Raw genomic sequence first — 53,853 nt, forward strand, 5'->3', positions numbered from 1 at the left:
TTAACGTCTGGATTGTTCACCAATCCAACCCACATTCCACACTGACGCGAAGGGTTGTTGAACGATCCGATTTGCCTTGGGTGCACTTCGTTGAACAATCTTTATGCATGCATAGTATGCGGTTTAAGGGTGTTTTCAGCCAACACCCGCCCGTTTGAATCGCGACCTGGGGAAATGCCGGAACAGCACTTCAAAACAGCCCTAAAATGGTCGGGAGGATTGTTCAACGACTGTGAAAACGGCTCGAAATGGGTGTGACGTGCGGATTGTTCAGCAATCTGCACCACCTGCTTACCCCCGGAAATTACCCCCGTTTTACGAGCACACCCAACAACAGCGCCCAAGACACGAAAACAGGGCGGTTCAACCCCACGAGCAGGCTAGACCACCATTAAGACGGAGCCCGGCTCGATGCCTATGTATAGGGACAACAATGAGTTCGGTGACCTCAGAGAAGGGAAGGCAAGATCAGCAGCATTGCGATGCTCCACGTCAGGTGGAGTGCGATGGGGGAGTACAGCCTGCCGGTGCGCACTGCCTCGGTATAGGCGAGCGCACCGAGGACCACTGCCGCGAACACAAGCAGCGGCACACCCATCACGACGGTGACCAACCCGTAGGCGACCGTCGACCACACACCAGCTTGCAGCACCGTTTGTCCAATGCTTTGTAGCTGGCGGGGGACGACGTCGCGGAAGATGAGCTCCTCGCCGACGCCGTTGACCACGAGGACGAGCAGCGTCAGCGCGTAACCGCCTTTGTTAGGAGTATCCAGGATCTCTGCGACAGGGCCGGCAAGTGCTGGGATGCGGGTGACGATCAGGGCACCCAAGAAAAAGACAACCGCAAGTGCGGTGCCTAATCCGATGCCACGTACGACGTCGCGGAGTTTGCCGGGGCCAGCGAATGCGCCTTTGTCGCCCCACACCCACCAGGCGGCTAGGTACACGACGGCGGTAAAAGCGGTGGCCCAGTAGAAACCTGCGGTGCCGTCGCCAGCCTGGCGCGCGAGGAAGAGCCCGAGCGCACCAAAAGCGCAGGGCAGAAGAAACAACCATTGCCTGGCCACGAGAGAAACTCCGTCCAAATAATCTGGCGATGTGAATGACAGATTACCGGGCAGTTTCTCAGGGCAGATAGTTGTTAATTGACAGAGAAGATGATCATCTCCGTGTCGTCTGGCTTACCGCGGTACCGGCCGTCATCGCCAGGGAAGTTGTTGTCCAAGGCAGTTAAGTATCGGCCGTCCTCAAGCTGAACAATCGTTTCGACGCTCAGTAGCGCAAACATGAAAGGGTCGCCGACACCGTATGCCCGTGCATCGGAAACCATGCCGATCTTATTGGGGTTGGCGATGTTGAGAAGGTCTGCCATAAGCGCCTTTTCCACTGTTTTCCCTGGCTCGATACCCTTGAAATTCGCAACCTCGAATACCTTCTTCAGCTTCGCATCGGAGCCGAGGAAGTCGTCGCGCTCAAGCACGAGCAAACGGCCATCCTTGGTTAGGAAAGCGTCGCCGATGAGCGCGTCATCGCCTTCAGCAAGGTAGGTCCAAGTCTTGCCGGTGTATTTGCCTGTCGTTGTGTCGAACTGAGAAATGACGCGTTCACGCTTGTCGGCCGCCTTGTCGAGGTACCCCTCGAAAATCGGGTAAAGATAGCGTCCGTCCCATGCCATGGCTTCAAAGCCTTTGGAATTGCGCAGGTTTGGTCGCTCATTATCGCCAAGTGTTGGGTTCGATGGGCTCTTCACACCTGGGTATGCGTAGGGCTCTTCGAGCAAGGTGCCGTTCTTGTCCACATGGAGGATGTAGGGGCCGAACTCCTCGCCGATCCAGAAAGATCCGTCGGCGGCCTGGACGAATGACTCGGGGTCAAAGTCTGCGCCGGTAAGTAGACGATCCTCGGTGTCGTTGTTGACGATCTTCCACGGAATCTTTCCGTCGGGGTCTTTTAATGAGATGTAGTCAAGTACATCAACACCACCGGTGGTTTGTGGATTCTTCGCTGTTTCCGCCGTTTCCCAATTGGGCTTGACCGTGTAGATCCTCAGGAGGAAATCGGAAGAATTCGATTTCGAACCGAAGCCGTTATCTGGCAAGCCATAAAACGTGCCGTCGCCAATCTCGATCATTCCAGAAAAGCCGGGGATGACCTGCCCTTTAAAAGGGTGGGTTTGCCCGTTACCGTCGAAAGCATCCTTGCCTGAATTCGGGCCGGGAGCCTGGTATAACGCCGAGAGCTTCGCACGGCCCTCGAGAGTTGGGCCAGTGACCTCGGGAGCCGTGGTGGACGCCGTTGGATCTACGTCGCTGTTGCTGGAACCAGAATGCTCGGATCCGTTGCCGGCAGCCGCGCCAATTGCTCCGCCGACAAGACCACCGACGACGAAAACGCCTGCTACTGCTGCGATGAGCTGCTCAAGGTTGATGTCTTTGATCAGTTGGTTTAAAGGGGGTGGAAGTTGAATGTTCATGTGTCACTACCTCGAAAATCGCCAGGAACTGAGCGAGAAACTCAGGCGAAACTTACATTTCGCACAGCGAGTGTATGGCGGGCAGTGCACTTTCGCTCGGTGAGATTTTCCGGCCGGTTTCAGCATTGAGGCGCCGGGGAAGTACCATATTTCTCGGCGCCCCTATAGCCCAATTGGCAGAGGCAGCGGACTTAAAATCCGCCCAGTGTCGGTTCGAGCCCGACTGGGGGCACAATTACTTGCCCGGTAACCGGGCTACATGGCGGTATAGCAGCCGTTGACGAGGTGTCGTCGGAAAGCAAGAAGCTCACTCGCGCAGCAAGCTACGCAGCCTCGCCGATTCGGGATGCGGCAGCCGTGACCAGCGCGACTCGCGACGATGAATCCAGTGATGGGAACGGGCCAGCGCGTTCAGTACAGTCGAGGCCATGACTGATCGCATGAATGTTGAATCCTTCAACCTCGACCACACCAAGGTTGACGCACCGTTTATTCGCCTGGCGGACCGAAAGGAACTTCCCCAGGGTGACACGCTGGTGAAGTGGGACATCCGCTTCAAGCAGCCGAACGTCGAGCACCTTGAGATGCCGGCAGTGCACTCCCTGGAGCACATGTTTGCCGAGCACGCCCGCAACCATGCAGACAACGTGATCGACTTCGGCCCGATGGGCTGCCAGACCGGTTTCTACCTGATGCTCTCCGGCGACGTCGCCGAGGCTGAGGTCGCTGATCTGGTGGAAAAGACGCTCACCGACATCACCAATGCCACCGAGGTGCCGGCTGCGAACGAGAAGCAGTGCGGCTGGGGCGCAAGCCACGACCTCGAGGCCGCCAAGCGCGAAGCGCAGGCGTTTCTGGACAAGCGTGACGGGTGGGGCAACGTCTTTAAGTAAGCGTCCTACGTTGTCGGGTCGATGACCTGGAACGTCAACGGCACGGTAGTCAACGCGTAAGTGCCCGGCGCAGTGTCGAATACAGCGAGCAATTCGTTCGCTACGTCGGCACGGCCCGGCACGACAATGTGATCCTCGGCCAACTCGAGATCGATTGCCTTCGGGTCGAACATGAGCCACGTGTCGTTGCGGATGAGGGCATATGACTTGCCAAACAGCAATCGGTAGCGCGCCGCCCGAAGCAGTGCGGCGGCGGCACGTTCGTCGAGGTCCACACGCCCAGCGACATCGACATCTAAATACTTGGCGGTGTTTGCGCCGATAGAGGAGCCGTCGGTGTGCGAGGCGTCGTCGAGAAGCACACGCACCTGCGGATCGCTTGACAGTGGGGCACGTGCAGGGTCCGTCAACCCAAGCGGCACATGCTCGCCGAGCACGCCCGCGAACTTCACCGGATCCCACCGCAACATCCGCTCCAGATCATCTCCGACCAACCCCGCGGCGTAGGTGAACTGCACTCGCCCGGTCGGTCCCTCCGCACAGCCGAGGAGTGGATCCGCGACGAACACAAACCCCGCGAGCGAGCCAGAAGCCGACGATAAATAATGCCCAGGCTCAATCTCGACTCCGCTGCGGACCACGTTGCGAGCCATGCGTGCCAGCTGCTGCGCCGGCCACTCAGGAGGGAACACCTCATCGTCCATCGGGATGCGGAGCGTGAGCTCGGTCTGTGTGCCCGCAACGCGTTGCGACGACTCCACCTGGGACAACCCGAACGTGCAGTACAAGACGTGGGGGAGGGGGTCGTCGACAAGAAATGCGAGCACATCCAACGCTGCATAGGAAAAGGTGTAGGCCTGCGCGCCACCAGTTGCTGCAGACAACCTGTCCAGGACAAGATCGCCGCCCGTGCTCGGGCCGCGACGCCAACGATCGAACACACCCATGTGTCCAAATTCTACGCCTCGGGAACCTTTTTGAAGGTGCAAGCGTTACAACCTGTGAATAGTGGTCGCAACAAGACTCGAAAGGAATGTTGGACGACGTGAGAAGTACCAACCCGGTTCTGAAGAACCTGACCAATGAAGAACACACCGCTGGCTACGGCTACGCGCCCGAAATCCAGCAGGACCGCCCGCTGACGGTCGATGACATTGTCTCCAAGACCGGCATCACCATCGCCGTTATCATCCTGTTCGCCGCGATTAACTTCGGCATCTACCTGTCCGGAAACGCCGGCGTGGGGATGATCCTAACGCTTGTCGGCGGTATCGGCGCGTTCGTGGTCACCCTGGTCCACGCGTTCTCGCGCACCTTCGGCTCCCGCACGGTGACGCTTCTGTACGCAGCCTTTGAAGGCCTGTTCCTAGGCGGATTCTCTCTGCTGATCTCCGGCTGGTTCTCCGTCGGCGGGGCTGACGCTGGCCAGATGATTTTCCAGGCCATCCTGGGCACCCTCGGCGTGTTCATCGGCATGCTCGTGGTTTACCGCACCGGCGCCATCCGCGTCACGCCGCGACTGAACCGCCTGATCACCGGCGCCATCTTCGGCGTTGTCATCATGGCGCTGGGCAACCTGCTGCTCGCTCTTTTCACCGGCCAGAACCCACTGCGTGATGGCGGCACCATGTCCATCATCTTCGGCGTCGTATGCGTGGTCCTCGCAGCTATTTCCTTCCTGCAGGACTTCGATCTGGCCGACAGGCTCGTGCGCACCAGCGCACCGTCGAACGCCGCGTGGGGCGTCGCACTGGGCCTCGCTGTGACGCTCGTGTGGCTCTACACCGAGATCCTGCGTCTGCTGTCCTACTTCGCCAACGACCGCTAGACGGCGCTAAGCAACGCTAAACGGCGGTACCAAACGCCGCCGACAATAAAGCGGCCCTGTTCCGATTGGAACAGGGCCGCTACTCTTTGCGCCGATGAGAGGCGATTAGAGACGATTAGAGACGATCCGGGTTCACGGTCGCACCATCAACCGAGATGGTAGTGAACAGCAGATCGTTGTTCACAACCTGCGGAGCGCCAAGGACAACCTTGACGCCTTCCTCGCGGTTATTCGGATCTAGGACAACACGGGTTGCGGTGCCCTCAGCCAGGTCGGCGGTCCAGGTATCCCAGACGATGTCCTGCAGGAAATCGTTCTGGCTCTTGCAGTCGACCGTCAGCTGAGTCGGGCGCAGCAGGCCGGTCTCGCCACAGTTGTTGAAGGTTGGCAGCTCGTCCGCGGCGGCCTCGAGGGTCTCCGTCGCGGTCGCCTCGCTGGCCTCGACAACATTGGTCGCGGCGGTGGCGGAAGCACCAGCACCCTTGAGGGAGCTAGCGTCCTGGCTCGTCGCGGTGTCGACCTTCTTGTCGGACGGGTTCTCGTTCGGCGGGGTGCAGCCGGCGAGGGCGAGAGCAGCGATGGCAGCTACGCCAACCAGAGCTTTGCGGGAAGAGGTTGCAATCACAGGATGATCCTTCGCTATCGAAAAAGAACGGGTAAAACTACTTTGCACGAGGCGTTGAAGCTTTAACTGAATCATACGGCTCAGCCTTGACGATCGTGACCGAAATCTCGCGACCATTCGGAGCCGTGTAGGTACGGGTCTCGCCCTCAGCGGCACCAACGACGGCGGCGCCCAGCGGGGACTGCTCGGAGTAGGTCTCCAAATCAGCGTTGTCGGTCGACGCAGCGCGGGTACCGATGAGGAACGTTTCGCGGTCCTCCTTGTCGCCGTTGTAGTAGACGTGAACGACGGAACCGATGTGAGCGACACCTTCGACAATGCCGGTGCGCTCGGTGGTGGAGTTGGAGAGGATCTCAGAGATCTGCTTAATGCGAGCCTCTTCCTGATCCTGCTGCTCACGAGCTGCGTCGTAACCAGCGTTTTCCTTCAGGTCGCCTTCCTCGCGGCGCTCGTTGATCTCCGCGGCAATCACCGGACGGTTATCGATCAGCTGCTGGAGTTCGGCCTCCAGCTTGGCCTTCATTTCCGGGGTAATGTACTGCTGCTGGGGTTCAGCCATAGGGGTAACACCCTTCCCTCATACGTAAAACGAGCCCGCAGGCTGCGGGCGAAACTGTGCAGATATACCGCAAAAGATTAGCACATGGTAGTACGCAGCCCGTGTGCTAGCGGGCGTCGTAAAATTTGCTCTCCGGGTCCATGTAGAACGGCAGATTTTCGGAACAGCCGTAGATGCGGCCGGAAACAAGCGGTTCACGCAGCGGCAGGTCCACCGGGATGCGCTGGTGCTTCTCCCCGCCGGCGGGAAGGATGACCTCGCGGCGACCCACCTCAGCATGGGAGTAATCCACCGCGGTGACGATGCAATAGGCCGGTACCGACGGGTCCTTGCGGGTCACGTCGATCCAAAGGCGTCCGGTTGAGTCGTCGATATGTTCCTGCGAAATAAATTCAGCGGTGACGGGACGGTCCATCCTGTCGATGATCGTTCGGGCGCCGAAGAAGATGAACGCGATGGCGATGAGCACAGCGGCGACTGCGACCACTTTGCCGCTCACGCCGTCGCTCTTGCCGGAGCTATAGCGTTGCGACGGACGGCGCACTGGAGTGGACACGGATGCAACCTCGCAATAACAAGGGGGATAGGGACTTAACTGGGATGGTACTAAGATGTTCCGAAGTTCTAACAACACCCCTACAAAAGTTGGAGAGTACGAGTGGCTGGTCTGCGTCTGATGGCGATCCACGCTCACCCGGACGATGAGTCCTCGAAGGGTGCGGCGACCATGGCGAAATACGCTGCCGAAGGGAACCGTGTGAAGGTGGTGACCTGTACCGACGGACGACGTGGGGACATTTTGAACCCTGCGATGGACCGCCCTGGGGTGCTCGAAAACATGACGGCCGTGCGCCACGAGGAGATGGCGCGTGCCGTCGAGGCGCTTGGTGTGGAACACGTTTGGCTGGGCTACGAAGACTCCGGCCTGCCCGAGGGGGACCCGCTGCCTCCGCTGCCGGAGGGGTCATTTGCGGTCCAGGACCCGGAAGAGGTTGCGGTGAAGATCGTGAAGGAGATCCGCGAGTTCAAACCGCACGTCATCATTACCTACGACGAAAACGGTGGCTACCCGCACCCGGACCATCTCATGGTTCACGCGATTTCGATGATTGCGTGGGAGAAGGCGGGTGACGCCTCGTTTGCGCCAGAAGCCGGCGAGCCGTGGACACCGCTGAAGCTCTACTACACGCATGGTTTCATCCTCCAGCGCATGAAGCTGCTGCAAGAGGCGTTGTTCGAACGCGGTGAGAAGAGCCCCTACGAGCTCATGATCAAGCGCTGGGAGGAAGCCGAGGGGGATGTGTTTGACCGCGTGACCACCCAAGTGGAGTGCGCCGACTACTTTGGACAACGTGAGCAGGCGCTGACTGCTCACGCCACCCAGATCGATCCGGCAGGGGCGTTTTTGGCCAGCCCGGTGGCGGACCAGCAAAAGGTGTGGCCGACGGAAGAATTCGAGCTCGCACGTACCCGGGTGGAGACCACCTTGCCTGAAGATGACTTGTTTGCCGGTATCGATGCCGGTGCTGAGGAGGAGTAGTGTTCGCCAACTTCATCAACGCCGCCGCAACCGTTGATCTGGTCCTGGCGCAGTCGCCGGGGGAGACCCCGGCTGGTCCGGACTTTGGCAAGGCGTCGCCGATTGGGCTGCTGCTGCTTGTCTGCCTCGCGGTCGTTGTCTTGTCGATTGGGTATGCGTTTCACCGGCGTTTCTCCCGGTTCCGTCGTCGTCAAGCATTTGCTGAGGCGCATGGCATTGATCCTTTCGACGAGAAAGCTATCGACGAGGCCATGGCGAAGGCTGGCGTTGCCGACCAGCGTAAGAAGCGCACCTTTTAAGCCCCGCTAGAATCAACGTTGTGTCTGTCCTCTCCAAACTGCGCTACCCGCTGTACCAGCTGTACGAAGCACGACTTAAGCGTGAGCTGCGTGGAAAGAAACGCCCGAAGCACATCGCCGTGATGGCTGACGGGAACCGTCGCTGGGCTCGTGAGTCGGGGTTTAAGGACATTTCCCACGGCCACAGGGTCGGCGGCGCGAAGATCGGTGATTTAGTCCGCTGGTCTGCGGAAATGGACGTCGATGTCCTCACGATCTACCTGCTTTCCACCGAGAACCTTCAGCGCACCTCGGAGGAGGTGGAGCTGCTCTTCGACATCATCTCCGAAGTCATCGAGGACCTCGCCACCGAGGATTACACCTGCCGCGTGCGCTTGGTCGGCCAACTGGACCTGCTGCCGGACGATGTGGCAGCACGCATGCGAGAAAGCGCCGCTACCACTACCGAGAAAGCCGGGCTGACCGTGAATATTGCGGTGGGCTATGGCGGGCGCCAGGAGATCGTGGACGCGGTGCGTGCGCTTATCGACGACACCGCAGCCGCCGGCGCAACCCCCGCCGAAATCAAAGAGGCGGTGACGGTCGACTCGATTGGTGAGCACCTCTACACCAAGGGCCAGCCCGACCCAGATCTGGTGATCCGCACCTCCGGTGAGCAGCGTCTTTCCGGATTCCTGCTGTGGCAGGCCGCGTACTCCGAAATCTGGTTCACGGATACGTACTGGCCAGCGTTTCGTAAGATCGACTTCCTGCGAGCACTGCGCGACTATTCGCAGCGCTCCCGCCGCTTTGGCAAATAAAACCCTGGCGAATTAGAGCTTGCGCATGCGGACGCGCTGAACGGTGTGGTCGTAATCCTTGCGCAGCACAAGCGATGCGCGCACCCGCGTGGGCAGAATGTTTTCCACCAGGTTTGGCAGGTTGATGGACTGCCAGATTTCGCGTGCGGCGTAGGTCGCCTGCGCGTCGTCAAGACCTGCGTAGTGAGCAAAGTGTGCGCCGGGCTCCTGGAAGGCGGTATCGCGCAGTTTGAGGAAGCGCTCGATGTACCAGTGCTCGATGTCGGAGGTCTTGGCGTCGACATAGATGGAGAAGTCGAACAGGTCCGACACCATCAGCGTTGGGCCGGTCTGCAATACGTTGAGGCCCTCCAGAATCAAGATGTCTGGCTGGCGTACCTCGATGTACTCGTCCGGGAGAATGTCGTAGGCCTCGTGGGAGTAGATCGGAGCCTTGACCAGGGGCTGGCCCGATTTCACCTCGGTGACAAATCGCATGAGGTTGCGGCGGTCGTAAGACTCAGGGAAGCCCTTACGGGCCATCAAGCCGCGCTCCTTGAGCACTGCGGAGGGGTGCAGAAACCCGTCAGTGGTGATCAGGTCGACGCGGGGGTGGGAGTCCCAGCGCTGAAGTAGCACCTGCAGCACACGCGCGGTGGTTGATTTGCCTACTGCGACCGAGCCTGCAAGCCCGATGATGAACGGCACATGCCCCGGATCGCCGCCGATGAACGTTTCGGTGGCTTTGGTCAGTTTCTGGCGCGCTCGTACCTGCAGGTGGATCAGGCGCGACAGCGGTAGGTAAATGTCTTCGACCTCTTGCAGATCGAGGCTCTCACCGATGCCTGCGAGTTTGGTGAGCTCATCTTCGGTGAGCACCTGTGGCATGGTGGCACGACGTTTGCGCCAGTCCTCGCGGTGAAAATCGAGGTAAGGCGAAGAATCGACACGTGGCATGGCCCTATTGTTTCACCTTGGATCCTGTGCATGGAATTCGACATAACACCCGGGTTGCTTACATATACTTCGAAGCGGTAACTACGACCGAACGAGAAAGGACCCGGTGGACGTGTCTGAAGATTTCCGTTACCAGGATCTGGCTACTTTTGACCCCGAAGTTCACGCCGCGATTGTCGACGAGCTAGCGCGCCAGCGCAACACCCTCGAAATGATTGCGTCTGAAAACTTCGTTCCGCGCGCCGTACTTGAGGCACAGGGTTCTGTGCTGACCAACAAGTACGCCGAGGGCTACCCGGGCAAGCGCTACTACGGTGGCTGCGAGCACGTGGACGTTGTGGAGACCCTGGCACAGGAGCGTGCCAAGGAAGTCTTCGGTGCAAAGTTTGCAAACGTGCAGCCACACTCCGGTGCGCAGGCGAACGCCGCTGTGCTAATGGCACTGGCGGAGCCGGGTGACACCATCCTGGGCCTGAACCTGGCTCACGGCGGCCACCTGACCCACGGCATGAAGATCAACTTCTCCGGCCGTCTCTACAACGTGGCAGCGTACGAGGTAGAGAAGGACACCCACCTCATCGATATGGCCAAGCTGCGTGAGCAGGCTCGCGAGGTCAAGCCGAAGGTGATCATCGCCGGCTGGTCCGCCTACCCGCGCCACGAGGACTTCGCTGAGTTCCGCTCGATCGCGGACGAGGTCGGCGCCTACCTGTGGGTTGACATGGCCCACTTCGCCGGCCTGGTTGCGGCTGGCCTGCACCCGTCGCCGGTCCCGCATGCGCACGTGGTGTCCTCCACGGTGCATAAGACGCTGGGTGGCCCCCGTTCCGGCTTCATCCTGACCAACGATGAGGAGCTGAACAAGAAGATCAACTCCGCCGTCTTCCCTGGTCAGCAGGGTGGCCCGCTCATGCACGTCATCGCTGCGAAGGCGACCGCGTTCAAGATCGCGGGCATGGAGGAGTTCAAGGACCGTCAGCAGCGCACCATCGACGGTGCGAAGATCCTGGCCGAGCGCCTTACCAGCGAGGACGCGAAGGCTGCCGGCATCGACGTTGTCTCCGGCGGCACCGACGTCCACCTCGTGCTGGTGGACCTGCGTAACTCGCCGATGGATGGCCAGCAGGCCGAGGACCTCCTGCACGCCGCAGGCATCACGGTCAACCGCAATGCGGTGCCGTTCGACCCGCGCCCGCCAAAGGTCACCTCTGGCCTGCGTATCGGCACGTCGGCGCTTGCTACCCGTGGCTTCGGCGAGGAGGACTTCCGCGAGGTGTCCGACATCATCGCCGAGACCCTGATCCAGGGCGAGAAGGCTGATATCCCGGCGCTGCGCGCCCGTGTCGAGGCCCTGGCGGAGAAGTACCCGCTGTACCCGGGCCTTGAAGACTGGAAGATGCTCTAGTCGTTCTGGCCGTCGGCGGCGCTTGCGGTGTCGACATTGTGCCCGCGCTGCTCTGCGAGAGTGGCGCGGGCTTTTTGTAGCCAGTCCGGTTGGTCGTCGAGAAGCGCGCGGATTTGCTCCGTGGTCATCGACTGCTCAACGCCGGATGCTTTCAGCGCGGTCACCGAGATGCCGAGCTTGCGTGCGACCTCGGTACGGGGGTGCGGGCCGTTGAGGCGCAGTTCTTGCAGCCACGCGGGCGGGTTTTCCTGCAGTTCGCGCAGTTCGGCGTGAGTGATGGCGCCGTCCTGGAACTCCTGTGGGGTGGCGGGAAGGTAGATACCGAGTTTTTTCGCCGCGGTCATCGGCTTCATTGCGGTGCCGGATGGGGTCTGTTCAGTCATGCCCAAAACGGTAGCATTACCTGCCATGCTCACCATCGCGTTCGTCACCGGTACTGAACCCGGCAAATGGTTCCGCCGCTACGCCCAAATGTCGGGCGAGGACCCTGCGACATTGCCGTCGGATGATCCGTTTCCCCTCGTCGGCAAGGATGCGGACGCGGCGCTGGTCAGGCTTCCGGACGAGCGGGTCACGGACGAATACCACGTGGTCCGGCTCTACGAGGAGGCCTGGGGCGTGGCCGTGCCAAAGGACTCCGTCTATGCGGAGGTGGGGGAGGTTGATCGCGGGGATCTTGCGGAAGAGATTGTGAATTTCGAGTACGCAGAGCAGCCGCTTATCGACGATCTGCGCACCGCCCTTTCCGTTGTCGCCGCAAACGTCGGCATCGCCTACGGGCCGTTGCCGTTGCTGAAGACGCTTGCGAAGAAGCAGATTAAGGCGCTGCCGATCGACCCGGGGGAAGGCGTTAATACCACGACGGTTGCGCTCGTGTGGCGGAAATCGGACGATTGTGACGCTATCCAGGACTTTGTTGGTATTACGAAGGGGAGAACTCCCAGGTCGTCGCGTACCGCGTCGCACCCCCGATCGGGTGGGAAGAAGACTCGACGTTCGCGCGGTGCCCATAATGGGCGACGCACCTAAATCAACATGAAAGGTATGACAAATTATGTTTTCCCGTAAGATCGCTGCTTCCGCCGCTGCTGTAGCCCTGGCTGCTACCGGGTTAGTTGCGTGCTCTAACGACGACGACACCGCGGCAGAGACCGAGGTTGTGGAGGCCACCGCTACTGAGACGAACGTAGAGACTGAGACTGCGGCTGCGAAGACGGAAACCGCTGACGCTTCCGCAACCGATTCCGCGGACTCCATCGGCGCTGCGGGCGAGGGCACCGAGGCGACCGAGGAGATTACAACTGCTGACGGCGGCACCGCAATGGTTCCGGCTGGCGTCGTTGCTGCCATGGATAAGTTTGCTGAGCCGTCCTGGGGCGAGCCGATGAAGGTTGAGCAGGTCGACGAAGGCTGGATCGTTACGTACGACCAGGAGCACTACGTCACCTGGAATGAGAACACCGGTGGCGCACCGACCTGGGGTCAGATTGCCAACGAGTGGATGACCGACGTCAACGTGGATAAGAAGCTGGGCTTCCCGCTGGCTCCGGAGGCTGCTAACCCGGACGAGTCCGGCTGGACCCAGGAGTTCGAGCGCGGCTCCATCAACTGGACCCGTGCTGGCGAAGGCGAGCCGTTCGCCGCGGTGATCACCGAGAAGTAAACCGCGCCCATGTAACGGCGTTCGGCCCGGCCCCATGTGAGGGGCCGGGCCGTTTTCGTTTCCCGGTTAGCTCAAATCTTCCTTGAGTGGGTCTTCCTTGACCGGCAGGAGTATCACGAACGCGATGATGGCCAGCGGCACCATGAGGAGGAACACGGGGGTAAGGCCGTCGTTGTAGCTCGACAGCACGACTTCCTTCACCGGCTGGGGCAGTTGCGCCACGCTGCTCGGGGTTAGCGAGTTCGCGGCACCCTCACCGAATTGCTTGCCTAGCGCAGCACCTTCTTCGCCGAGTTTCGCCAGAGCTTCCGGCAGGCGCTCCTCCAGCTTTTCGCGCATGTTGTGAATGAACAACGAGCCGGACAGGGAGGCGCCGATAGCGGAGCCGATCTGGCGGAAGAAGTTGTTCGTCGACGTTGCGGTGCCCACTTGGGCGAGTGGGAACGAGTTCTGCACGATGAGCACAAGAACCTGCATGACCAGACCAAGGCCGAAACCGAAGATGAACATGTAGATCCCGAGCACGGTCAGCGACGTGTCCACGCTCAGCCGAGAGAACAGGAACAGTCCCACGGTGGTAATGAGCATGCCGGACAGTGGGTACATCTTGTAGCGGCCGGTGCGAGAGATGATGAAGCCGACTGCCGTGCCGGTGCCGAGCATGCCGAGCACCATCGGCAGCATCATAAGGCCCGCGTCGGTCGGGGTCAGTTCGTGCACCATTTGCAAGTACGTCGGGAGGTAGGCGAGAGCACTGGTCATCCCGAGGCCAAGCACCGTGCCCGCCAGGGTGGTCAGCACCATGTTGCGGTTGCGGAACAGCCCCATGGGGATCAGCGGGTTAGTCGCGCGCAGCTCGACAATCACGAACAGCACGGCAGCGATCACAGCGATAGCGCTGGTGGCGATGATGGTCGGGGAGGTCCAGTCGTACTGCGTGCCACCCCATGTGGTGGTGAGGATCAGCGACGTGGTGGCCACGATCATCAGCGTGGTACCGATGTAGTCAAAGTTCATGCCCTTGGCGGATCCGCGGCGCAGCTTCAGCACCTTGGTGCATACCGTCATGGCGAGCAGGCCGAGCGGGATGTTCATCCAGAGCGCCCAACGCCAGCCGGGGCCGTCGGTAAACCAGCCGCCGAGGACCGGACCGAGCACCGAGGACACACCAAATACTGCGCCCATCACGCCCATGTACTTGCCGCGCTCGCGAGCAGGAACGACTTCCGCGATGATGGACTGCGAGTTCACCATCATGCCGCCCGCGCCGAGGCCTTGGATGGCGCGGCCGATGATGAGCAGCTCCATGGTGTTAGCAAAGCCGCCGATGGCGGAGCCGATTACGAACAGGCCGATGCCGGTGATGTAGAGCCACTTGCGGCCCAATACGTCGCCAAGTTTGCCGTTGATGGGCATCGCGATGGTCATCGTGACCAAGAACGAGGAGATGACCCAGCTCATGTGGTCCACGCCGCCGAGGTCACCAACAATGGTCGGCAGGGCCGTGGCGAAGATCATCTGGCCCAGCGAACTCATCAGCATGGTCAGCAGCAGGGCAGCGAACACGACGCCGACGTTCGGGGGAGTGGCTTGAAGTGGGTGGCGTCCCGCGCGGTTGTCTACCATGTCATGTCCTTTGCGTAATTCGTGATGTCTTTGGCGTATTCGATGAGCAGCTCGATTGGGTCTCCTTCATCAGGCGGTGCCCAGAGGTACCTGGTCACGACCCCTTGAAATAGCACGACGATGAATAGTGCTTCCGCCTCCAGCGATCCCGAATGCTTGCGGTCCTGCGGGAAGGTTTCAAAGTGGGCGTGGAGGGCGCGACCAATTTCGGTGAGGAATCCGCGCTTTCGGGCGGCTTCGGCGTGCATCAAGCCCGGGTTGTTCTCCAGTAATTGACGACGACACTTCGCCGCCGGACCATCAAACGTGCCCGGCTCAACCACGATGGAACGAATGACAAGCTCCAGCACGTTGTCGCTCTGGGTCGTGCGGATCGCGTCCAGCGCGTCCTCGTCGAGGGTGAACGGAAACGATCCCAAGATCGCCTCGTCCTTAGATTCCACATAGTTGAAGAAGGTTCGCCGGGAGATGCCTGCCTCGCGGCAGATGTCGTCGACGGTGACGTTGTCGTAGCCACGCTTGTCGACAAGCGCCGCCGCCTCGTTGCGGATGCGCTTTAGCGTCTCGCGGCGCTTCTGTTCCCGAATTCCCTCATTTTGCACGGGGTGCAATATTACACCCGGTGCATGTTAAGGCAAACCGGCGGAGAGTTCCCCTTCTACCAGCGCTTTTTCGCCTTCAAAGTACGTCAGTTTCACAATCCCGGGCTCTTGCTTTTCGACGACCCACCGCCCCGAACCATCCCCACACGGCTTCGTCAACGGCACCGACGCACCGTCCTCACCGATCAGTGCGGTGCATCCGGTCAACGGATACGTCACCGACGCGGTCCCACCACCGAAGGTTGCCACCGCTGGCCAGGCCTTCACTTTCGCGTTGTCCTCCAGGCTGTTCAGGGTGCCGGTGTAGGTGCCGGTGGGGGAGGTGGAGTCGTCGTCACGCAACTGCGGTTGTGCCGTCACCGTGACGGTTTCGGGCACCTCGTTGGTCGGCTCCGGCTTCGGGTTGGCGTACCAATATGCCGCAGCGAGCGCGACGCCGATCACGGCGACAATCAGCGCGAGCACACCACCGACGACCCACGGCTTGTTCGGGCCACCGGCAGTGCGAAGCTCGGAGAAAGAATCAGGCATGAAAAAGCCCCCAGCATGTTGAAGTGAAGTGCTGGGGGCAGATTCTAGCTAGGTGCGAGCTACGGCCTAGTTTCGGTCGGTGTTGGCCATGGACAGCACATCGAGGCGCTTGTCCAGCTCCTCCTCGGTGAGCTTCTCACCATCGACGAAACCAAGGTCGATGGTGGCCTGACGGATGGTGATGCCCTCCTTGATCGCATGCTTAGCAATCTTGGCTGCGTTCTCGTAACCAATTGCAGAGTTCAGCGGGGTCACGATCGACGGGGAAGACTCGGCAAGCTCGCGCATGTGCTCGACGTTCGGCTCGATGCCGTCGACAAGCCTGGTGGCGAACTGACGGGAAGTGTTCGCCAGCAGGCGGGAGGACTCGAGCACGTTGCGTGCCATCATCGGGATGAACACGTTGAGCTCGAACTGGCCCTGGGTGCCACCGAACGCCACAGCAGCGTCATTGCCGATGACCTGTGCGGAAACCTGAGTTGCGGTCTCGCATAGCACCGGGTTGACCTTGCCCGGCATGATCGAGGAGCCCGGCTGCAGATCCGGCAGGTGGATCTCAGCGAAACCAGCCAGCGGACCCGAGCCCATCAGGCGGATATCGTTCGCAATCTTGTACAGGGAGACCGCCACGGAACGCATCGCGCCGGAGAACTCCACCAGGCTGTCGCGGTTCGCCTGCGCCTCAAAGTGGTTCTTTGCCTCGGAGAGCTCATCCAGGCCGGTGAGCTTCTTGAGCTCCTCGGTAACCTTGCCGCCGAACTCAGCCGGAGTGTTGATGCCGGTGCCCACAGCGGTGCCGCCAATGGCCAGCTCGCCCAGACGGTGCAGGGTCGCCTCGACGCGCTCGACACCCAGCTCGATCTGGCGTGCGTAGCCGGAGAACTCCTGACCCAAGGTGACCGGGGTGGCATCCATCAAGTGGGTGCGGCCCGACTTCACAACCTCGTGCCACTCCTTCGCCTTCTTCTCCAGGGACTCCTGGAGCACCTTCAGCGCCGGGATGAGATCGTTTGCGGCAGCCTCGGTGGCAGCAACGTGAGTAGCGGTCGGGAAGGTGTCGTTAGAGGACTGGCCCATGTTCACATGGTCGTTCGGGTGAACCTCAACACCGTTCGCCTTCGCGATGGACGCGATAACCTCATTGGTGTTCATGTTCGACGACGTGCCGGAACCGGTCTGGAACACATCGATCGGGAACTGGTCGTCGTGCTTGCCGTCCGCAATCTCCTTCGCAGCAGCGATGATCGCGTCCGCCTTCTCAGCGTCCAGCTTGCCCAGGTCCTTGTTCACCTGAGCACACGCAGCCTTCAGCAGACCAAGTGCGCGAATCTGCTGGGCCTCAAGGCCGCGGCCGGAGATTGGGAAGTTCTCCACAGCACGCTGCGTCTGGGCGCGCCAGAGAGCGTCGACGGGCACCTTGACCTCGCCCATCGTGTCATGTTCGATGCGGTATTCCTGATCAGCCATGATTGTCCTTTACTTCTGTCCCATGCACGCCACGCACGCTAAAGTGCGCTCGTGCCTTTCCAAAGATCGATTATGCCCCAGATAACAAAAATGAGGAGCTGTAATGTCTGAAAACCGGACACAAAAGGCCCCCGCATTGAGGGATGCGCTGGTGGCGTTGGCGGCAATGGCCACTATGTACGCCCTTTTGGCGGGACAAGGTCTGCTGTTGGTGCACGCGAATGTGTCCCGCACCGTCGCGATCAGCATGCTGCCCCTTGCGGTTCTCATTGCCATCGTTGTGCCCTTGGTTCTGCTTATCCGCTACATGAAAAGTCGCGGACTCGAGCTGGGGTTTACGCGGCTGGGGAGTCGAGGCTGGCATGTGCTGTGGCAAGTTCCGGCAGTGATCGTCGGGGCCGCTGCGTCGAGCGCTATCGTCGGCTCGCTGATCGGGATGGAACCAGGCGGAGGCTCAACCGCAGATGACTTAGCCAAAGATGCCGGAAGTGTGGCGCCGGTGCTCATCTTGCTTGCCGGTTATCTGCTGCTCGGGCCAGTGATTGAAGAGATTGTGTTCCGCCGTGTGCTCATGGGCTACTTTGACACGCACATGCCGGCAGCAGCGAGCGTGCTGCTCACCTCCGCCATCTTTGCTGCAGCCCATATCGCGCCACCCGTGATCGTCTACACATTCTTCTGCGGCATCGGCCTCGCACTGGTCGCACGGTTCCACGGCGGCATCACTGCGAGTTTCATCGTGCACGTAGCCAACAACTTCGCGGCTAGCGCAGCAGTCATTGGAGCCTTGTTCTAGAACGACAAAGCCCCGCGCTCTTCGCTGAGAAGGCGCGGGGCAGCAGCCAGGGTTCTACTTGGTTGGCTCGGAGTAATCGACCACCGAGTAGTCCTGCAGCTTGGCCAGCTGGTGCTGGGATTCGACGTAGCGCACGGTGCCGGACTTCGAACGCATCACCAGCGAACGGGTGGTGGCGCCAGACTTGCGGTAGGTCACGCCACGCAGCATGTCACCGTTGGTCACGCCGGTAGCGGCGAAGTAGCAGTTATCAGAGGTGACCAGGTCGTTGATGCCAAGGACACGATCCAGGTCGTGGCCAGCGGCGAGTACCTTCTCGCGCTCCTCGTCGGACTGCGGGGCCAGCATGCCCTGAATGTCGCCCCCAAGGCACTTCAGCGCACATGCGGTGACAACACCTTCCGGGGTGCCGCCAATGCCCATAGCGATGTCGATGGAGCTGTTGTCTTGAGCGGCAGCAATTGCGCCGGCAACGTCGCCGTCCATGATGAAGCGAACCTTGGCGCCGGCGGCACGGATCTCCTCGACCAGCTTGTCGTGGCGCGGGCGATCCAACACAACAACCGTGATGTCAGCCGGACGAACGCCCTTCGCCTTGGCAACCGACTTGATGTTGTCCTCTACAGAAGCGGTGATATCAATCGCTCCGACCGCCTCCGGGCCGACAGCAATCTTGTTCATGTAGAACGCGTCCTGCGGGTTGAACATGGAGCCACGGTCTGCAGCAGCAATAACAGAAATCGCGTTCGGGCGGCCCTCTGCCATCAGGCGGGTGCCATCTACCGGGTCAACGGCGATATCCACCGCAGCGCCACGGCCGGTGCCAACCTGCTCGCCGTTGAACAGCATCGGGGCCTCGTCCTTCTCGCCTTCGCCGATCACGATCACGCCGTCCATCTCCACGGAGTTGATCATCTTGCGCATCGCGTTCACGGCGGCGCCGTCGCCCTCGTTCTTCTGTCCGCGACCCACCCAACGACCAGAGGCGAGCGCTGCTGCCTCCGTCACACGGACGAGCTCCATTGCTAGGTTGCGGTCAGGGACAAGATCAGACTGTTCAGTCATCGCGGGGGCCTTCCTCCAGAGGACAAAAATCGACCCCTCTATTCTGGCACTTCCACACGCCGAAGTGTTGGTATCGCCCACCTTTACGGGGGAGAAGCCCGCCCGTTCTGGGGTGCAGGTGGCTCATGACATACTGAAACGCGTGGCAAACGACAAGAAACCCCGCATCTTCCAAAACGGCCGAGACATGGCAATCAACGCCGTGCTCATTGTGGTGCTCATGCTCGTCGCTGTCGGCGCGACCGGGCTGTGCTCCTTCAACCCCGGCGCCCCCGAATCCGGCCCCGTGCAGGAGGTCGACGCAGAAGCGTTCCTCGACCTCGAGGCGCGTGCGGTGAACTACCCGGTGCGCTACCCGCAGATGCCAGAAGGCTGGACCACCAACTCGGCGCGCCGCAGCATGCTTGCCGGCAACTCGGCACCCGTCGTCGGGTGGGTCACCCCGAACCGTGGCTACCTGCAACTCACCCAGACTGGCGTCGATAAGGATGCGGCGCTCCAAGCCTCCAACACCGACAACCGTATGCTCGATCGCACAGTGCGTATCGACGACACCGACGTCGAGGTCTACACCAGCGACGAACGCGAGGTCCGCGACCTGTGGATTGTGGACGCCGGCGACGCACGCTTCGTCGTCACCGGCGCAGGCAGCACGGACGAGTTCGAAGAGCTCATCAGCGCAGCGCTGAAGGCTACTCCGATCACACCCCAGTAGCTTCTAGTACTTACTGCTCAGGAGCCTGCCCGCTGACCTGACGGGTGCTGATGGCTTCTTCGACGCGCTTCGAAGCGCCGTCGAGAAGCACCTCGCACCGCTTCGCCAGCGCCTCACCGCGCTCCCAATACTTCAACGACTCGTCCAAACTCATCTGGCCGAGCTCCAAAATCTTCACCGTCTCCACAAGCTCATCGCGAGCCTGCTCGTAGGTCAGCGTCTCCGGGTCCGGGAAAGCATTGTCGTTCGCCTGGCCGGATCCAAACGTGTTGTCTGTCATGAGTGTTCCTTAAACGTTCTTAGTTGACTTCAGCTGGTTGCATTAATCAGCGGGAGTGGTAGACATCGAAGCGGCGGTAATCGAGCCATCGCCGACACGGATACGCAGCTGCGCGCCGGGCTGAGCCTGATCAATAGAGGTCACAACCTCTGCGCCTGAGTGGTCGCGCGGAACCACCTGCACCACGGCGTAACCACGGGCCAAGGTTGCAGAGGGGCCGAGCGCCGACACCTGCGCGCGCAACGCCGAGACCTGCTGGTTCTCACGCTGCAGCACATGGGAAATGTCGCGGCGGATCAACGCCTGGGCGCGCTCCACTTCCTCGCGGCGGCGCGTGATCGCCATCATCGGATCCGCTAGGGCAGGACGGGTGCGAATCGACGCGAGGCCGTTTCGTTCCCGCTGCACCCATCCGCGCAGGGCGGCGGACATGCGGGCACGTGCTTCGTCGATAAGCGCACGCTCCTGCACAACATCCGGCACGGCACGCTTCGCAGCATCGGTCGGGGTGGCGGCGCGAACATCCGCCACATTGTCCAGCACCGGGTTATCCGGCTCGTGGCCAATCGCCGAAATGACAGGTGTGCCAGCGGCCGCCACCGCGCGTTGCAGGGCCTCCTCCGAAAACGGCAACAAGTCCTCAACCGAACCGCCGCCGCGGGCGATGATGATCACTTCCACGTCCGGATCGCGATCCAGCACCTGCAGTGCCTCGATCACCGCAGGCACGGTCGTCGGCCCCTGTACCGGCGTGTTGATGATCTCGAAGTTCACCTGTGGCCAACGTCCCTGCGCCACCGTGACCACGTCACGCTCAGCAGCCGAACCACGCCCCGTGATCAGGCCAACCTTTTTCGGAAGGTAGGGCAGCGGGCGCTTGCGTGCCGGATCGAACAGGCCCTCGGCCGCCAACTGCTTGCGCAACGCCTCAATGCGCGCCAACAGCTCGCCTGCGCCAACGTGGCGGATCTCCGCCACCTTCATCGAAAACGAGCCGCGGCCTTGATAAAACGTCGGCTTACCGTATGCGACCACGCGGTCGCCGTCCTTCAACGGCACAGCCATGCCCGTCAGCAACGACGTCTCCGCCGTCAACTGCACCGACACCTGCTCCTGCGTATCCCGCAACGTCATATACGACAACCGCCACGACGGCTTCGTATTAATCTGCGTGAGCTGGCCTTCAATCCACAGCCAACCCAACCGGTCAATCCAACTCTTCACGGAGTTATTGAGCTTGGCCACAGACCACGGCGATTCCGGCGTGCTCTTCGGCGGCGCCCCTTGCGCTTGTGCCATGCGATGCTCCTTTCTCCCCAGTACTTCTGCCAGGTAAACAGTACCCGGCGGGCACGAATTACCCGCCTACTGTTTTTGACGTAGATTCGTTAGGGTTGGTTCCATGACTGATCAGGGTAAGAAAGTGCTACTCGCGTCCCCACGCGGATACTGTGCAGGCGTGGATCGCGCCGTGGAGACCGTAGAAAAGGCGCTGGAGAAGTACGGCGCCCCCGTCTACGTGCGCAAGGAGATCGTGCACAACAAGTACGTGGTGGAGACGCTGCAGGACCGCGGCGTGATCTTTGTCGACGAAACCGACGAGGTCCCCGAAGGATCCCACCTCGTGTTCTCCGCCCACGGTGTGTCGCCCGCAGTGCGCGAATCCGCCAAGGAGCGCAGCTTGCACACCCTCGATGCATCCTGCCCGCTGGTGACTAAGGTGCACAACGAGGCGAAGCGCTTCGCCCGCGACGGCTACCACATCCTGCTCGTCGGCCACGAAGGCCACGAAGAGGTCGAAGGCACCGCAGGTGAGGCTCCGGACATCCCCCACCTCGTCGACGGCGTCGACGGCGTCGACCGCCTGCCGGACTTCCCGGAGGGGCAGAAGCTGGTGTGGCTGTCCCAGACGACGCTGTCTGTCGACGAGACCATGGAGATCGTCAACAAACTGCACGAGCGTTACCCGAACTTGGAGAACCCGCCGAGCGACGACATTTGTTACGCCACCCAAAACCGCCAGGCCGCGGTGAAGAAGATCGCGCCGCAAAGTGACCTGGTCATCGTGGTCGGCTCCCAGAACTCGTCCAACTCGAAGCGCCTCGTCGAGGTCGCGCTCGAGGCCGGCGCGCAGGAGTCCCACCTGGTCGATTACGCCCACCAAGTCGACGATGCCTGGTTCGAGGGTGTCAACACCGTTGGCGTGACCTCTGGCGCCTCGGTGCCGGACATCCTCGTGCGCGAACTGCTCGACTATCTGGGGGAGAAGGGCTACGGCGACGTGGAAGAGATCACCACCACCGTGGAGACCATCACCTTCTCGCTGCCGCGCGAACTGCGCCTGCCGCGCCGCGAGGCACCGCTCGAGGCATAAACCCCGCCGAGAACGACCAAAGGCCTTGCCCCGTTGACATCGGGACAAGGCCTTTAGCCTTTGTACAAGTCCTCGCCGAGGCGGTGAACCGCACGTGAAGAACCACCGGTTTCTCCGGATCTACGCGAGCCACTCGCATTTGCCTTGCGACGACGCGCCCCCTCCGACTTCGCCCGCTCCAACAACTCCTGCACAGGAACCGACCGAGCCTGCTCGCGAGCCCTCCGCCCTTGAGAATTTGTGCGACGGTTGCTGCGGTTCTGCGAGGTCCGCTGGGCGGTTTCGCGTCGGCGAATCGCATCGTTTTGCCGACGGATCAGTCGCAGCCGCACCGCAGCGATAAGCAGCGAGCCCGCGGTGGTGAAAAACAGCACCGGGAAGTACTCCGCCACCGGGTACGCGATACCGAGCAGTGCAGTCTTAGCGCTCGCGCCGCCAGCCGACAGGCTCTCGCGCGACATGAAGTAACCCGTGGCCACCAGCGCGGCGACAAACATTAATGGTGCGCTCGTCACCGTCAGGGAAAGCCCCTTCGGGTTCACCAACGTGGTCACCACGATGACCGCGAGGGCATACAGCGCAAGAAACGGCCACGAAATTACACCTGCGGACAGCGACAGCAGCACGCCGGTGAACAGGGCGGCGAACACGATGCCGAGGCCAGACCCCGTCGGCAACCCAACAAAGGTGGCGGACGTAGGGGAATGGCTCCGGCTCGAAAGATGTGACACGCTGACGCAGCTTACCTGTCATTGTCCTCCGCCATGTGCCGGGCACGCGTTGAAACCGGATTCAGCTCGGGCGCCTGCTCCCGCCGTACGGGAACGTTGGCCTCCTCAAGCTTGCGGGCCGTCACCATTACGCGGGAATCCATCGACGCCAACGTGGCGTTGTATGCCTCAACTGCCTTCTCCAATGAGGCGCCGACTTTGTTGTAGTGGCGGGCCATCGTCGATAAACGCTGATGCAGTTCCGCACCGAGGCGCTGCACCTCCTTCGCGGACGCGTTGATAGCTTCCTTCCGCCACCCCAGCGCCACTGTGCGTAGCAGCGCAAACAGTGTGGTCGGGGTGGCGATGACCACGTCGCGCGAAAACGCATAGTCAAGCAGTTCCGGATCGAGCCCGAGCGCGGCATCCAAAAACGGGTCAGCTGGCACAAACAACACGACGAACTCCGGGGTCGGCTGAAACGCGTTGATGTAGGTCTTGTTTGACAACGTATCCACATGCGAACGCAGCAAATGCGCATGGCGGCGCAGGTGGGCCTCGTGTTCCTCAGGATCGTCTGTGTTCAGCGCGTCGAGGTAAGAGCCGAACGGAACTTTCGCGTCCACCACGATGTTTCGGCCCTGGGTGAGGCGGATGATCATGTCGGGGCGGACCCGGGTGTCGTCGATACGCATGTGCGCCTGCGTATCAAAGTCGACATGTTCGAGCATGCCTCCGAGCTCCACGACGCGCTCCAGCTGCATCTCGCCCCAACGCCCGCGCGTCTGCGGGGAGCGCAGCGCAGTGATGAGTTGATCGGTGCGGTCACCGAGGCGCGCGGAGGTGCGCCCGATCGCCTGCACCTGCCCTGCGATTGCCGACGACGCCACCGCCTGCTGCTTATCCATCGCATCAAGCTGCTCACGCATGTCCTTCAACGCGCGAGCGACGGGGCGTAGATCCTGCGGCGGAGCTGGCTGTGGGGCAGAACGACGAAACCACGCCACGCCGGTGAACACCCCGACGATAAACCCGGCGAGGAGACCCGTTGCAAGGATGAGAAAGACCGTGGAGGTTTGCATGCCGGAGATCTAACCACCCCGGCACGACACACTACTCGTCGGGTTCGCTTTTATGTTCGAACTCCCTGCGGCGCAAGATGGTGCGATTGCCTACCTCGCGCAACTTCTTCAAGCTGTTCGACGCGAAGTGGGGCGACTCCTTGTCCTCATCACCTTCTTGCACGTCCTCTTCGGGGGTCTGCGGAGCGTTCACCCAGTCACGCTCGCCACGCCACGCCTCGCGCTTGTGTACAGACTCGGCCTCGTCGATTTCCGCAATGAGCTTGCCTTCCGGAGTGGCGAAGGTGAGGTCCTCGGCACGGACCTCGCCGGCGTTGATGCGCAGGATATCCAGCACGTAGCGGTACACCACAGCAATCATCGCCGCCGCTGGTACCGCGAGGAAGCCGCCCATGAGGCCGAAGAGGCCGCCGCCGACGGTCACGGAGATCAGCACGATCACCGGGTGCAGGTTCATCGCCTTGGACTGCAGCAGGGGAGAGAGCACGTTGCCCTCAAGCTGCTGGGTGGCCAGGACGATGCCGAGCACGATCAGGGCCTTGGTGAACCCGAGCGTGACCAGTGCGATCAGGACCGCCAGCGCGCCCGCGACCACCGCACCGACGATCGGGATGAAGCCTGCAACGAACGTAATAATCGCAAGCGTGAACGCCATGGGAACGCCGACGATGGCAATGCCGATGCCGATCACCAGCGCATCGATGAGGGAACACACCGCCTGCGCCCTGATGAAGCCCGACAGGGTGTTCCAAGCGCGGGTCAACAGTTCCGTGAAGTGGAGTCCCGTGCGTCCGCCCGTCGCGCCGCGCAGCCACGGCAGGAAGCGGTGGCCGTCCTTCAGGAAGAAGAAGGTCAGCACGAACAGCACCATCAGCGTCACCGACAGGCCTGCCGCGGTGTTGATGCCGGAGAACACGCCACCGGCGATGGCGCCGGCCTGGTTCTGGACCCACCGCGTGATTTCGTCGACACCCTCGTTCAGGTTCTCCGGATTCACGTTCAGCGGTGGACCCTGCGCCCACAACTGCAGGCGCTGCACACCCTCGAGCGCCTGGATGTACAGCAGCCGCGATTGGCCCACAATATCGGGGGCGACGATCATGCCGAGGGCTGCCAGCACGCCGAAGAACAGCAACATGGTCACCATGGCCGCGATGCCGTCGGTGAACTTATGGTTGCGCAGCCAGCTCGCAACCGGGGCAAGCACCGTGCACACAATCAGCGCGAGCACCGCAGGCAACACGCCGACCCAAAAGGCGCCGATGAGCTTGCCGATTGCGAAGAAAAACAGCGCGATGACCAGCAGGCGCAGCGTAAACTTCGCCCCGGAGGAAACCCAGGCGTTAAACACCACGATGCGATCGACGCGGTCGTCGCGCTTGTCTGCAGTCTGATTCGGAGCGGTCACGCGAACTATTGTGCCCCACTGCACATTGCTTTGCGACGAACCCCTCACAACCAGCGCCACAACGTGGGATAGGATGGAGCGCCGTGAGCCTTACTCTTGGAATTGTCGGTCTGCCCAACGTCGGTAAATCCACCTTGTTTAATGCGCTGACGCGCAACGAGGTGCTTGCCGCTAACTACCCGTTCGCCACCATCGAGCCGAACATCGGCCTGGTGGAGCTGCCGGATCCGCGCCTGGATCGGCTGGCGGAGATCTTCGACTCGGAGCGCGTGCTGCCAGCAACCGTGTCCTTCGTGGACATCGCCGGCATCGTCAAGGGCGCGTCCGAGGGCGAGGGCATGGGTAACGCCTTCTTGGCCAACATCCGTGAGGCGGACGCGATCTGCCAGGTGGTGCGTGCGTTTTCCGACGACAACGTCATCCACGTCGACGGCCAGGTCAACCCGTCCTCGGACATCGACGTGATTAACACCGAGCTGATCCTCGCGGACCTGCAGACCATCGAAAAGGCCCTGCCACGCCTGGAGAAGGAAGGCCGCAAGGACAAGGACGTCGCCGACCAGGCCGAGGAGGCTAAGAAGGCCCAGGCCATTCTCGAAGACGGCCGCACCCTCTTCGCCGCCTCCAAGACCGGCGATATCGACCTGGCACTGCTGCACCACCTGCACCTGATGACCGCCAAGCCGTTCCTCTACGTCTTCAACTCCGACGAAGCCGTGCTGACCGACGAGGCGAAGAAACAGGAACTGCGCGAACTCGTCGCCCCGGCCGAGGCTGTGTTCCTCGACGCCCAGACCGAAACCGAGCTGCTCGAACTTGACGACGAAGACGCAGCCGAGCTCCTCGCCGCCGTCGGCCAAAACGAACCAGGTTTGAAGACCCTGGCCAAGGCCGGCTTTGACACCCTCGGCCTGCAGACCTACCTCACCGCAGGCCCGAAGGAGGCTCGCGCCTGGACCATCCACAAGGGAGACACCGCCCCGAAGGCCGCAGGCGTGATCCACTCCGACTTTGAAAAGGGTTTCATCAAGGCCGAGATCGTCGGCTTCGAAGACCTGGACGCGCTCGGCTCCATGGCCGAGGCCCGCGCCGCCGGCAAGGTCCGCCAGGAAGGCAAGGACTACGTCATGGTCGACGGCGACGTGGTCGAGTTTCGTTTCAATGTAACCTAAATACGCTATGAATAGCGTATGACTACACGCGCTGCTATTTACCTCCGTATCTCGTTAGATGCTGCCATGGACGGCCTCGCCATCGACCGGCAGCGTCAGGACTGCGAAGCCCTCGCCGAGCAACGCGGCTGGGACGTCGTGCATACCTACGTCGATCAATCGATCTCTGCATCAAAGAAGGACGTGGACCGTCCCGACGAATCGGTGCCATACTTCGACTGTGACCGTCAACGGCAGAACGCAACGAAGCATCAACACCCGCGGCGGCCAGAAGTCGATCGCCGAGCTTTCGGCAACGAATTTGCCGGGCACTAAGGACAGCTACTACTACAACTTCTGCTAGAACTCATGCGCATTCGACCCCTAGTACTTGGGCTTTTGAGCCTACTTCTTGCTGCAGTCATCGCGACTACTGGGTGGCTGCTGACAGCCCTGGTTGACTCCACCAAGCCCTTGTCCTTAGGGGTCGAATCAACCTTTAGTCTTGACTACGTCGAGCCTAAGACTTCACTCGCGGAGGAACTTGAGTCAGACTACGCACCGACGGTAATCCGTAACTCACTGGTTTCATTGGCCGAGCAGAACGGCTACTCCATCTACCGGCTGACTGGCACCGATGACGCAAGCGGGACTTCCCACGAGGTTTTCATCCCGCTGGAGCAAAATTATCCAGCACCGGAACGCATTCCCCGGCTCAACCGGCCGGATGCCTTGAGCCAAGCGTCCAGTGAGCTTGGGTCGCTGGATTACCACGGTGACTACGTCTTGGTTCCCAAAGCAACGGGTGGCAATGCGAACCACTTCTACGAATCGGCCAGGAATGACGGGCTCAGGCTAAGCGAAAAGACGCAGTTCCTTCACCTCATCCAATCGGTCGTATTCCGCCTGCCCGCGTTGGTGGCGATCCTGTTTCTATTTGTCGTTTCCCTTTTTGCCCTGGTATTTGTTCTTCGGGTTTCCGGTCTTAGATTGGCAGCGCTGCGCACAATAAATGGCGGGCACCGCAGTCAAAAAGGCAATTGGCGGCAATGGGCCTTTGTCATCCTCCCACACCTAGTTCTCATTGGCCTTGCGAGTACATTCCTCGCCCGCCAAGGAAGCTATTCTTTTGCTTTCCTGTTCCTCAGGTTCTACGCCGCCGGGATAGGCTTGGCCCTGGCCACCACCGGTTTGGCCGTAGCCGTCACCGCCCCATTGTTGCGCCGCGCAGTAGCGCTGCTGGGGCAGCGTGCCCCCGCAGAGAAGGCGGCGGGAAAAGCGCTGAAAGTAATTTCGGTCTTTACCTGCGTGACCTTTGTAGCAGCGGGTCTTAGCTCAGCGGCTGCGCTCCGCTCCTACCAGCAGGAATCCGAGGCCCAGCAGACCTGGAAATCTCTCGCGGAGTTTGGAGCCTTGCATTTTTCAGCCAACTTCGACGGCCCTGCTGGCCGCGCGGAAGGAGGCGAGCTCTTGCCGCCCAGTGTGCAGCAGAACTTCCGCGACTTCGCGCTCAGCTGGGAACGGGAGCACGGGGCTGTCCTCAGCCATACTTTGCCGAAAGAAGGTACCGGTGTGCCGGACTCCTGCCCCGTGGCACTTGCTAACCGCCAATGGCACGATCTGCAGGATTATCAGTTCCGTCCCGGAGACGACAACCACTCGGTCGACTATTCCGCAGCCCAAGAGCATTTCGCAGCTTCCGTGGATCTGTGGGCTCAGGAATCCGGCGACCTGCTCCTTAAGTCTGCGCAAATTGGTCCGGTCAGTGCCGATCATGCGGTCGGATTCATTAGTGGAACAATGTCGGGGGAACTGGTTCCCGGCGATTGTTTTTACGTGCTTGAAACGGACGATCTATCCGGCTTCGACGCAGACTTCCTAAGCTCCACAGCTTCGAGTGAAAATTTGCTCTTCGCGGATTTCTCGGAACTGGGTCCAGAACTTACCGCTGCCGGCCTCGAAGGCTACGTGTACCCGGTACGCGCGGCCGATCGCGGTCTGGCCGAACTAGTAGCCAGCACGGCGCTGTTCTGGCTGAATATCCTGAGCGTCCTCGGAGCTTTGCTCGCCACGCTTGCGGCCTTGATAGTCCAGGCGCGCATCCAGCTCCGAGTTCACCGTCGCCTCCTGGTACTCCTCCACAGCGCTGGGCAATCACCGGACAAAACGATGTGGCGACTATTCAAAAGCCAACTGGTCAGCCTGACAGTTGTCGTCATATTGTCCGTCCTGGCTCCGCTACTGCTTCCCAACCCGTTCCTCTACACCTTCACCGCGCTAAGCTGCCTTGTCTTAATCGTCTACCTCGGTTTTGCCCGTCTCAGTATTTCTCAGCACATGTCCGCCTCCCCTAGGAGTCACAATGTCATTGGCTAGCCCCAATCAGTCCCCCACTCTGCCGCCGGAGATTTCCACCTCTCATCTCTGTCTCGCCGCGGAGTCGACTTTTTCTGTGGGGCGCAGCACGCGGATGGTGAAGAAGTCCCTCGTGGAAAATGCAACGTTTTCCCTACCCGGGCCAGGCTTTGTCGCCATCTGTGGAGCCAGCGGTTCCGGAAAGACTTTGCTGCTCAACACCTTGGCCGGGCTCCTGCCGCCGGCGGACGGCCTCCTCCGGATAGACGGTGAGAATGCCTCCGCGTGGAGGATGAAGCGGAGGCGGAGATTCTGGCGAGAACGCGCAGCGATAATCCACCAAGACCACGGAATCATTCCCGAACTAAGCTGCGAAGATAACCTCACCCTCGGACTATCCAGGAAGCAATACTCCAAAGAAGAATTGCTGCACTCCCTCGGCGAAGTCGGTCTTGATGTCCCCTTCGACGGGCCGGCAGCTATTCTCAGCGGAGGCGAGCAGCAGCGGCTGGCGATCGCCCGAGCCCTGCTCCGCGGCGCGGCTTATGTGTTCGCTGACGAGCCGACCGCCTCCCTCGACCCCACTAACCGCGACCAAGTTATCGCGCTCCTGCGGCGAGCTGCGGACGGGGGCGCACTCGTTCTGGCCGCCACGCACGATGCCGCAGTTATTGCTGCCGCTGACAGCACCTTGCGCATCAATGATCGCCAGGTCACAGTCTCCGGCTCTGCGCGGGATTAAATCGCGATGCCCGCGGCCTTGGCCACCTTCCGGTACCCGGCCGCATGGTCCGCGACGCTGGCGTGGGCGTTGAGTCCGCTGGGGTTGTCGAGCACGGGCCTGACCCCCGGAAAGTAGACACGTCGGGGGTTAGCTATGCTGCTTGGGCCAGCGTAGCTGATGTGAGTGCTTCGAAGTCATTGGGGGCTAGAAAGTTGCACCAGGAGTGCCGTCTGCGGGTGTTGTAGCGCATGCACCACCGGAAGACTTCTTGGCGACTGATGTCGAAGTGGTCGGGTTTTAAGTTCAATGTTAGCTAAGGGCCTTATTAAAAGCGTTTGGCAACACGCGCTCCTATTTACCTTCGTATCTCGCGAGACGCTGACGTGGATGGCCTCACCATCGACCGGCAGCGTCAGGACTGTGAAGCCATTGCAAAGCAGCGTGGCTTGGACGTTGGACATAGGACATAACTACGTCGATCAGTCCATTTCCGCGTCAAAGAAGAATGTGGCTCGCCCCGACTACGACGCCATGGTGGCATCCTTTGAACGCGGCGAAATCGACGCGATCATCTGCTGGGACCTCGAACTACCCGCCCCACGTCGGTGGGTAGTCCGATCAGTCGGACAAAACTACTCCCGCACCACAGCGTAATAAGGGGTGCACCTTAAAAACATCCGGAGGTGGGGGTAACTCCCCCTCGTTGCCCAGAGACAAAATACGCCAGTGGCGTCTGTACGACGAGCCGAAGGTAGGACAAATTCCAATCCAGAGAGGTCTTGCACTGTTGCGGTGCGGTTGTCTTCTTTCTCACCGTATTGGACCCTGCGAAATTAATTGGATACGATAGGCCCATGTTGATTTCAGGTTCCGTTTTCATGCGGCCGCTCACCAGCCGCTAAGGCGGTTTTCTCCCTCCCGCAGGTTAGAAACCGCTCCGGTCCTTTAGCCGGGCGGCCATTTGCCATGCCCGGCTCCGTTTCAACTCCACGGAGCACACCTGATGTCTACATACGGATACGGCCGTCACGAACATGGCCAAAATTTTCTCACAGACCACAAGATCATCAACTCCATCGTCGATCTTGTAAAACAAACCTCCGGCCCCATCATTGAGATCGGGCCAGGAAGCGGTGCCCTCACCCACCCGATATCCCACTTGGGGAGGGCAATAACGGCAGTTGAGGTAGACGCAAAACTAGCTGCCAAACTCACAAAAAAGACCGCCTCGGCGTCGGTCGAAGTGGTCCATGATGATTTCCTCAACTTCCCGTTACCCGCCACTCCCTGCGTCATTGTGGGAAACATTCCCTTTCACCTCACCACTGCCATTCTTCGAAAGTTGTTGCATGCGCCGGCATGGACTGACGCTGTACTCCTCATGCAGTGGGAAGTCGCTCGCCGCCGGGCCGGGGTAGGTGCAAGCACGATGATGACAGCTCAGTGGTCCCCATGGTTCACGTTTCACCTTGGTTCCCGAGTACCAAGGTTTGCTTTCCGGCCACAGCCAAACGTTGACGGGGGGATCTTAGTGATCCGCCGGGTGGGTGACCCGAAGATCCCGATAGAGCAACGCAAAGCCTTTCAGGCGATGGTGCACACCGTTTTCACCGCCCGGGGACGCGGGATAGGGGAAATTCTCCGAAGGGCAGGGTTGTTTTCATCACGTTCAGAGACACAATCATGGTTGCGCTCGCGAGGAATCGACCCCGCAACCCTACCTCCCAGATTGCACACCAGCGACTGGATCGATCTCTTCCAGGTGACTGGTTCCTCTTCACCGCGCCATCGGCCCATTTCACAATCGGGAAGTAGTCAACGCCCTCCTCAACGGAAAAATCGAGGCCGGCGGCGGTAATCCCCCCACCACCAAAACCGAAATCCACCAGTAGTAGTGAACGACCCATGTTCGTCTACCGTGAGCCGCGTTATGGCAGTGACGTGTTCTCGTCGGGCACAGTCATAGTTCCCGGCGTTGCCAGCGACAGGGTTCTACACCCAGCAGCGGGACCGATCAAAATCACCCGCACGGGGAACGACCCTGCTGGTGGTTTCGATTTTGATGAAAGCGAGGAGACATAGCCCCTCGCCAACTCCCCGTAGCTGGCGAACAGTAGCTCCTGGCGCTGGCGCTCGTTGGTGAGTTTGCGTGCCACATCGAAAGCCTTATCGACTTCCCGGTCCAAGTTGTTGTGAGCCTTGAGCAGAATTGGGTCCATCGATAACGGGTTGTAGTGCTCCGCGAGTGACCGCTGGGGGTGCCGCTCGCGTGCCCGCAGCACCAACTGTCCAGCGTCGATGATTCGCTGCTGCGCCTTCTCATCTAGTTCACACAGAGCTGGTCCGCAGTTGTAGCTCCCGATGTACTCCGAAAAACGGAAAAAAAAATAGTGGGGATACATCAACCTTCCACTTTCCATTCTTCCGGCTCAGAGTATTGAGGGGTCTGGGACCGGGTCCGTAAACCCTTTATGTTTTTCGCGCACAGCGGTTTTTAGCGACGCACCCTATAGGTTTTCCGCAGAACTTATATGTGTTTCTGTGCACCCCATATGTTGTCTGTTTTAGCGGTATTTCGTTGTTAATTCCGCACGCGCGCATCAAATGGTTATTTATCGACGACACTCCGTCGAGTTCAAGTTCAACGTGTAGTGCTTAACCTCTGCGATGAACTCTTTGATCCCGGGACGTGATGAAGACTGGGGCTATTGTGCTCCCCCGAACGCTACGGCCCGGGGGCACGAGGCTGTGTCGCAGGTGCAGGCGAGAGGACCACTAGCGAAACACAGACCGCTGAGTCGACGCAGTCACGGTAAAGACGGAGCCGTCTAGGCGGTGCTCGAGGTTGCGCGGGATACGGTGACGCTGGGCGTCGGTAAGCGATGCGCATTCCGCGACATCGATGGAAAGCTGGACTTTGCCGTCCGTCGTGTTGACGCCCTGGCCGCCCGGAGTCGACGATTTCGCGAAACGCTCCGCGAGATCGGCGGCGATGACCGCACCGTCGGGGATCCCCGGGCCGGGCGCAATGGTCATGTCGTTCATGCCGCCCAGCCTAGGTGCCCACAACCCTTTCTCGTCTCGGCGGAAGCGGAGACCGCGTCGCGACGGCCGGGATCCAGCCTCAGTATTATCCTCGTCACCGGGTGATTCGAACGCTTTTGGCTCCTCCTTCTCCCGTCGGGCTTCGATTTCAGCGGCCTCCGCAGGTGGCAGTGATCGCTGGATCCGCTCGAACTACCGGTTCCGATCAGCGGTCGAAGGATTTTCGCAGCAGCCGGACCTGCGGCGCCGGTGCCGCCGCCGTAGCCTGACGAGCATCCCCGCCATGACGGCCATCACGACGGCGGTCCCGGCACCGATGATCCAGGGATTACCGAGGAGCCCACCGACGCCTGCGAGTGCTCCGCCCGCCGCGATGAACGGCAGGCCGCAGCAGAGCAGCGACGGAAGCGCGCAGCATGCCAGCAAGAGCAGCCCGGTCACTGCAGCGACGACGGGACCGGCGCGCCATTCGTCGCGGTCCTGATCGGCGCTCATCGTCTGCTTCAGGATGAGATCTCCCCGATTGCCTGCGTTGCCGTTCATGCGCAGCACGACAGCAGCGACGGGTCGGTGGTGAAGGCCTTCGCGGCGATCCGGATGCCCTCGGCCATGGTCAGGTAGGGGGCCCAGGCGTTGGCGACCTCGGCGACGGTCCTGCCGAGCACGTGGACGCCTGCGGCGGCGAGCTCCCCGGCGTCCTTGGCGACGGCGGTCAGGCCGAGGATCTCTTTCGTCTCGGCGTTCACGACGATCTTGATGAACCCGCGGGTGTCGCGGTTGACCAAGGCGCGGGGCACGTGGTGCAGGGGCAGGACGCGGCAGTCGCAGCGGATCCCCGCGGCGAGGACGTCCTTCTCGGTCATCCCGACCGCGCCGATCGCGGGCCCGGTGAACGTCACCCGCGGCAGGCGGGCGTAGTCGACGGACCGGTCGGCGTCGGCGAACGCGTTCTCGGCGACGAGGGTGCCGTGGTGGGCGGCGACGTAGACGAACTCGGGGTGCCCGGTCACGTCGCCCGCGGCCCAGACCCGCGGGTTCGAGGACTGCAGCCGGTCGGAGACGACCACCTCGCCGGAGTCTCCGGTATTCACCCCGACCGCATCGAGGTTCAGGCCATCGGTGACGGGACGGCGTCCGAGGGCGACCAGGACCTGGTCGGCGCGGAACTCCTGCGAGCCACCGGACAAGGCGGCGGTCACGACGGCCTCGCCTCCCGTGCCGCGGGAGACCCGGGTGGGCACTGCGCGGCTGACGACGCGGATGCCCCCGTCGGCGAACACCTCCTGGAGCGCCTTCGACACCTCCGGCTCCTCCTTCGAGGCGAGCCGGGACCGCACGAGCAGCGTGACCTGCGAGCCGAGGCGGGCGAACAGCTGCGCCTGCTCCAGGGCGACGTAGCCGCCGCCGAGCACCAGCAGCGACTCGGGGACCTCCGTCAGCTCCATCGCCGTGGTCGAGGTCAGGTATCCGGTCTCCTTCAGGCCGTCGATCGGCGGTGCCCACGGGCGAGAACCAGTCGCGACCAGGTAGTGGTGGGCCTCGATGGTCTCGACGCTTCCGTCGGATCCGGCAACATCGAGAACCGGCGCATCAGGGGTGCCCACGAACGAGGCGTCGCCGCGGAGGACCTGCCAGCCGTAGGAGTCGGCGACGTCGGCGTACTTCTCGCCGCGCAGCGACTCCACCAACGCTTGCTTCCCAGCGATCAGCGCGGGCATGTCGACGGGATCCGCCGTCGTCGCGATCCCGGGGAACCGGGTTGCGGCATCGACCGCGACGTGCCGCGCGCCGGCCGCGGCAATGAGCGCCTTCGACGGGACGCAGCCCGTGTTCACGCAGGTGCCGCCGAGCGTCCCGCGCTCGATCATCACCACCGACTTCCCGAGCGTGCTGGCGCGGATCGCAGCGGCGAACGCGCCGCCTCCCGATCCGATGATGGCGAGATCGTACTTCGTAGGCATCGCTACTCCTGTCAACTCTTGGCTTTCTGCTCTGTCTCAGCCATACTGGACCTTCCAGTGCAGGGGAAGGTCAAGCGCGGCCACGGAGGGAGACAGCAATGTGGATCGGAGAACTCGCCGAGAGGGCGGGCACTACCGCGAAGACCCTTCGCTTCTACGAGGAACAGGGCCTTCTGCCCCCGACCGAGCGCACGCCGTCCGGATACCGCGACTACGCGCCCGAGACGGTCGCTCGGATCGACTTCATCCACCGCGGCCAGGCCGCGGGTCTCACTCTCGCCCAGATCCGCCAGATCCTCGACATCCGCGACGGCGGCCATGCGCCCTGCGAGCACGTGCGCGACCTGCTTGACGTGCGCCTCGCTGAGATCGAGCAGCAGATCGCGCAGCTCTCCGTGCTGCGCGACACTATCGCGGACCTTAGCCAGGACGCCGCGCACCCGGATCCTGAAACGTGCAGCACCGATCAAGTGTGTAGATACTTGTAGACGGCGGGAGTCAATGACTCAAACGCTACAACCCCGATATGCGCTAGCGCATGTCGATGCCGCCGGTGCCCACCTCGATGATTTTGGTGGTGGCCGCGATAGCACACAGCAGCGGCATCGGGGCGGAGGCCTGCAGTGCGAAGTGGTGGACTCGGAAGGACGCGTTGTTCACGCCGATTTCGTCCCCAGCCTGGGTGATCTCCAGACGAGTCTTGGCGATCTTTTCCGCAGATGGCCCGCACTAGCTGCCGAAGGCGTAATGCCCGAAGCTTAAGAAGCCGAACGCTTTCATTGGATAACACTCCTTTTGATGGTGTTAACAAGAGGGGGTAACTTTGCAACGACATACCGTTGAATTTAAGTTCAATGTGTAGGTTAGCCGAATAAGAAGCTCTGACAGATGGTGGGGTAATCCTGCTCTGACATCTTATTCCAGCTTGGATGCGCTGGGATTAGGACTGGTCACGTGTGAGAAGGTTTCGTGTACAACTAGTGACATGAACTTTTTATTGCTCGGTGGTACCGGTTTCCTTGGAGGACACATTGCGGCGGCAGCAATCGACCGAGGACATCAAGTTACTTGCCTCGCGCGGGGTAACGGGAAGGTTCCCAACGGAGCCGAATTTGTGAGTTCAGACCGTGACCGTGACGGTGCGTACGATGAGGTTGCGGGGAAAACTTGGGACACCATTGTGGATCTGACGAGTCAGCCGAAGCATGCGCGGGATGCGGCGACGAAACTCCAGGCCAAGCATCGTATATTTCTGTCTTCGAGCAGCGTATATGAGGACCAAGGAAGTATTTCTTCCGAGTCTGATTCCGTAGTCACTCCGCTTGAAATTGACTACATGGAGAACATGGGGCAGTACCCGGCCGCAAAGTCTGCTTGCGAAACGATTTATCGCAACATAAATAGGTCGGTAATGGTAGTTCGACCCGGTCTGATCGCCGGCTACGGCGACGAAACAGGGCGCAGTGGTTACTATCCGTGGCGCTTCGCGCATCCCACGGGTGAGAACGTGATCGTCCCAGACCCGGCGTTTCCCGTCGCTATGATTGATGTGAAAGACCTTGCAGACTGGATAGTTGAGTCTGCAGAAGTTGGAACTTTCGGAACCTTTAACGCCACGGGGTTTGCTACTTCCTTGTCCGATGTGTTCAAGATTTCGCGTGAGTTAACCGCATCGGAGGCTACGGAGCGACCTTGCTCTGATGAACTGCTTCTCGCTAATGATGTAACCCCGTGGATGGGCCCAACATCGTTGCCGTTGTGGGTACCAGGTGAACAGTTTCGCAACATCGCGCTACTCGATTGCGCCACAGCCTACGAAGCTGGCCTGCAGATTCGCCCGTTGAAAGAAACATTGGCGGATGCGCTGCGATTCGAAGAAGAACAGCAGGGGGAAAGACTCGCTGGGCTCAGCGATGAAGAGGAAGTCGTGCTTCGCCAGCGGTTAGAAGATGGTATTTAGTTTCGGCAGGAACAGTTTTAGTTGCAGTCGGGACCGTACTACGTTGGGTTTCGTTCCGCGACTGACTGTGAGAATGAGTCCGAATCTGACTTGAGGGGAACTTCGGCGGTGCTAGCTCTTCATGACGCGGAACGATCTAGCCTGCAGAGGCTGCCTTTCCGAGCAGGAAACGCCTTGCGGCACACTTTTCGGCTTCTCGAATCGCTTGCAACTGAGTGAGGTAGCCTTCTTTCGCCACTCCGTGGAGTTCCGTTTCAATAACTAGTGAGATTCGTTGATGATTCTCGTCGAGTGTTGAGTCAGGACTAGTGCCCGGCGCTTTTGCCAGGGACCTACCCGCGTAGTTGTACATCGTCCGTCGTGCGCCGCTCCGCGGTGGGGAGGAGCCCGATGGGGCGCGGGACTATGCCCATGGAGACGTAGGTCGTGTCCGCCTCGGGGTGATGCGCCGCTAGTTCGGCTCGCCTCCACGACAGAACGAGGAGCCGGCGCAACGATCGACGTGGACGACGGCTCCGCCCAAGGGGACTGCTGCACGATCAGGCAACAACTTCAAATTCGTGTCACTAGGCGCCCCCGAACTGTATAGAGTGACGCCTACCGGGAGGGAGATTTGAGTGTCGGAAAGCGGACCAGAGAAGAGACTGAAGTTCTTCGGCCTCAGCGACTACGGAACCTTCTGGCAGGCCGACCGCCTCCTAGAGCTCGTCCGTGAATTCGATGCTACTCGTGGCGATCAAGGCATAAACGACATCGTTGAGTTGCATCATCTCGCGTTGTTCCTAGAACACAAAGTTCTCCCGAAGGACCTGGCCGAAGCAGAGCGAGACGCGCCTCTGGCGCACGTCCCCGAGATCCGGGAAGTCATCGGCAGGTTTTTCGGCAAAGTGACTGACGCCACCTTCTCAACGCTCGTTCAGGACGTTGACTTTCAGTACCGCACAGACGTCCTCGATCTCCTCGGAAAGAACAAGGTCTTCGAGCGCTGCACTGACTCGATCGTGCTTGCTGCACTTCAAGAGCAGAGTTTCCACCCGCACGATCTGCTCTCATGCCAGACACTCGTGCGTGCCTACGACCAGGAGATTCGGGCCCTGCTACTCGATGAGCCGCGCAATGCTGAGCTGCTTGCGCGGAAGTTCCTCCAGTCCGAGGGGCGGGATCCAATCCATCTTCCGAAGAGCTTTACTCCCGCGGATCAGCGTGGCCTGTTTGACCGATATCTCGATGAGGAAGAGCCTAACCTCAACTTCGTCAAGCTGATCGCATCCGCACGAGCTGACAAGAACACCGGCGTCGATGCTCGACTGAAGCTAAAGGCTCGTCGCAAGGCAGATGCGCTCACGAAGAAGATGTTCGAGTCCACGGAGGGGATCAAGACCGGCTGCGAAGTGGGCATCTCGGCCGATCAGGTCGAAGAGGTCGTCCAGTCTTTGGACGGCATGGTTGGCAAGTACTCCTACAGTCGAACCTGGCTCACGGAGAACCTCGACTACCCGACTATCCTGAATAACTTTGTTCACCTGTTCCAGTTCGCCAACGACCACATGCTCCTGGAACTCCCTTCCTACGGAGCGCAACTTGGCGTCTTCGAGCGGTTCATGGGTACGCCGGGCAAGGGCGACTACCGGACGGGGGCGGTGTTCAGGCTCAAGGATCAGGCGTCCTTGCTCCAGACCTTGATGTACGAGCGCTTCCTCAGCTCCGAAGGTATAGAGCTCGAGTTGGTCATCGCTTGGTTCTTCACGGACTACCTTGAGCAGGAGTTCGGTGCCAAGGGGCTGAAGTACCGCGCCTCCAGCCCGACCGCTACCTACCTTGAGAAGAGCCGCCATCTGTTCTCAGAGATGGAGAGCGTCCTCAAGCAGTTCACGCTGCATGTCGACTACGGCGAGGTTGACCCGGAGCTGCTGACAATCACATCGGAGCAGCTTTCCTACGGCGACATCCCGAGTCAGGTTGTGGATAAGTACGCCTACGTTGCCAACAACGCGGACATCCAAGGAATTCAGCACCTGCTCTTCTCGGACCAATCCGGATTGGTGCACATCAGCAGCGATCTGGAGGCAGAGAGCTTCCTCCACTTGGTCATCGCCAATGACATCGCCTACGACCAGTTCCACGAGTACCAACAGCGCAACATCGACTTCCTGGTCGAGAAGGGCATCCTGAACGGAGATCGTGACCGAATTGCGTTTGCAAGCGCGCCACAATTGCATGTGCTCAAGGAACTCTGGGAGTACGAGGTGACGAGCTGTCTCCATCATTCGGCGGCCGGCCAGAAAGCCATTGACGAGATGGTGAGCGCCGGATGGCTGGTGCATCGATCAACGCTGCTCAGCGCCGCGGAGGTCAGCTACTTCAACTACTTCCTTAACGATAAGGAGTTCAGCAACGGACCTAGCCTGCGCAACCGCTACCTCCATGGATCACAGGCAGACGGTGACGACGACCGCGTTCACCGCCACACGTATCTAACAGCGCTCCGCCTACTCGTTGCGCTGGTCATCAAGATCAACGATGACTTCTGCCTGACGGATAACGCCGTGCTCGCGAAGGAATAGGGGCCGACCGCTGGCATGGTCGAGCCCTCTTCAGATCCCTAGTATGTGGCGTCTCAGCCGGGTTCCCTGCCGGCGTGATGGCGCGGTACCTCCTTCGTGGCGTCCTGCAGGCTGACCCACGTCGAGGGTGAGCCTGTGTCCCCTGATCAGTAGCGAGCACTGACCGTGGGGAGGGGGAGCACGTGAACCCTGTGTTCAGATGTACCTATGTGCCGGAACTCGGTGGAGTTTAGATTCAACGTGTGATCGACGGCCGATTATCGGGCACGCTGGACTTCAGTTCATCTGTGGTCGAGCGGCCCAGGCGTTGACATTGCATTGCTGCTCGGTGTGGTCGCCCGCAGCCACGACTGTTTCGTCGGCCCGCAGCCACGACTGTTCCGTCGGCGCGCAGCCCGAGCGAGTGTCTCGCTCCGGCTGCGATCGCTGTGATGCCGGTCCATGACTGGACATCGCACTGGCCGAACTGGTTGTCGCCCGTTCCGAAGACCCTTCCGGTCTGGCTCAGCGCGAGCGTATGGACGGAGCCGGCTGCCACTGAGGTGATGCTTCTCCACGATGACACCTCGCACTGGCCTCTGCTGTCGTCGCTGACGGCGACGACGGTGCCGTCGTCGTGTAAGCCGACGGTGTGCAGGTAGCCGGCAGAGACCTCGGACACGTGTGTCCACCGGGCGACGTCGGTCTGCCCTCGCTGATTGTTGCCAGTTGCGAGGGCTGTGCCGTCGCGTCGAACTGCGATTGTGTGCCAGTCGCCGCATCCGATCTCAGTTGACCATGATCTCGCTGTAGATTGTCCTACGTGGGGGGCATGTGGTGGAGTAAAGATTTTCGACCTGACATCTGGCCGCAAGACAGGAAGGAGCCCGGACCGGGAGCACGATGCCTAATGATCCTCTCAACCTCGACAAGGCCGGCGAGTGGGCTGGCGTGTGGTGGCTGCCGGAAGCCCCTAGCGAGAAGGTCCCGGGTGTCCTACGGTACGACCCGGAAGATGGTCTCTCTCTGTCGCTGATCGGCACCTTCGAGGATCGGATCTTAACGACGGACTCGTCTGGATGGACTGCTGTTCACGAAGGAACCCGCACCTGGGAAGTCATGCACGGTGTGGCCGAGCTCAGGGAGATCACACTGCTCGGCTGTGTTCCTAGGAGCACCAGAAGGACCATGGGTGCGCGAGTGGCGAGCCCTGATAAGCAGACCGTGACCGCGACGGTCGCCATCATCGGCGCGCATGTCAGCGGTGACGCGGATCCGGCGTTCGCTAGGGCAGAAGTCTCAGTCGAGGATCTGAGTCTCTGGGCGGTGTCTTCTGTGTTCGAAGGATCCCTCGGGGCTCCCGACGGCAAGATCGACGGGACCGGGCGTATCTCGGTGAAGCCGGTCAAGGCGCAATCGGTCGTAGTCGACGACACTGAGTATCGCCTTCAGCACACGCACACGCTTCCATTCTTCGACCAGCGCAAGGGAGGAAGCGTCGGACGTGTGCGGGACACGGTGTCCATCTGCGTCGTGCCAGCCGAACCATTCTCTCTGAGTGTTGCTCTGCAGGAGGCGAGCCTGGTGCAGGACCTGATCTCCCTGGCGACGCATCGCGCGGCCGGAGTGATCTGGCTCCGACTGGAAGTTGCCGGGACCGAGTCGCACTTCCCTGATGGCCGCCCGCTGCCGCGCCGACGTGCCGATGTGCTCTACTCACCGGCCGCGCTTGGAAAACACGACGCGAAAGCCGTCGATCACCACCGAATGTTCTTCACCTGCGGCACGATCCCATTTGAGGAGGTCATGCCCCGATGGTGCGACGCCCATGGCCGCCTGGAGGCAGCGACAAACATGATCTTGGGCTTGCGCTACGCACCGGCCCGTTTTGTTGAGAACAATCTTCTGACGGCAGTCGGTGCTGCCGAGGTGTTGCACCGCAACCTCCGCATCGACGAGAAACCGTTCCCCAACGCGGAGTTCAGGGCGATGCGAGAGGCGATGCTGGCGCAGGTTCCCGATGAGCACCGAAACAGGTTCAAGGGAGCGATCCGCAACGACCCGACCCTCCGTGATCGGCTCCATGCCCTCGCCGCGCGACCCGATCAGGAAGCGATCGCACAGCTCTTACCGGATGTCGACCATTGGGCGAAGTGGACGACGCGCGCCCGCAATGACCTCGCGCACGAGGGCAGAACGCCCAACCATTCCATCGAGGAGCTGATCGCCGTCGTCGAGGTGACGACCGCGGTCGTAATCCTCAACGTCTTGCACGAGCTCGGGTTGCCGGCAGAGCGACAGCGAGAGATCGTGCGGGAGCACCCGCAACTGAGGGCTACGTTTCGTACCGCTGCCGAATGGCTGGTTCCCTCACCAAACCCTTAGGTGCACTGCGATAGCCGCTACTTCGGAACCTCCGTGACGCTGCTGCCCGGTCGTTTAGTGCGAGACGCGTGTAAGCCTGCTCTATCGCTCGTTCGTTGAGTGCGTCATGGCGGGCGGGCGAGACGACCGGCTGTAAGTGGTGGCAGCGCGTCAGTGCCGCCTGGTGCGGCGGTGAGACGGGAGAATGTCGTCGGCCCTTAAGAACGCGGTGGAGTTCCGCTTCAGTGTCAAAGCTCCATGTCGACGTGCTGCCGGGCCCGTTACCCCCGGAAGCATGTCTGAGACCGTCATGACGCCTGAGACGCTTGCCCTACGCGAGATTCTCGTTGCGCGTCTTGACGAGTTCCAGGTGCTCCTCGATCGGTACGGTGCGACCAACCCGAAGTTGTTCGGGTCCGTCGCGCGCGGCACCGCGTCTGCAGGATCGGACATCGACATCCTCGTCGGGATGGACCCTGCGGAGGGACGTCTCCTGATGCGTGCGTCTGGTCTGCTCGAGGAGAGTCGCGCTCTGTTCGGGCGCGATGGCATCGATGTGTTTCCTGCCCAGTTGCTCAGGCACCCGGTATCCGCTTCGACGCTCGCCGAGGCGGTGCCGCTGTGAGTCGCAGTCCGGCGAAGCCGTGAACCATCTTCCCGATGAGATCACCGGCGCGCACCCTGAGATCGTCTGGCCTCAGATTCGGGATCTCCGCAACATCCTGGTGCACCAGTATTTCGGCGTCGACATCGACGTGGTCCGCGATGTCGTCGATACTCATCTGCCTCCTCTTGCCTAGGCGCTGCGGTGCCACATCTCTGCTGACTGACGGCACGGCTCCAAAGGTTATTCGGCTACGGAACGGGGTCGAGTTCAAGTTCAATGTGTAGCTAGGCCCCGGGGATACTCACGCAGAACTCGTTGCCTTCCGGGTCCTGCATGACAGTCCACACCAATCCCGGCGCCTCGTGGGTGATGAGTTCGGTAGCGCCTAGGTCTTTGAGGCGTTCTATTAAAGTTTCGCGCTCCGCCCCGCCAACGTCGATGTGCATGCGGTTTTCCCAGGTATCGGATCCTTAACGCGCTGAAATCCCAGCGCCGGGGTGGAATCAACCATCACAAAATCGCCGTAATCCGCGGCGATTTCGCAACCGGTTGCGGCGGACCAAAACTCGCCGAGTTTTGAGACACTTGCAATGCCTTGGCGAGCGCATGATTGCTGTATCCGGTAAGCACACCGGGTTTCTTCGAAGGTATTCGTGCCTAGTCGAGCAGGGCGCGGTACTGTTTGCGTGCCTTCATGGAGTGAATGATCGTTTCGGTGCCGTCATCCCAGATGAGTACGACAATCTCGAGTAATCTCATTGAGCCGTCGAACCCGAGGCGCAGTTCCCTTTGAGGGTGTTCCTCATCGAGTGGGGTCTTAAAAACGCAGCCTGAAGTCGCGGCAGTAACGGAGTCGTCTGGCTTGATGCCGTGTTTCGTGGCGCTTCGGCGTACGTCCATTTCTAAATAGCATTCTTTAGCGCTTCGCGGATTGCCTGAGAGCGTGACCATCCGTTTTCAGCCGCAAACTTGTCGAGGTCCGATATCTCGCCGGGGGAAAGCCGAATGGAGATAACCTTCGCAGCATCTTCGTTTCGAGGTTTCCTTCCACGTCGACGAAGTGTCTCTACGTCGTAGCCTTTCTCGGCTTCGGTTACCCACGCATCGATTTGCTCTTCGCTGACTAGCTTCCCGTTGATAGTTTTCATGCACGTAATCGTAATACGGAAAAGGCTTGGCGGCTAGGGGGAGGTTATATTCTTTCGACAATCCGTCGAGTTCAAATTTAACGTGTAGCGTTATTGACGCTTCGCGTTATGGGGGGGATAAGGTGAAGCATGATCCAGTCGTTCGCTGACAAGGACACCGAGCGTTTGTGGAATCGAGAGCGGGTTCGCTCGATCGATTCCCGCATTCACTCAGTAGCGCTGCGCAAGCTTCGCCAGCTTGGGCACGCGCAGACTCTTGATGAGTTACGGAATCCCCCGGAGAACCGGCTTGAGGCGTTGAAAGGTGATCGGCGGGGTCAGTTCAGCATTCGAATCAATGACCAGTGGCGGATCTGTTTTCGGTGGTCCGCCGCGAGGCCAGAGGAGGTTGAGATCGTTGACGACCACTGACAAGCTCCCTCCGGTTCACCCCGGTGAGATCCTCATGGAGGACTTTCTCAAGGAAATGGGGATCACCCAGCACAAGCTCGCCGTCTCCATCGGCGTTCCGCCCCGCCGGATCAACGAAATTGTTCACGGTAAGCGCGCTGTAACCGCTGACACGGCCCTTCGTCTAGCGAAGTTCTTCGGAATGAGCCCCCAGTTCTGGCTCGGGTTACAGACCCAGTACGACCTGGATGTGGCAGAAGACAAAATCCTCGCCGAGATCGAGAGGATTCAGCCGATTCACGCTGTCTCGACGTAGCGGTTACCCGAACCAGGTCCGTCAGCGTGAGGATATGCACGCGGATGGTTCGAACTAGGGAATTTGGGGTCGCCGTCGCGTGGACTTGAGTTCCGAGCGCCGCTTTTTCGCTTCGAGACGGCGCCGCACCGATCCGCGCGTCGGCTTCGTTTTCCGCCGCGGGGGAGGCGGTGGGGCGAGCGCCTCGCGCAACAAGATGGCCATGCGTTCCCGCGCCTCGGCACGGTTGCGGACCTGCGAGCGCTGCGTCGATGCGCTCACGGTGAGCACCGTGCCGTCCAGGCGGTGTTCGAGGTTGTGGAGGGCGCGGCGACGCTGGGCGTCGGAAAGCGATGCGCATTCCGCGATGTCGATGGAGAGCTGCACCTTACTGTCGGTGGTGTTGACGCCCTGGCCGCCCGGGCCCGATGCCTTCGCGAACCGCTCCGACAGGTCCGCCGCGGCGACGACGAGGCCACCGGGGATCCCCGGGCCGGGCGCGATGGTCAGGTCGTTCATACCGCCCAGCGTAGTTAGAGTTGTTTCCGGATCAGACCCGCCGTGCGAGATCAGGGTAATGTACGACCCCTCCGTCACCGTCGACCTCCAACTCGACGTCGACTCCCCGTGTTCCGCTTTCGTATCGGACAGTTTCAGCATCGACGGAGCTGTAGTACTGGTCTGATGCGATCACCTGGAGGGACGGTATATCAATCCAAGCCCTGATTGCGCCCCACGCCAACCCGAGGACCTTCTCGGCCGTCCACGTCAACCCCGAGCTCTGCCAGCACGCCGACGACGAGCACATTCCCAGCACCGGTCGATGTGCCAGAAGACATTGGGTTCGGCGATACGCGACGCTAGGAGATCGTGAACCCAGACGCCGGCGCTTCCGTATCAACGGGGGCGCCGTTGTCATCGACGTACCACTTCATTTCCAGCTCGAGTTCGCGCTCGATGCCGCGACGCTTTTGTGCGTCGGTGACCTCCATCGTGGTGCGGAACGTACCTGGCAGTTCCATCGCTAGGGCGGATTCTCCGGCATCAAGTGTGATGTCGCCGGCCCGGATGCGGGTGGCGAGGGATTCAAACAGGTCGGCCAGCTGGTCGCGGCTGAAGTCGGTCTTGCTCTTGAGTAGCTTCCGGCTCTTGCGGGAAGTATTCGCGTTTTGTGTCATTGTGACCCCATCCTTTCTCACCCAGCCCGATCGAACTTTACGGGCAACCGCCACCAGTATAGCGAATAAAAAAGGCGCGAACTGGGAAAATGGTGGTTAGTAGGGATCGTCGCCACGCCGTGGCAGCACAACAGTGGGGTACTTGCGCACGTATCCCACCGCGATGATCGCCAAAGCGGCCACTGCGCCGAGCATGGTTTCTGCGGTGCGGGCGAGCAGCATCGGGCCGACTGGGGCGGCGTCGACAGCTTGCACCATGAGCAGCGCTGTTGGGGTGATGAAGCTGGCGGCGATGGTGTAGTTGCGGGTCACGTACATCTCGGTCAGGTACTGCAGTACGACGATCCAGACCACAATCTGCCAGCCCTGCGGATGGTGCGACAGTAGGAAGCCGGTCACAGCGATGCCGGTCAGGGTGCCAAGAACGCGCTCGATGGCACGGAAGTACTGCACCTTAAACCGGGAGTTCACCAGGGGAGCGGCGGCAGCGACCATGGCCCAGTAGGAGTGGGAGAGGGGGTCGACAAGCGTCACTGAGATCAGTCCCAAGGTGCCGGCGAGCAGCGGGGCGAAGAAGAACCGGTTCGCCTCAACCGCAAGGCGGCGGCGCGGCACGCGGCCTGCGTCGGGGGCCCGGGTGGGGATTTCGCTTTCCTTCGCGTCGCCACCCGGCCCTTCGCCGATGAGGTGGGAGAACAAACCTAAAACAAGGCACACCAGCGCCGCGCCGCCCGCGATGGCAAAGGCGAGCAGCGGATGGACCGGGTTGCTTAAGGAACCGACGGCAGCGACGGCAAAAATCACAAACACGGAGCCAGTCGGCTTCATGTCGGTGGCCAGCGCGATCGTCGCCCACACAGACGAGGCAATAGAGGTGACAATCAGCAGGACCCATGGGCTGAGATCAAACCACGCAATGGTCGCGCCGAGCGTCACCATCAAGGTCAGTGCGGTGCCGGCAAGAATGTGGTGCTTGAGGCGAACCTCGCGGGTGGCGTGGCGGCCATACACCCCGGTAAATGCCCCGAAGTTTGCGTAGATAGCAAGGTCGAGCCGGCCGAGCGCCAACAGGGTAAACATCGGGATGGCCACGCCGAGCGCGGTGCGGAAGGCAGGGATGTGGTCGCGTCGTGCAGGTCCCATCGTGAATAGTGGGCTGAAATGACGCAACCGTGACCTCCTCGATATCGAAATTTTCTCGTGCTGCCCTGCCGGGACACTCGCGACACTTTAATGGTCACTTCAAAACTTCGTCGAGTCGGGCTCCTGCGCGCTGCTTTGTTTAGGCCGGAAGCGATAGCTTTGCGACGAGCCCACCACCGGCCCGCGGCGCAAGCACCAGGGATCCGCCATGGGCGTTCGCGATCGCATCGACGAGTGCCAACCCGAGCCCGTGGCCGGCACCTGCGGTGCGCTCGGCGCGCGCGAATGGTTCGGTCCAGGTTGCAACCTCGGCCGCGGAGTAGGTCTCGCCGCCGGATTCCACGGTGACCTCAGCGAAGTTGCCCACCTTGCGCAGGGTGAGCGCAGGATCGTGGCCGTGGGTGATCGCGTTGCGCACCAGGTTGTCCACGGCCTGGCGGGTCAGGGTGGGGGAGGCATCCACGGTCACGTCCACAGTGTCGGCGGGGACGTTGCGGTCGGTGCACACCTCGCGGCACAGTTCTGCTAGGTCGAGGCGCTGCCGGTCGCGCACGTCCACGTTGGCCAGCTGGAGTAGGGCGGCCACGGTGTCGGCGCTGCGGGCGTTGACCTCGCGCACGCGAGAAAGGGTGGGGCGCAACCCGGCGTCGTCGCCAGTGAGTGCCACGTCCGCCATGGTCTGGATGGTCGCGATCGGGGTCTTCAACTCATGTGACGCATTGGAGGCGAACCGGCGCTGGCGCTCCACTGCGCCCGCCAACTCGTCGAGCATCACGTTGAGCGCGTCGGCGAGTTCGCCGACCTCGTCATCGGGACCATGGTGGGTGATGCGGGCTGAGAGGTCGCCGCGGGTGACGATGGCGGCGTCGTCGGCAATGTCGCGAAGAGGTTTGATCACCAGGCCTGCCACGAACCAGCCGATCACACCCGCAAGCAGGGTCAACAGGGCAAGTACCGACAGGGAGGCGAGGAGGACGCGGCGCAGGATCTCGCTGGTAATTGGCACGGCGCCGTCGATGATGACACCGTCCTCCACCGTGGGGAAGGTGGCCGTTACCGGCACCGGGGTGAGCTTCAGGTAGGCATACACCAGCCCGATCAGCGCCAACCCCATCCCAAGCACCGTGGCCACGAACATCACCGTGATGCGGGCCCGCAAACTCAGCCTCATCGTTCCTCCTCCGCCACGTAGTAGCCGGCGCCGGCCACGGTGTGCACGATGCGCGGCTCGCCTAGTTTCTTGCGCAGGTGCGACACCGTCACGCGCGGGGAGTTAGTGAACGGGTCCGCGTTTTCGTCCCCCGCCTCCGCGAGCAGGTCCTCGGCAGAGATCACCCCGCCGTCGGCCTCCATGAGTACCTCGAGCACAGCGAACTCTTTCGGGCTCAGCGGTACCGTCTCTCCACCACGCGTAACTTCGCGCCTAAAGGTGTCCAGGCGCACATCCCCGCACCGATATACCTCGCCGCGCGCCGGGGCGTTGCGCTTCGCCAACGCATTAACCCGCGCGATCAGCTCCGGGACCTCGAACGGCTTGGGCAGATAATCGTCGGCGCCGAGCCCGAACCCTTCCAGCCGGTCGTCCAGGGATCCGGATGCGGTCAGCATGATCACCCGGGTCGCAGGATGCGTATCGACGACCCACCTGCACACCTCATCACCATGCAACCCCGGCAGGTCCCGGTCGAGGACGACAACGTCGGGGCGGGTGTCGTCGATACGCGAACGCGCTTCTAACCCGTCGTACACGGCGCTAGCCTGCATGTTCGCGTTGTTGAGCGCGGTGGCGATGGCGTCGGCGAGATAGGCTTCGTCGTCGACCACAAGTACCCGAATTGTCATGGCCCCGATCGTATCGGCGGGGGTGTTGCGTCCACGTTAACGTCACCGCAACATCTGGCTGCGTAACTTTCGCAGCCATGCAGACCCGAAACGTAGGAATCGACGCCGCCCGCGCGGTGGCACTCGTCGCCATGATGGTCGCGCACCTCACCGTCCAAGACGGCATCACCGCACAGGTGCTGTTCGGCTTCCCGGCCGCACTGTTCGCCTTCATCGCCGGTGTCTCAATGGGGTACATGCGCGCCCAGCCCGCCGAGTTCATCGTGCGCGGCATCCTTCTGATCGCCCTGCATTTTGCGCTCGCCCCATTTTCGGGGTCGATCGTGGTGGTGCTCGGCACCATCGGGGTCTGCATGGCGCTGCTCGCCTGGGCGCCACGCTGGGACACACCACTGTTGCTCTGGCTTGCGTGCGCCCTCGCCTTCGGATCGGCGGTGCTCGCGCCGTCGTCCTGGCCGTACCCGCCCATGATGTGGGCCACGCTCATGATCGCCGGCATCCTGTTCAAACGCCACATGCCGTTGTGGCCCGGCCTCGTGGTCGGCGGGGCGCTGTTTGCCCTGGATGTGGCGCTGCGCTGGACCACACCGTTGCCACCGCTTCTCGACGCCACCGGACACACCGGCGGGCTCATAGACGTTGTGGGCAGCGTGGGGGCGTCGATAAGCATCTGCTCCCTGTGCTGCCTGGCGCAACGGTGGCTCGGATGGCTCGCGCCGCTGGGGCGGATGCCGCTGACCCTGTACTGCATCCACGTGCTCACCGCCGAGTGGCTCAATGTCTGGGTGACCGTGGGCGGCGCCATCGTGATCGCTTACGCCTGGCTCGCGATATTTAAGCGCGGGCCGCTTGAAACTGTAATTCGCCGCATCACCGCGGTAGTGAAGGAGAACAATCGTGAAAAAGTACGTAGCTAGCCTCGCCGTCGCAGGCGCCCTCGTCGCCCAACCCGCATGGGCGATGGAAAGCACCACCTTCGCCGGTGATGCCGACGAGGCCAAGCCCGTGGTCTCCGTGCGTGTCGACGACTCTGACCCCGACGACGGCGTCTGCACCGGCACCGCCATCGACCCCCACTGGGTAATCACCGCCCGCCACTGCGTCGAGGCTGCCGCCAAGCCGGGCGGATCGGTGCGCACCGGCCAGGGCGACGACCAGCGCGTTTACAAGGTCGACCGCCACGAGATCGCCCCGCGCGGCGACATCGCCCTGCTCCACACCGAAGAGGAAATGCAGCTAGACACGTTTGCAGAGGTTGCCGACGAGATCCCCGCTGGCGCAGTCAACATCTACGGCTGGTCCTCCGACGGCTCGGGCGGCTCCACCAAGCTGCCCTCCGCCGAGGCCGAGGTGCGTGGCGATTCCCCGCTCGCCCTTTTCGACGCCCCAACCGCCCTCGAGGTCGCCCTCAAGAACGGCGCCCGCATCCAGCCGGGCGACTCCGGCGGCGCCATCTTCGCCGACGGCAAGGTCGCTGGCGTCATGTCGGCCGGTCTGTTTGAGGATCCCGAGAACCCGACCGAGGAGGAAATGACCTCCAACGCCGCCGTCGCGGTGGCGCCGGTCGCTGAGCAGGCCGAGTGGATCCGCAGCGTTGTTGGTGGTGAGGCGGCAGACTCTTCCGCGACCGCCTCTCCGGAATCGCAGGCTGAGCCATCGGCGTCCTGGCGTAACGTTGCCATCGGCCTGGGCGTTTTGGCCCTCGTGGTTGCTGGCTTCCTGGTGCTGCTGCGCCGCCGTTCTAACTAATCGCACCCGCTAGCCACTCTCGCTAGAGCACAGGGTTAAAACTCGAGGTGCGCTACTCGGTTTCTTGTGCCGGGTAGCGCACCTTTTTGTCGTCGCCGACGGTGGCGCCGTCGTTGAGCTTTGCGGGGGTCAGGGTGGGGCCATGCTGGGTCATGCCCATGATGTGCTGCACGTCGTCGCCGTGGGCGAGGAGGTGGTCGGCGATGATGCGGCGATGGCAGCGCCACCACACTGCTTCCGAGCACATGATCGCCGTTGGGGTTTCCGCGGCCTGGTCTCTGAGTTCTGCGAGGGCTTGCACGAACTCGCTACCAAGCGCGTGGTCCGCGTAATTGTGGAAGCTGCGGTTGCGCCAGTTTCCGTTGACCTCAAAGGGGATGGTCTTGGAGACGTTGCGCCGCCCGGTAAGGCCTTCGCTTCGGGAGTAGGCGATGCCGTGCTCGGGTAGGTGTGTGGCGAGGTGGTCGTCGTTGAACCAGGGGTACTTCCTGGAGCCGGGGAGTTTGCGCACGTCCACAATGGCGCGCACGCCGGAAGCCTCGAGCATGCCAGTGAACTGGTCAAACTCGAGGTTGGAATGGCCGACGGTGAAAATACGCATGCCTTCGAGGGTAGGCACCGTTAGGCACCTTTGGGCATCGGTGGGCTACCAGGTGGGTGGCCCGGTGGGTAAAAGGCAGGGTCGAGTGTCCCGGTCCGGGCGCAGTCGCATCTTCCTTTGGCTGCGTAAATTCTGCTGACTGCGGAGTGTTTCGCGGGTACTGATTGGTTGTATTTCAGCGGGTCAAAGGGGTGTTTTCGGTACCCGGCTTTGCCTGTTTGGGGGTCGTAATCCATGTACCCCTTGTTCAAGGAGCCGTCTCTGTTGTCGTTGTTGCACCTGTGATGTTCGCGGCACAGTCCGGTGAGGTTTTCGATGTCGGTGTTGCCGCCCTTGATCCACGCGAGGATGTGGTGGGCTTCGCACTCCGTCATTGGGGTGGTGCAGCCCAGCCAGGAGCACACGCCTTGGATGGCGAACATTGCGATGCGCTGTTCGACCGAGGCGAGTCGTGTGGTCCGGCCCATCCACAGCGGCACTGAGGTGACGCCGTCGACTTGGAGGAGGAAGTCGGTGGTTCCGTCCATGCCAAGGCGGATGAGGTCGAAGCAGTCGACTTCGATGCCGGTGTTGGTGTCGTAGAGCATGGAGGCGTCGCCGTCGGCAAGGTCGTCGAGCGTCATCGAGATCACCACCGAGGCCGCGCCACCGTTTTTCTTCTGGCAGTCCTGTTCGTACTGCTGGAAGATGGCGAAGAACTGGTCGAAGCGTCGCTGTTGTGGGGTGCGGGAATCGACCTCGTTGTGTTGGTCGGCGGGGAGGTTGGAGTTCGGCGCGAGACCTTTGTCCGCGTGCGCCTTGATCAACGCGGCGGCGCCGGCGGTGGCGTTGATGAGGATGTCTACGGTGCCATCTGCTTTACGACGACCAAACGACAAACCTCGGTTTTCATACCCCGCATTCGGGTTCGAATGGGGAGCGTGCTTCCGGTTCGCTTCGGCCACGGCGCGGCGGACGTACTGCCGGAGGTCTTCCGGGCTGCGCAGGAGCGCTTCGGCCATGGCGTCGGCGTAGATGCGGGTGCGCTCGCCGGCGGCGGCCTTGAGAAGTTTGTCCAGTTCGCGCCGGATGATGTCTTGCTTTTCGGCGCTGACTTGGGAGGAGTTCTTGCGGGCGTCGTCTTGCTGCTGCTTCTGACGGTCCTGTTCCCGCTGCTGCTCTTGCTGCTCCTGCTGCTCCTGACGGTCCTCGTCCGCAGCACCAAAAAGGTCGTCATCCTGGTCTTCCTCAACCGGGGGAGCAGCAGGCTCCGGCGGTGGGCCAAACAGCAAGCGGCCGCGCTCGAGACGGTTGTAGGCTTCGCCCTTCGACAGGTCGAGGTATTGCTGGAGGTACGCGTTGGGGTAGTTGGCGCCGACGATGCGGCCGGCGTCGTCGCGTTCGGCAATAAAAGCGAACGCGGCGTCGATGGTTGCCTTCTTCTTAAATTGTTCTTCCAGGCGTTCCATGTCGCGGCGGATGTCGTCGAACGCGAGGGTGGAGGGGTCGTCGAAAAGCGTGCTCAATGTGCGAAGCGCAGCGGAAATATCGTTGACGCATTGGGTGATTTCGCTGGTCATGACCCCTCCTTTCGTGAGTTGCCATAAACCTATCAACCCCTCAAGACATCAACCCGACCCATTCGAACACGCATTCGAACGTTTAAAGAATCTCCACACTCTCGTAGCGCCCAACGCGAAGCGCACCAACCGGCATTCCAGCGTCGGTCTGGAAGTGCATGTACTGCGGCGCAACGGTCAGTCGGGCGCGTTGTCCAACGACCTTCTCCCACTCGAGGTTTTGGAGGTACTGGTGGCCACGGGCGCCGATTTCCCGACGCCCCAGGGCCACGGAATCCGTGGACTTTGTGTACACGGATCCGGCGTGGTTGTAATCCGTGAACTCCTGGGGAGAATCCAGCTCAAGCAGGAAGTATTCACTCGAGGGGTCCTCGCCGTTTGGCATGCCTTCGGGTTGCAGCTCGGCACCAGTTTTCATCACCACAGTGCCCTCGATAACAACGTCCTCGCCACCGACGCGCTCGACAGTGCTTTCCTCCAGGTGAACGGTAAGTTCGCCAGTTTCAAGCGGTGCTCGGTCTTCGAGTGTCATCCAGTCAATGACCAGGTGTAGCGGAGACGGATTCATAGCGTAGAAATCAGAGGATTCCTGCGATGCAACCAACGAGGCGCCCTCCAGATCCACCCAGGTACTTTGGCCCTCGCCCGTGCCCGAAGAGTGCGTGGTCTGGTACAGGCCACGCTCGAGCTGGGAGGCATAGAGACCAGCCCGGAAACCCCCGGCACCAGCAGCGCCGTATACGAGTGATTGGTTAGCAACTTCCAGCGACCCGCCATCGGTCGTGAACACCAACACACTGGCATAACGGTCCGAGTACATGTTGTCGCCCCACTGGCTGAGCAGCAGTTCCGGGTTGCCGCCACCGTTGGCTTCGACGAGCGCGTAGTTGTAATTGCCGTTCAGCGTGAAATCGAGCTCGCCATCCGTGGCCAGCGGAACGTCGAAATTCTGCTCGCCTGACGCGTCAAGGACTGTCGCGTACAGCTCGCGCCAATTGCTTGTCGACGACCCCTTCTCACCATCCGGGCCATCCTCCCCTTCAATCTCCGAGCCATCGGGGTTGACCCACTTCACGGAGGTCTCGACCACGGTCTCCCGCGAATCCCCACCCGCGCAGGCGGAGACGAACGCAACGGAACTGGCAGCAACAAGCGCAAGGGCGCGACGCAATATCATGCGTCAACTCTAACCGCCGTGCACAGGAAATATCCGGCTATTTCCCAAGTTCTTTGCGGCGTTCGTACGCGAGCTTGAGGCGCTTCGCGCGTTCCTTCTTGTCCTTTTGTAGCAGCTCTTCGAGGACTTCATCCTCCTCTTCGGAGATGTTGAATACGGGGAACCAGGTGATCATCAGAACGCCCGTTATTGGCCAGACCGCCCACGCGTAATCCCAGTCGAAGCCGAGTTGGAGGATGAAGTATGTGAGGGCGCCGAGGACACCGGTTGCGACCATGGCGGCATCCATCTTCTTTTTCGCCGCGAGTTTTTGCTCCAGTTCGATCTCAGAAACGGACGGCTTTGCGGGGGCTGCAGGTTGGTCTGGGAGATCGTCGAAAAG

General features: G+C 61.2%; 62 protein-coding genes, 1 tRNA gene and 3 pseudogenes (1 of these 66 only partly in view). 28 read left to right on the top strand and 38 right to left on the bottom strand.

Annotated elements, in window-relative coordinates; genetic code table 11:
- Positions 1-448: 448 nt before the first annotated feature.
- On the bottom strand, positions 449-1,069 hold the full coding sequence (locus HMPREF2736_RS09270) for a CPBP family intramembrane glutamic endopeptidase (protein WP_070452551.1): 621 nt from the start codon (positions 1,067-1,069) through the stop codon (positions 449-451).
- A 74-nt stretch (positions 1,070-1,143) separates the two neighbouring features.
- Complete coding sequence (locus tag HMPREF2736_RS09275; protein WP_070569128.1) at positions 1,144-2,475, bottom strand: esterase-like activity of phytase family protein; 1,332 nt, start codon at positions 2,473-2,475, stop codon at positions 1,144-1,146.
- A gap of 158 nt (positions 2,476-2,633) precedes the next feature.
- Here HMPREF2736_RS09275 and HMPREF2736_RS09280 point away from each other — a divergent pair.
- Both HMPREF2736_RS09280 and HMPREF2736_RS09285 read left to right on the top strand, forming a co-directional pair.
- Positions 2,634-2,707 (top strand) — tRNA-Leu (locus tag HMPREF2736_RS09280).
- A gap of 196 nt (positions 2,708-2,903) precedes the next feature.
- The gene (locus HMPREF2736_RS09285; protein ID WP_070421693.1) at positions 2,904-3,368 is read left to right on the top strand and encodes an S-ribosylhomocysteine lyase; all 465 of its coding nucleotides are present in this window, start codon (positions 2,904-2,906) and stop codon (positions 3,366-3,368) included.
- A gap of 5 nt (positions 3,369-3,373) precedes the next feature.
- Here HMPREF2736_RS09285 and HMPREF2736_RS09290 read toward each other — a convergent pair whose 3' ends face one another.
- A complete protein-coding gene (locus HMPREF2736_RS09290; protein WP_070452557.1) occupies positions 3,374-4,315 on the bottom strand; it encodes a suppressor of fused domain protein in 942 nt (313 codons plus the stop codon).
- Positions 4,316-4,413: 98 nt separating this feature from the next.
- Between HMPREF2736_RS09290 and HMPREF2736_RS09295 the strand changes: the two genes are divergently transcribed.
- Positions 4,414-5,196: a Bax inhibitor-1/YccA family protein gene (locus tag HMPREF2736_RS09295; RefSeq protein WP_070421698.1), complete on the top strand. Its 783-nt coding sequence runs from the start codon at positions 4,414-4,416 to the stop codon at positions 5,194-5,196.
- A gap of 115 nt (positions 5,197-5,311) precedes the next feature.
- Here the strand turns inward: HMPREF2736_RS09295 and HMPREF2736_RS09300 are convergent, their stop codons facing one another.
- From HMPREF2736_RS09300 to HMPREF2736_RS09310, 3 genes are all read right to left on the bottom strand, one after another.
- Positions 5,312-5,821: a hypothetical protein gene (locus tag HMPREF2736_RS09300; protein WP_070569122.1), complete on the bottom strand. Its 510-nt coding sequence runs from the start codon at positions 5,819-5,821 to the stop codon at positions 5,312-5,314.
- A gap of 37 nt (positions 5,822-5,858) precedes the next feature.
- On the bottom strand, positions 5,859-6,380 hold the full coding sequence (gene greA, locus HMPREF2736_RS09305; protein ID WP_070421690.1) for a transcription elongation factor GreA: 522 nt from the start codon (positions 6,378-6,380) through the stop codon (positions 5,859-5,861).
- 106 nt (positions 6,381-6,486) lie between these two features.
- Positions 6,487-6,936: a DUF4307 domain-containing protein gene (locus HMPREF2736_RS09310; protein ID WP_246815458.1), complete on the bottom strand. Its 450-nt coding sequence runs from the start codon at positions 6,934-6,936 to the stop codon at positions 6,487-6,489.
- Positions 6,937-7,038: 102 nt separating this feature from the next.
- Between HMPREF2736_RS09310 and mca the strand changes: the two genes are divergently transcribed.
- From mca to HMPREF2736_RS09325, 3 genes are read left to right on the top strand one after another with little or no spacing between them, the layout of a single operon-like run.
- Complete coding sequence (gene mca / locus HMPREF2736_RS09315; protein WP_070829478.1) at positions 7,039-7,920, top strand: mycothiol conjugate amidase Mca; 882 nt, start codon at positions 7,039-7,041, stop codon at positions 7,918-7,920.
- On the top strand, positions 7,920-8,219 hold the full coding sequence (locus HMPREF2736_RS09320) for a hypothetical protein (RefSeq protein WP_070452565.1): 300 nt from the start codon (positions 7,920-7,922) through the stop codon (positions 8,217-8,219). The genes mca and HMPREF2736_RS09320 overlap by 1 nt, the downstream gene beginning before the upstream one ends.
- 20 nt (positions 8,220-8,239) lie before the next feature.
- A complete protein-coding gene (locus tag HMPREF2736_RS09325; protein WP_070421686.1) occupies positions 8,240-9,019 on the top strand; it encodes an isoprenyl transferase in 780 nt (259 codons plus the stop codon).
- 12 nt (positions 9,020-9,031) lie between these two features.
- Here the strand turns inward: HMPREF2736_RS09325 and coaA are convergent, their stop codons facing one another.
- Complete coding sequence (coaA, locus tag HMPREF2736_RS09330; protein WP_070421685.1) at positions 9,032-9,955, bottom strand: type I pantothenate kinase; 924 nt, start codon at positions 9,953-9,955, stop codon at positions 9,032-9,034.
- Positions 9,956-10,067: 112 nt separating this feature from the next.
- Here coaA and glyA point away from each other — a divergent pair, with 112 nt between their 5' ends.
- On the top strand, positions 10,068-11,360 hold the full coding sequence (glyA, locus tag HMPREF2736_RS09335; protein ID WP_070421697.1) for a serine hydroxymethyltransferase: 1,293 nt from the start codon (positions 10,068-10,070) through the stop codon (positions 11,358-11,360).
- Here glyA and HMPREF2736_RS09340 read toward each other — a convergent pair.
- Positions 11,357-11,743, bottom strand: a complete 387-nt coding sequence (locus HMPREF2736_RS09340; RefSeq protein WP_070771291.1) for a DUF5997 family protein — start codon at positions 11,741-11,743, stop codon at positions 11,357-11,359. The two genes, glyA and HMPREF2736_RS09340, sit on opposite strands and share 4 nt — an antisense overlap.
- Positions 11,744-11,768: 25 nt before the next feature.
- Here HMPREF2736_RS09340 and HMPREF2736_RS09345 point away from each other — a divergent pair, with 25 nt between their 5' ends.
- Together HMPREF2736_RS09345 and HMPREF2736_RS09350 are read left to right on the top strand one after the other, a co-directional pair.
- On the top strand, positions 11,769-12,389 hold the full coding sequence (locus HMPREF2736_RS09345) for a LysR family transcriptional regulator substrate-binding protein (protein WP_070829479.1): 621 nt from the start codon (positions 11,769-11,771) through the stop codon (positions 12,387-12,389).
- A 25-nt stretch (positions 12,390-12,414) separates the two neighbouring features.
- Entirely contained in the window at positions 12,415-13,023 is a 609-nt protein-coding gene (locus tag HMPREF2736_RS09350) for a hypothetical protein (RefSeq protein WP_070452570.1), read from the top strand.
- 66 nt (positions 13,024-13,089) lie between these two features.
- Here the strand turns inward: HMPREF2736_RS09350 and HMPREF2736_RS09355 are convergent, their stop codons facing one another.
- The 4 genes from HMPREF2736_RS09355 to HMPREF2736_RS09370 all read right to left on the bottom strand — a co-directional run bounded on the left by HMPREF2736_RS09355 (position 13,090) and on the right by HMPREF2736_RS09370 (position 17,249).
- Positions 13,090-14,649, bottom strand: coding sequence for an MDR family MFS transporter (locus HMPREF2736_RS09355; RefSeq protein WP_070421682.1), 1,560 nt, complete (start codon positions 14,647-14,649; stop codon positions 13,090-13,092).
- Entirely contained in the window at positions 14,643-15,251 is a 609-nt protein-coding gene (locus HMPREF2736_RS09360) for a TetR/AcrR family transcriptional regulator (protein WP_246822136.1), read from the bottom strand. Before HMPREF2736_RS09360 ends, HMPREF2736_RS09355 begins: the two co-directional genes overlap by 7 nt.
- Before the next feature lie 27 nt (positions 15,252-15,278).
- The gene (locus tag HMPREF2736_RS09365) at positions 15,279-15,782 is read right to left on the bottom strand and encodes a hypothetical protein (RefSeq protein ID WP_070482585.1); all 504 of its coding nucleotides are present in this window, start codon (positions 15,780-15,782) and stop codon (positions 15,279-15,281) included.
- A gap of 66 nt (positions 15,783-15,848) precedes the next feature.
- Positions 15,849-17,249: a class II fumarate hydratase gene (locus tag HMPREF2736_RS09370; protein WP_070452579.1), complete on the bottom strand. Its 1,401-nt coding sequence runs from the start codon at positions 17,247-17,249 to the stop codon at positions 15,849-15,851.
- Between the two features lie 103 nt (positions 17,250-17,352).
- Between HMPREF2736_RS09370 and HMPREF2736_RS09375 the strand changes: the two genes are divergently transcribed.
- Entirely contained in the window at positions 17,353-18,045 is a 693-nt protein-coding gene (locus HMPREF2736_RS09375; protein WP_070829481.1) for a CPBP family intramembrane glutamic endopeptidase, read from the top strand.
- A 54-nt stretch (positions 18,046-18,099) separates the two neighbouring features.
- On the opposite strand, the gene glpX is transcribed toward HMPREF2736_RS09375, so the two are convergent.
- Entirely contained in the window at positions 18,100-19,110 is a 1,011-nt protein-coding gene (gene glpX / locus HMPREF2736_RS09380) for a class II fructose-bisphosphatase (protein WP_070452585.1), read from the bottom strand.
- Between the two features lie 142 nt (positions 19,111-19,252).
- Between glpX and HMPREF2736_RS09385 the strand changes: the two genes are divergently transcribed.
- Positions 19,253-19,825: a DUF4245 domain-containing protein gene (locus HMPREF2736_RS09385; RefSeq protein ID WP_070452588.1), complete on the top strand. Its 573-nt coding sequence runs from the start codon at positions 19,253-19,255 to the stop codon at positions 19,823-19,825.
- A gap of 10 nt (positions 19,826-19,835) precedes the next feature.
- Here HMPREF2736_RS09385 and HMPREF2736_RS09390 read toward each other — a convergent pair whose 3' ends face one another.
- The gene (locus HMPREF2736_RS09390; protein ID WP_070421676.1) at positions 19,836-20,105 is read right to left on the bottom strand and encodes an exodeoxyribonuclease VII small subunit; all 270 of its coding nucleotides are present in this window, start codon (positions 20,103-20,105) and stop codon (positions 19,836-19,838) included.
- Between the two features lie 42 nt (positions 20,106-20,147).
- On the bottom strand, positions 20,148-21,404 hold the full coding sequence (xseA, locus tag HMPREF2736_RS09395) for an exodeoxyribonuclease VII large subunit (RefSeq protein WP_070829482.1): 1,257 nt from the start codon (positions 21,402-21,404) through the stop codon (positions 20,148-20,150).
- Positions 21,405-21,507: 103 nt separating this feature from the next.
- On the opposite strand from xseA, the gene HMPREF2736_RS09400 reads away from it, so the two are divergent.
- Positions 21,508-22,479 (top strand): 4-hydroxy-3-methylbut-2-enyl diphosphate reductase, encoded by a 972-nt coding sequence (locus HMPREF2736_RS09400; RefSeq protein WP_070829483.1) that lies wholly within the window; start codon positions 21,508-21,510, stop codon positions 22,477-22,479.
- Positions 22,480-22,532: 53 nt separating this feature from the next.
- Here the strand turns inward: HMPREF2736_RS09400 and HMPREF2736_RS09405 are convergent, their stop codons facing one another.
- The 3 genes from HMPREF2736_RS09405 to HMPREF2736_RS09415 are packed head-to-tail and all read right to left on the bottom strand — an operon-like array spanning position 22,533 to position 25,679.
- Positions 22,533-23,210, bottom strand: a complete 678-nt coding sequence (locus tag HMPREF2736_RS09405; protein WP_180949987.1) for a DUF6542 domain-containing protein — start codon at positions 23,208-23,210, stop codon at positions 22,533-22,535.
- 11 nt (positions 23,211-23,221) lie between these two features.
- Complete coding sequence (locus HMPREF2736_RS09410; protein ID WP_070829484.1) at positions 23,222-24,271, bottom strand: DNA recombination protein RmuC; 1,050 nt, start codon at positions 24,269-24,271, stop codon at positions 23,222-23,224.
- A gap of 31 nt (positions 24,272-24,302) precedes the next feature.
- Positions 24,303-25,679, bottom strand: a complete 1,377-nt coding sequence (locus HMPREF2736_RS09415) for an AI-2E family transporter (RefSeq protein WP_070614133.1) — start codon at positions 25,677-25,679, stop codon at positions 24,303-24,305.
- A gap of 83 nt (positions 25,680-25,762) precedes the next feature.
- On the opposite strand from HMPREF2736_RS09415, the gene ychF reads away from it, so the two are divergent.
- From ychF to HMPREF2736_RS09435, 4 genes are all read left to right on the top strand, one after another.
- The gene (gene ychF / locus HMPREF2736_RS09420) at positions 25,763-26,851 is read left to right on the top strand and encodes a redox-regulated ATPase YchF (protein WP_070452600.1); all 1,089 of its coding nucleotides are present in this window, start codon (positions 25,763-25,765) and stop codon (positions 26,849-26,851) included.
- Between the two features lie 18 nt (positions 26,852-26,869).
- Complete coding sequence (locus tag HMPREF2736_RS12705) at positions 26,870-27,166, top strand: recombinase family protein (protein ID WP_070452603.1); 297 nt, start codon at positions 26,870-26,872, stop codon at positions 27,164-27,166.
- Positions 27,167-27,421: 255 nt separating this feature from the next.
- Positions 27,422-29,206: a hypothetical protein gene (locus HMPREF2736_RS09430; protein ID WP_228496378.1), complete on the top strand. Its 1,785-nt coding sequence runs from the start codon at positions 27,422-27,424 to the stop codon at positions 29,204-29,206.
- On the top strand, positions 29,193-29,927 hold the full coding sequence (locus HMPREF2736_RS09435; RefSeq protein WP_016456434.1) for an ATP-binding cassette domain-containing protein: 735 nt from the start codon (positions 29,193-29,195) through the stop codon (positions 29,925-29,927). Before HMPREF2736_RS09430 ends, HMPREF2736_RS09435 begins: the two co-directional genes overlap by 14 nt.
- Positions 29,928-30,060: 133 nt before the next feature.
- On the opposite strand, the pseudogene HMPREF2736_RS12710 reads toward HMPREF2736_RS09435, so the two are convergent.
- Positions 30,061-30,183: pseudogene (locus HMPREF2736_RS12710) on the bottom strand (IS3 family transposase); the annotation flags it as partial.
- A gap of 146 nt (positions 30,184-30,329) precedes the next feature.
- On the opposite strand from HMPREF2736_RS12710, the gene HMPREF2736_RS09440 reads away from it, so the two are divergent.
- Both HMPREF2736_RS09440 and erm read left to right on the top strand, forming a co-directional pair.
- Positions 30,330-30,563: a recombinase family protein gene (locus HMPREF2736_RS09440; protein WP_224784272.1), complete on the top strand. Its 234-nt coding sequence runs from the start codon at positions 30,330-30,332 to the stop codon at positions 30,561-30,563.
- A 349-nt stretch (positions 30,564-30,912) separates the two neighbouring features.
- Positions 30,913-31,767, top strand: coding sequence for a 23S ribosomal RNA methyltransferase Erm (gene erm / locus HMPREF2736_RS09445; RefSeq protein WP_049172293.1), 855 nt, complete (start codon positions 30,913-30,915; stop codon positions 31,765-31,767).
- Positions 31,768-31,837: 70 nt separating this feature from the next.
- On the opposite strand, the gene HMPREF2736_RS12885 is transcribed toward erm, so the two are convergent.
- The 4 genes and pseudogenes from HMPREF2736_RS12885 to merA form a co-directional block, all read right to left on the bottom strand.
- Positions 31,838-32,329 (bottom strand): type IIL restriction-modification enzyme MmeI, encoded by a 492-nt coding sequence (locus HMPREF2736_RS12885; RefSeq protein ID WP_371326419.1) that lies wholly within the window; start codon positions 32,327-32,329, stop codon positions 31,838-31,840.
- A 235-nt stretch (positions 32,330-32,564) separates the two neighbouring features.
- Positions 32,565-32,954, bottom strand: a pseudogene (locus tag HMPREF2736_RS09455) (peptide chain release factor I).
- A gap of 192 nt (positions 32,955-33,146) precedes the next feature.
- Positions 33,147-33,497, bottom strand: coding sequence for a hypothetical protein (locus tag HMPREF2736_RS09460; protein ID WP_005293255.1), 351 nt, complete (start codon positions 33,495-33,497; stop codon positions 33,147-33,149).
- Positions 33,494-34,915, bottom strand: a complete 1,422-nt coding sequence (merA, locus tag HMPREF2736_RS09465) for a mercury(II) reductase (RefSeq protein ID WP_070620981.1) — start codon at positions 34,913-34,915, stop codon at positions 33,494-33,496. The genes HMPREF2736_RS09460 and merA overlap by 4 nt, the downstream gene beginning before the upstream one ends.
- A 98-nt stretch (positions 34,916-35,013) precedes the next feature.
- Between merA and HMPREF2736_RS09470 the strand changes: the two genes are divergently transcribed.
- Positions 35,014-35,403, top strand: a complete 390-nt coding sequence (locus HMPREF2736_RS09470) for a heavy metal-responsive transcriptional regulator (RefSeq protein WP_005290994.1) — start codon at positions 35,014-35,016, stop codon at positions 35,401-35,403.
- Positions 35,404-35,449: 46 nt separating this feature from the next.
- Here HMPREF2736_RS09470 and HMPREF2736_RS12890 read toward each other — a convergent pair.
- Positions 35,450-35,695, bottom strand: a pseudogene (locus HMPREF2736_RS12890) (alkane 1-monooxygenase); the annotation flags it as partial.
- Between the two features lie 205 nt (positions 35,696-35,900).
- On the opposite strand from HMPREF2736_RS12890, the gene HMPREF2736_RS09480 reads away from it, so the two are divergent.
- Positions 35,901-36,875, top strand: coding sequence for an NAD-dependent epimerase/dehydratase family protein (locus HMPREF2736_RS09480; RefSeq protein ID WP_070829485.1), 975 nt, complete (start codon positions 35,901-35,903; stop codon positions 36,873-36,875).
- A gap of 617 nt (positions 36,876-37,492) precedes the next feature.
- A complete protein-coding gene (locus HMPREF2736_RS09485) occupies positions 37,493-39,439 on the top strand; it encodes a hypothetical protein (protein ID WP_070829486.1) in 1,947 nt (648 codons plus the stop codon).
- A 235-nt stretch (positions 39,440-39,674) separates the two neighbouring features.
- On the opposite strand, the gene HMPREF2736_RS12895 is transcribed toward HMPREF2736_RS09485, so the two are convergent.
- Complete coding sequence (locus HMPREF2736_RS12895; protein WP_210386074.1) at positions 39,675-40,292, bottom strand: RCC1 domain-containing protein; 618 nt, start codon at positions 40,290-40,292, stop codon at positions 39,675-39,677.
- A 29-nt stretch (positions 40,293-40,321) separates the two neighbouring features.
- Between HMPREF2736_RS12895 and HMPREF2736_RS09490 the strand changes: the two genes are divergently transcribed.
- From HMPREF2736_RS09490 to HMPREF2736_RS12795, 3 genes are all read left to right on the top strand, one after another.
- Complete coding sequence (locus HMPREF2736_RS09490; RefSeq protein WP_070568670.1) at positions 40,322-41,803, top strand: ApeA N-terminal domain 1-containing protein; 1,482 nt, start codon at positions 40,322-40,324, stop codon at positions 41,801-41,803.
- Between the two features lie 274 nt (positions 41,804-42,077).
- Positions 42,078-42,407: a nucleotidyltransferase family protein gene (locus HMPREF2736_RS09495; protein ID WP_070614131.1), complete on the top strand. Its 330-nt coding sequence runs from the start codon at positions 42,078-42,080 to the stop codon at positions 42,405-42,407.
- Positions 42,337-42,582, top strand: coding sequence for a HepT-like ribonuclease domain-containing protein (locus HMPREF2736_RS12795; protein WP_256374907.1), 246 nt, complete (start codon positions 42,337-42,339; stop codon positions 42,580-42,582). Before HMPREF2736_RS09495 ends, HMPREF2736_RS12795 begins: the two co-directional genes overlap by 71 nt.
- Before the next feature lie 91 nt (positions 42,583-42,673).
- Here HMPREF2736_RS12795 and HMPREF2736_RS12730 read toward each other — a convergent pair whose 3' ends face one another.
- The 3 genes from HMPREF2736_RS12730 to HMPREF2736_RS09515 all read right to left on the bottom strand — a co-directional run bounded on the left by HMPREF2736_RS12730 (position 42,674) and on the right by HMPREF2736_RS09515 (position 43,537).
- Positions 42,674-42,835, bottom strand: a complete 162-nt coding sequence (locus HMPREF2736_RS12730) for a VOC family protein (RefSeq protein WP_246816755.1) — start codon at positions 42,833-42,835, stop codon at positions 42,674-42,676.
- Positions 42,836-43,046: 211 nt separating this feature from the next.
- Positions 43,047-43,289, bottom strand: a complete 243-nt coding sequence (locus tag HMPREF2736_RS09510; protein ID WP_070568665.1) for a hypothetical protein — start codon at positions 43,287-43,289, stop codon at positions 43,047-43,049.
- A gap of 2 nt (positions 43,290-43,291) precedes the next feature.
- Positions 43,292-43,537, bottom strand: coding sequence for a ribbon-helix-helix domain-containing protein (locus HMPREF2736_RS09515; RefSeq protein ID WP_034662589.1), 246 nt, complete (start codon positions 43,535-43,537; stop codon positions 43,292-43,294).
- Between the two features lie 129 nt (positions 43,538-43,666).
- Here HMPREF2736_RS09515 and HMPREF2736_RS09520 point away from each other — a divergent pair, with 129 nt between their 5' ends.
- Both HMPREF2736_RS09520 and HMPREF2736_RS09525 read left to right on the top strand, forming a co-directional pair.
- Positions 43,667-43,948 carry a type II toxin-antitoxin system RelE/ParE family toxin gene (locus tag HMPREF2736_RS09520; protein WP_070568662.1) on the top strand — a complete coding sequence of 94 codons (282 nt, stop codon included), beginning with the start codon at positions 43,667-43,669 and terminating at the stop codon, positions 43,946-43,948.
- Between the two features lie 34 nt (positions 43,949-43,982).
- Complete coding sequence (locus tag HMPREF2736_RS09525) at positions 43,983-44,243, top strand: HigA family addiction module antitoxin (protein WP_070568690.1); 261 nt, start codon at positions 43,983-43,985, stop codon at positions 44,241-44,243.
- Between the two features lie 54 nt (positions 44,244-44,297).
- On the opposite strand, the gene arfB is transcribed toward HMPREF2736_RS09525, so the two are convergent.
- From arfB to HMPREF2736_RS09555, 6 genes are all read right to left on the bottom strand, one after another.
- Positions 44,298-44,741 carry an alternative ribosome rescue aminoacyl-tRNA hydrolase ArfB gene (gene arfB / locus HMPREF2736_RS09530; RefSeq protein WP_070829487.1) on the bottom strand — a complete coding sequence of 148 codons (444 nt, stop codon included), beginning with the start codon at positions 44,739-44,741 and terminating at the stop codon, positions 44,298-44,300.
- Between the two features lie 31 nt (positions 44,742-44,772).
- Positions 44,773-45,141 carry a putative glycolipid-binding domain-containing protein gene (locus tag HMPREF2736_RS09535; RefSeq protein WP_349018894.1) on the bottom strand — a complete coding sequence of 123 codons (369 nt, stop codon included), beginning with the start codon at positions 45,139-45,141 and terminating at the stop codon, positions 44,773-44,775.
- Positions 45,083-45,400: an amphi-Trp domain-containing protein gene (locus HMPREF2736_RS09540; RefSeq protein ID WP_070568653.1), complete on the bottom strand. Its 318-nt coding sequence runs from the start codon at positions 45,398-45,400 to the stop codon at positions 45,083-45,085. Before HMPREF2736_RS09540 ends, HMPREF2736_RS09535 begins: the two co-directional genes overlap by 59 nt.
- 96 nt (positions 45,401-45,496) lie before the next feature.
- On the bottom strand, positions 45,497-46,543 hold the full coding sequence (locus HMPREF2736_RS09545; protein WP_070829488.1) for an FUSC family protein: 1,047 nt from the start codon (positions 46,541-46,543) through the stop codon (positions 45,497-45,499).
- 139 nt (positions 46,544-46,682) lie between these two features.
- Positions 46,683-47,714 (bottom strand): sensor histidine kinase, encoded by a 1,032-nt coding sequence (locus HMPREF2736_RS09550; RefSeq protein WP_070829489.1) that lies wholly within the window; start codon positions 47,712-47,714, stop codon positions 46,683-46,685.
- A complete protein-coding gene (locus HMPREF2736_RS09555; RefSeq protein ID WP_210399464.1) occupies positions 47,711-48,379 on the bottom strand; it encodes a response regulator transcription factor in 669 nt (222 codons plus the stop codon). The genes HMPREF2736_RS09550 and HMPREF2736_RS09555 overlap by 4 nt, the downstream gene beginning before the upstream one ends.
- Before the next feature lie 83 nt (positions 48,380-48,462).
- Here HMPREF2736_RS09555 and HMPREF2736_RS09560 point away from each other — a divergent pair, with 83 nt between their 5' ends.
- The gene (locus HMPREF2736_RS09560; RefSeq protein ID WP_070829491.1) at positions 48,463-49,302 is read left to right on the top strand and encodes a DUF418 domain-containing protein; all 840 of its coding nucleotides are present in this window, start codon (positions 48,463-48,465) and stop codon (positions 49,300-49,302) included.
- On the top strand, positions 49,283-50,134 hold the full coding sequence (locus tag HMPREF2736_RS09565) for a trypsin-like serine protease (RefSeq protein ID WP_070421644.1): 852 nt from the start codon (positions 49,283-49,285) through the stop codon (positions 50,132-50,134). The genes HMPREF2736_RS09560 and HMPREF2736_RS09565 overlap by 20 nt, the downstream gene beginning before the upstream one ends.
- 52 nt (positions 50,135-50,186) lie before the next feature.
- Here HMPREF2736_RS09565 and HMPREF2736_RS09570 read toward each other — a convergent pair whose 3' ends face one another.
- From HMPREF2736_RS09570 to HMPREF2736_RS09585, 4 genes are all read right to left on the bottom strand, one after another.
- Positions 50,187-50,735 (bottom strand): DUF488 domain-containing protein, encoded by a 549-nt coding sequence (locus tag HMPREF2736_RS09570; protein ID WP_070829583.1) that lies wholly within the window; start codon positions 50,733-50,735, stop codon positions 50,187-50,189.
- Between the two features lie 20 nt (positions 50,736-50,755).
- Positions 50,756-52,294 carry an HNH endonuclease signature motif containing protein gene (locus HMPREF2736_RS09575; protein WP_070829492.1) on the bottom strand — a complete coding sequence of 513 codons (1,539 nt, stop codon included), beginning with the start codon at positions 52,292-52,294 and terminating at the stop codon, positions 50,756-50,758.
- Positions 52,295-52,376: 82 nt separating this feature from the next.
- Positions 52,377-53,471 (bottom strand): hypothetical protein, encoded by a 1,095-nt coding sequence (locus HMPREF2736_RS09580; protein WP_070829493.1) that lies wholly within the window; start codon positions 53,469-53,471, stop codon positions 52,377-52,379.
- 37 nt (positions 53,472-53,508) lie between these two features.
- A protein-coding gene (locus HMPREF2736_RS09585) for a DUF1707 SHOCT-like domain-containing protein (RefSeq protein ID WP_070829494.1) crosses the window boundary here: on the bottom strand, positions 53,509-53,853 show its 3' portion. The gene runs 150 nt beyond the window's last position; 345 of the gene's 495 nt are visible here — the last part of the coding sequence; its start codon lies beyond the right edge, outside the window; it ends in the stop codon at positions 53,509-53,511.

Origin of the sequence: Corynebacterium sp. HMSC036E10 (assembly GCF_001836265.1) — a bacterium.
GTDB lineage: Bacteria > Actinomycetota > Actinomycetes > Mycobacteriales > Mycobacteriaceae > Corynebacterium > Corynebacterium coyleae.

Coding starts and splice junctions, on each gene's coding strand:
- HMPREF2736_RS09275 (WP_070569128.1), bottom strand. CDS start 2,475: ATGAACATTCAACTTCCACCCCCTTTAAACCAACTGATCAAAGACATC.
- HMPREF2736_RS09285 (WP_070421693.1), top strand. CDS start 2,904: ATGACTGATCGCATGAATGTTGAATCCTTCAACCTCGACCACACCAAG.
- HMPREF2736_RS09290 (WP_070452557.1), bottom strand. CDS start 4,315: ATGGGTGTGTTCGATCGTTGGCGTCGCGGCCCGAGCACGGGCGGCGAT.
- greA (WP_070421690.1), bottom strand. CDS start 6,380: ATGGCTGAACCCCAGCAGCAGTACATTACCCCGGAAATGAAGGCCAAG.
- coaA (WP_070421685.1), bottom strand. CDS start 9,955: ATGCCACGTGTCGATTCTTCGCCTTACCTCGATTTTCACCGCGAGGAC.
- HMPREF2736_RS09340 (WP_070771291.1), bottom strand. CDS start 11,743: ATGACTGAACAGACCCCATCCGGCACCGCAATGAAGCCGATGACCGCG.
- HMPREF2736_RS09345 (WP_070829479.1), top strand. CDS start 11,769: ATGCTCACCATCGCGTTCGTCACCGGTACTGAACCCGGCAAATGGTTC.
- HMPREF2736_RS09350 (WP_070452570.1), top strand. CDS start 12,415: ATGTTTTCCCGTAAGATCGCTGCTTCCGCCGCTGCTGTAGCCCTGGCT.
- HMPREF2736_RS09355 (WP_070421682.1), bottom strand. CDS start 14,649: ATGGTAGACAACCGCGCGGGACGCCACCCACTTCAAGCCACTCCCCCG.
- HMPREF2736_RS09365 (WP_070482585.1), bottom strand. CDS start 15,782: ATGCCTGATTCTTTCTCCGAGCTTCGCACTGCCGGTGGCCCGAACAAG.
- HMPREF2736_RS09370 (WP_070452579.1), bottom strand. CDS start 17,249: ATGGCTGATCAGGAATACCGCATCGAACATGACACGATGGGCGAGGTC.
- HMPREF2736_RS09375 (WP_070829481.1), top strand. CDS start 17,353: ATGTCTGAAAACCGGACACAAAAGGCCCCCGCATTGAGGGATGCGCTG.
- glpX (WP_070452585.1), bottom strand. CDS start 19,110: ATGACTGAACAGTCTGATCTTGTCCCTGACCGCAACCTAGCAATGGAG.
- HMPREF2736_RS09390 (WP_070421676.1), bottom strand. CDS start 20,105: ATGACAGACAACACGTTTGGATCCGGCCAGGCGAACGACAATGCTTTC.
- xseA (WP_070829482.1), bottom strand. CDS start 21,404: ATGGCACAAGCGCAAGGGGCGCCGCCGAAGAGCACGCCGGAATCGCCG.
- HMPREF2736_RS09400 (WP_070829483.1), top strand. CDS start 21,508: ATGACTGATCAGGGTAAGAAAGTGCTACTCGCGTCCCCACGCGGATAC.
- HMPREF2736_RS09410 (WP_070829484.1), bottom strand. CDS start 24,271: ATGCAAACCTCCACGGTCTTTCTCATCCTTGCAACGGGTCTCCTCGCC.
- HMPREF2736_RS12705 (WP_070452603.1), top strand. CDS start 26,870: ATGACTACACGCGCTGCTATTTACCTCCGTATCTCGTTAGATGCTGCC.
- HMPREF2736_RS09435 (WP_016456434.1), top strand. CDS start 29,193: ATGTCATTGGCTAGCCCCAATCAGTCCCCCACTCTGCCGCCGGAGATT.
- erm (WP_049172293.1), top strand. CDS start 30,913: ATGTCTACATACGGATACGGCCGTCACGAACATGGCCAAAATTTTCTC.
- HMPREF2736_RS12885 (WP_371326419.1), bottom strand. CDS start 32,329: ATGGAAAGTGGAAGGTTGATGTATCCCCACTATTTTTTTTTCCGTTTT.
- HMPREF2736_RS09460 (WP_005293255.1), bottom strand. CDS start 33,497: ATGAACGGCAACGCAGGCAATCGGGGAGATCTCATCCTGAAGCAGACG.
- merA (WP_070620981.1), bottom strand. CDS start 34,915: ATGCCTACGAAGTACGATCTCGCCATCATCGGATCGGGAGGCGGCGCG.
- HMPREF2736_RS09470 (WP_005290994.1), top strand. CDS start 35,014: ATGTGGATCGGAGAACTCGCCGAGAGGGCGGGCACTACCGCGAAGACC.
- HMPREF2736_RS09480 (WP_070829485.1), top strand. CDS start 35,901: ATGAACTTTTTATTGCTCGGTGGTACCGGTTTCCTTGGAGGACACATT.
- HMPREF2736_RS09490 (WP_070568670.1), top strand. CDS start 40,322: ATGCCTAATGATCCTCTCAACCTCGACAAGGCCGGCGAGTGGGCTGGC.
- HMPREF2736_RS09495 (WP_070614131.1), top strand. CDS start 42,078: ATGTCTGAGACCGTCATGACGCCTGAGACGCTTGCCCTACGCGAGATT.
- HMPREF2736_RS12795 (WP_256374907.1), top strand. CDS start 42,337: ATGTGTTTCCTGCCCAGTTGCTCAGGCACCCGGTATCCGCTTCGACGC.
- HMPREF2736_RS12730 (WP_246816755.1), bottom strand. CDS start 42,835: ATGCACATCGACGTTGGCGGGGCGGAGCGCGAAACTTTAATAGAACGC.
- HMPREF2736_RS09510 (WP_070568665.1), bottom strand. CDS start 43,289: ATGGACGTACGCCGAAGCGCCACGAAACACGGCATCAAGCCAGACGAC.
- HMPREF2736_RS09515 (WP_034662589.1), bottom strand. CDS start 43,537: ATGAAAACTATCAACGGGAAGCTAGTCAGCGAAGAGCAAATCGATGCG.
- HMPREF2736_RS09520 (WP_070568662.1), top strand. CDS start 43,667: ATGATCCAGTCGTTCGCTGACAAGGACACCGAGCGTTTGTGGAATCGA.
- HMPREF2736_RS09525 (WP_070568690.1), top strand. CDS start 43,983: ATGGAGGACTTTCTCAAGGAAATGGGGATCACCCAGCACAAGCTCGCC.
- arfB (WP_070829487.1), bottom strand. CDS start 44,741: ATGAACGACCTGACCATCGCGCCCGGCCCGGGGATCCCCGGTGGCCTC.
- HMPREF2736_RS09535 (WP_349018894.1), bottom strand. CDS start 45,141: ATGACAACGGCGCCCCCGTTGATACGGAAGCGCCGGCGTCTGGGTTCA.
- HMPREF2736_RS09540 (WP_070568653.1), bottom strand. CDS start 45,400: ATGACACAAAACGCGAATACTTCCCGCAAGAGCCGGAAGCTACTCAAG.
- HMPREF2736_RS09545 (WP_070829488.1), bottom strand. CDS start 46,543: ATGGGACCTGCACGACGCGACCACATCCCTGCCTTCCGCACCGCGCTC.
- HMPREF2736_RS09550 (WP_070829489.1), bottom strand. CDS start 47,714: ATGAGGCTGAGTTTGCGGGCCCGCATCACGGTGATGTTCGTGGCCACG.
- HMPREF2736_RS09560 (WP_070829491.1), top strand. CDS start 48,463: ATGCAGACCCGAAACGTAGGAATCGACGCCGCCCGCGCGGTGGCACTC.
- HMPREF2736_RS09570 (WP_070829583.1), bottom strand. CDS start 50,735: ATGCGTATTTTCACCGTCGGCCATTCCAACCTCGAGTTTGACCAGTTC.
- HMPREF2736_RS09575 (WP_070829492.1), bottom strand. CDS start 52,294: ATGACCAGCGAAATCACCCAATGCGTCAACGATATTTCCGCTGCGCTT.
- HMPREF2736_RS09580 (WP_070829493.1), bottom strand. CDS start 53,471: ATGATATTGCGTCGCGCCCTTGCGCTTGTTGCTGCCAGTTCCGTTGCG.